Annotated in this window: 50 protein-coding genes (1 of these 50 only partly in view); 26 read left to right on the top strand and 24 right to left on the bottom strand. The window is 70.6% G+C overall.

All coding sequences use genetic code 11. The features are described from left to right. A protein-coding gene (locus IE209_RS27910) for an SDR family NAD(P)-dependent oxidoreductase (RefSeq protein WP_189690153.1) crosses the window boundary here: on the top strand, window positions 1–703 show its 3' portion. Its footprint begins 83 nt before the window's first position; the window shows 703 of its 786 coding nt (coding positions 84–786); its start codon lies beyond the left edge, outside the window; the stop codon is at window positions 701–703. Between the two features lie 12 nt (window positions 704–715). Here the strand turns inward: IE209_RS27910 and IE209_RS27905 are convergent, their stop codons facing one another. The 4 genes from IE209_RS27905 to IE209_RS34245 form a co-directional block, all read right to left on the bottom strand. After that, on the bottom strand, window positions 716–2,476 hold the full coding sequence (locus IE209_RS27905) for a putative bifunctional diguanylate cyclase/phosphodiesterase (protein ID WP_189690152.1): 1,761 nt from the start codon (window positions 2,474–2,476) through the stop codon (window positions 716–718). 104 nt (window positions 2,477–2,580) lie between these two features. Further along, on the bottom strand, window positions 2,581–2,946 hold the full coding sequence (locus IE209_RS27900) for a PAS domain-containing protein (protein WP_189690151.1): 366 nt from the start codon (window positions 2,944–2,946) through the stop codon (window positions 2,581–2,583). A gap of 136 nt (window positions 2,947–3,082) precedes the next feature. Continuing rightward, a complete protein-coding gene (locus IE209_RS27895; RefSeq protein WP_189690150.1) occupies window positions 3,083–3,346 on the bottom strand; it encodes a hypothetical protein in 264 nt (87 codons plus the stop codon). A 114-nt stretch (window positions 3,347–3,460) separates the two neighbouring features. Continuing rightward, entirely contained in the window at window positions 3,461–3,595 is a 135-nt protein-coding gene (locus tag IE209_RS34245) for a hypothetical protein (protein ID WP_268245979.1), read from the bottom strand. 304 nt (window positions 3,596–3,899) lie between these two features. On the opposite strand from IE209_RS34245, the gene IE209_RS27890 reads away from it, so the two are divergent. The 3 genes from IE209_RS27890 to IE209_RS27880 all read left to right on the top strand — a co-directional run bounded on the left by IE209_RS27890 (window position 3,900) and on the right by IE209_RS27880 (window position 7,154). Then, window positions 3,900–4,727, top strand: coding sequence for a hypothetical protein (locus IE209_RS27890; RefSeq protein ID WP_189690149.1), 828 nt, complete (start codon window positions 3,900–3,902; stop codon window positions 4,725–4,727). Between the two features lie 125 nt (window positions 4,728–4,852). Continuing rightward, on the top strand, window positions 4,853–6,742 hold the full coding sequence (locus tag IE209_RS27885) for a sensor domain-containing diguanylate cyclase (RefSeq protein WP_189690148.1): 1,890 nt from the start codon (window positions 4,853–4,855) through the stop codon (window positions 6,740–6,742). A gap of 181 nt (window positions 6,743–6,923) precedes the next feature. Next, window positions 6,924–7,154, top strand: coding sequence for a hypothetical protein (locus tag IE209_RS27880; protein ID WP_189690147.1), 231 nt, complete (start codon window positions 6,924–6,926; stop codon window positions 7,152–7,154). A 62-nt stretch (window positions 7,155–7,216) separates the two neighbouring features. Here the strand turns inward: IE209_RS27880 and IE209_RS27875 are convergent, their stop codons facing one another. Beyond that, window positions 7,217–7,654: a universal stress protein gene (locus IE209_RS27875; RefSeq protein ID WP_145549413.1), complete on the bottom strand. Its 438-nt coding sequence runs from the start codon at window positions 7,652–7,654 to the stop codon at window positions 7,217–7,219. Window positions 7,655–7,878: 224 nt separating this feature from the next. On the opposite strand from IE209_RS27875, the gene egtB reads away from it, so the two are divergent. The 6 genes from egtB to IE209_RS27845 all read left to right on the top strand — a co-directional run bounded on the left by egtB (window position 7,879) and on the right by IE209_RS27845 (window position 18,771). Further along, window positions 7,879–9,171, top strand: a complete 1,293-nt coding sequence (egtB, locus tag IE209_RS27870; RefSeq protein ID WP_229883089.1) for an ergothioneine biosynthesis protein EgtB — start codon at window positions 7,879–7,881, stop codon at window positions 9,169–9,171. Window positions 9,172–9,236: 65 nt separating this feature from the next. Then, the gene (gene egtD, locus IE209_RS27865; RefSeq protein ID WP_229883093.1) at window positions 9,237–10,139 is read left to right on the top strand and encodes an L-histidine N(alpha)-methyltransferase; all 903 of its coding nucleotides are present in this window, start codon (window positions 9,237–9,239) and stop codon (window positions 10,137–10,139) included. 23 nt (window positions 10,140–10,162) lie between these two features. Continuing rightward, window positions 10,163–10,444 (top strand): DUF427 domain-containing protein, encoded by a 282-nt coding sequence (locus IE209_RS27860; protein ID WP_189690145.1) that lies wholly within the window; start codon window positions 10,163–10,165, stop codon window positions 10,442–10,444. A gap of 226 nt (window positions 10,445–10,670) precedes the next feature. Beyond that, a complete protein-coding gene (locus tag IE209_RS27855; protein ID WP_189690144.1) occupies window positions 10,671–13,316 on the top strand; it encodes a DUF11 domain-containing protein in 2,646 nt (881 codons plus the stop codon). After that, window positions 13,313–16,939, top strand: a complete 3,627-nt coding sequence (locus IE209_RS27850) for a hypothetical protein (RefSeq protein ID WP_189690143.1) — start codon at window positions 13,313–13,315, stop codon at window positions 16,937–16,939. Before IE209_RS27855 ends, IE209_RS27850 begins: the two co-directional genes overlap by 4 nt. Window positions 16,940–16,941: 2 nt before the next feature. Beyond that, window positions 16,942–18,771 (top strand): DUF11 domain-containing protein, encoded by a 1,830-nt coding sequence (locus IE209_RS27845; RefSeq protein ID WP_189690142.1) that lies wholly within the window; start codon window positions 16,942–16,944, stop codon window positions 18,769–18,771. A 6-nt stretch (window positions 18,772–18,777) separates the two neighbouring features. Here IE209_RS27845 and IE209_RS27840 read toward each other — a convergent pair whose 3' ends face one another. Next, window positions 18,778–19,578 carry an SDR family NAD(P)-dependent oxidoreductase gene (locus tag IE209_RS27840; RefSeq protein ID WP_189690141.1) on the bottom strand — a complete coding sequence of 267 codons (801 nt, stop codon included), beginning with the start codon at window positions 19,576–19,578 and terminating at the stop codon, window positions 18,778–18,780. Window positions 19,579–19,653: 75 nt separating this feature from the next. Between IE209_RS27840 and IE209_RS27835 the strand changes: the two genes are divergently transcribed. From IE209_RS27835 to IE209_RS27820, 4 genes are read left to right on the top strand one after another with little or no spacing between them, the layout of a single operon-like run. Then, window positions 19,654–19,953: an iron uptake protein gene (locus IE209_RS27835; protein WP_189690140.1), complete on the top strand. Its 300-nt coding sequence runs from the start codon at window positions 19,654–19,656 to the stop codon at window positions 19,951–19,953. 22 nt (window positions 19,954–19,975) lie between these two features. Continuing rightward, window positions 19,976–21,655: a PepSY-associated TM helix domain-containing protein gene (locus IE209_RS27830; RefSeq protein ID WP_189690139.1), complete on the top strand. Its 1,680-nt coding sequence runs from the start codon at window positions 19,976–19,978 to the stop codon at window positions 21,653–21,655. Further along, window positions 21,648–21,962, top strand: coding sequence for a DUF3325 family protein (locus tag IE209_RS27825; RefSeq protein WP_189690138.1), 315 nt, complete (start codon window positions 21,648–21,650; stop codon window positions 21,960–21,962). The genes IE209_RS27830 and IE209_RS27825 overlap by 8 nt, the downstream gene beginning before the upstream one ends. A 58-nt stretch (window positions 21,963–22,020) precedes the next feature. Continuing rightward, window positions 22,021–22,764 (top strand): 2OG-Fe dioxygenase family protein, encoded by a 744-nt coding sequence (locus IE209_RS27820; RefSeq protein WP_189690137.1) that lies wholly within the window; start codon window positions 22,021–22,023, stop codon window positions 22,762–22,764. A gap of 48 nt (window positions 22,765–22,812) precedes the next feature. Here IE209_RS27820 and IE209_RS27815 read toward each other — a convergent pair whose 3' ends face one another. The 3 genes from IE209_RS27815 to IE209_RS27805 form a co-directional block, all read right to left on the bottom strand. After that, entirely contained in the window at window positions 22,813–23,556 is a 744-nt protein-coding gene (locus IE209_RS27815) for a DNA/RNA non-specific endonuclease (protein ID WP_229883092.1), read from the bottom strand. 5 nt (window positions 23,557–23,561) lie between these two features. Next, window positions 23,562–23,720, bottom strand: coding sequence for a hypothetical protein (locus IE209_RS27810; RefSeq protein ID WP_189690135.1), 159 nt, complete (start codon window positions 23,718–23,720; stop codon window positions 23,562–23,564). Between the two features lie 110 nt (window positions 23,721–23,830). Beyond that, window positions 23,831–24,166 carry a hypothetical protein gene (locus IE209_RS27805; protein ID WP_189690134.1) on the bottom strand — a complete coding sequence of 112 codons (336 nt, stop codon included), beginning with the start codon at window positions 24,164–24,166 and terminating at the stop codon, window positions 23,831–23,833. 229 nt (window positions 24,167–24,395) lie between these two features. Here IE209_RS27805 and IE209_RS27800 point away from each other — a divergent pair, with 229 nt between their 5' ends. Then, the gene (locus tag IE209_RS27800) at window positions 24,396–25,481 is read left to right on the top strand and encodes a helix-turn-helix transcriptional regulator (protein ID WP_189690133.1); all 1,086 of its coding nucleotides are present in this window, start codon (window positions 24,396–24,398) and stop codon (window positions 25,479–25,481) included. A 228-nt stretch (window positions 25,482–25,709) separates the two neighbouring features. On the opposite strand, the gene IE209_RS27795 is transcribed toward IE209_RS27800, so the two are convergent. The 5 genes from IE209_RS27795 to IE209_RS27775 are packed head-to-tail and all read right to left on the bottom strand — an operon-like array spanning window position 25,710 to window position 34,619. Continuing rightward, window positions 25,710–26,639, bottom strand: a complete 930-nt coding sequence (locus tag IE209_RS27795) for a cation diffusion facilitator family transporter (protein WP_189690132.1) — start codon at window positions 26,637–26,639, stop codon at window positions 25,710–25,712. A gap of 27 nt (window positions 26,640–26,666) precedes the next feature. After that, window positions 26,667–28,169, bottom strand: coding sequence for a 4-alpha-glucanotransferase (gene malQ / locus IE209_RS27790; RefSeq protein ID WP_189690179.1), 1,503 nt, complete (start codon window positions 28,167–28,169; stop codon window positions 26,667–26,669). A 2-nt stretch (window positions 28,170–28,171) separates the two neighbouring features. After that, the gene (glgX, locus tag IE209_RS27785; protein ID WP_189690131.1) at window positions 28,172–30,271 is read right to left on the bottom strand and encodes a glycogen debranching protein GlgX; all 2,100 of its coding nucleotides are present in this window, start codon (window positions 30,269–30,271) and stop codon (window positions 28,172–28,174) included. Further along, window positions 30,268–32,187, bottom strand: coding sequence for a 1,4-alpha-glucan branching protein GlgB (gene glgB / locus IE209_RS27780; protein ID WP_189690130.1), 1,920 nt, complete (start codon window positions 32,185–32,187; stop codon window positions 30,268–30,270). The genes glgX and glgB overlap by 4 nt, the downstream gene beginning before the upstream one ends. Further along, window positions 32,184–34,619: a glycogen/starch/alpha-glucan phosphorylase gene (locus tag IE209_RS27775; protein WP_189690129.1), complete on the bottom strand. Its 2,436-nt coding sequence runs from the start codon at window positions 34,617–34,619 to the stop codon at window positions 32,184–32,186. Before IE209_RS27775 ends, glgB begins: the two co-directional genes overlap by 4 nt. A 178-nt stretch (window positions 34,620–34,797) precedes the next feature. Between IE209_RS27775 and glgC the strand changes: the two genes are divergently transcribed. From glgC to IE209_RS27760, 3 genes are read left to right on the top strand one after another with little or no spacing between them, the layout of a single operon-like run. Further along, window positions 34,798–36,066 (top strand): glucose-1-phosphate adenylyltransferase, encoded by a 1,269-nt coding sequence (gene glgC / locus IE209_RS27770; RefSeq protein ID WP_189690128.1) that lies wholly within the window; start codon window positions 34,798–34,800, stop codon window positions 36,064–36,066. After that, complete coding sequence (glgA, locus tag IE209_RS27765; RefSeq protein ID WP_189690127.1) at window positions 36,063–37,514, top strand: glycogen synthase GlgA; 1,452 nt, start codon at window positions 36,063–36,065, stop codon at window positions 37,512–37,514. The genes glgC and glgA overlap by 4 nt, the downstream gene beginning before the upstream one ends. Continuing rightward, complete coding sequence (locus tag IE209_RS27760; RefSeq protein WP_229883088.1) at window positions 37,511–38,692, top strand: AAA family ATPase; 1,182 nt, start codon at window positions 37,511–37,513, stop codon at window positions 38,690–38,692. Before glgA ends, IE209_RS27760 begins: the two co-directional genes overlap by 4 nt. A 231-nt stretch (window positions 38,693–38,923) precedes the next feature. On the opposite strand, the gene tnpC is transcribed toward IE209_RS27760, so the two are convergent. After that, window positions 38,924–40,528: an IS66 family transposase gene (gene tnpC, locus IE209_RS27755; protein WP_229883087.1), complete on the bottom strand. Its 1,605-nt coding sequence runs from the start codon at window positions 40,526–40,528 to the stop codon at window positions 38,924–38,926. Between the two features lie 615 nt (window positions 40,529–41,143). Here tnpC and IE209_RS27750 point away from each other — a divergent pair. Continuing rightward, window positions 41,144–41,353: a hypothetical protein gene (locus IE209_RS27750; RefSeq protein ID WP_189690126.1), complete on the top strand. Its 210-nt coding sequence runs from the start codon at window positions 41,144–41,146 to the stop codon at window positions 41,351–41,353. Then, entirely contained in the window at window positions 41,350–41,949 is a 600-nt protein-coding gene (locus IE209_RS27745) for an ORF6N domain-containing protein (RefSeq protein ID WP_189690125.1), read from the top strand. The genes IE209_RS27750 and IE209_RS27745 overlap by 4 nt, the downstream gene beginning before the upstream one ends. Window positions 41,950–42,145: 196 nt before the next feature. Here the strand turns inward: IE209_RS27745 and IE209_RS27740 are convergent, their stop codons facing one another. From IE209_RS27740 to IE209_RS27730, 3 genes are read right to left on the bottom strand one after another with little or no spacing between them, the layout of a single operon-like run. Beyond that, window positions 42,146–42,454, bottom strand: a complete 309-nt coding sequence (locus IE209_RS27740; protein WP_189690124.1) for a hypothetical protein — start codon at window positions 42,452–42,454, stop codon at window positions 42,146–42,148. Beyond that, window positions 42,451–43,170, bottom strand: coding sequence for a hypothetical protein (locus tag IE209_RS27735; protein ID WP_189690123.1), 720 nt, complete (start codon window positions 43,168–43,170; stop codon window positions 42,451–42,453). The genes IE209_RS27740 and IE209_RS27735 overlap by 4 nt, the downstream gene beginning before the upstream one ends. Continuing rightward, entirely contained in the window at window positions 43,142–43,537 is a 396-nt protein-coding gene (locus IE209_RS27730) for a DUF6531 domain-containing protein (protein ID WP_189690122.1), read from the bottom strand. The genes IE209_RS27735 and IE209_RS27730 overlap by 29 nt, the downstream gene beginning before the upstream one ends. A 185-nt stretch (window positions 43,538–43,722) precedes the next feature. Between IE209_RS27730 and IE209_RS27725 the strand changes: the two genes are divergently transcribed. The 3 genes from IE209_RS27725 to IE209_RS27715 all read left to right on the top strand — a co-directional run bounded on the left by IE209_RS27725 (window position 43,723) and on the right by IE209_RS27715 (window position 47,620). Beyond that, a complete protein-coding gene (locus IE209_RS27725) occupies window positions 43,723–45,120 on the top strand; it encodes a phosphomannomutase/phosphoglucomutase (protein WP_189690121.1) in 1,398 nt (465 codons plus the stop codon). Window positions 45,121–45,365: 245 nt separating this feature from the next. Further along, the gene (gene waaC / locus IE209_RS27720) at window positions 45,366–46,349 is read left to right on the top strand and encodes a lipopolysaccharide heptosyltransferase I (RefSeq protein ID WP_189690120.1); all 984 of its coding nucleotides are present in this window, start codon (window positions 45,366–45,368) and stop codon (window positions 46,347–46,349) included. After that, window positions 46,349–47,620, top strand: a complete 1,272-nt coding sequence (locus IE209_RS27715; protein WP_189690118.1) for a 3-deoxy-D-manno-octulosonic acid transferase — start codon at window positions 46,349–46,351, stop codon at window positions 47,618–47,620. Before waaC ends, IE209_RS27715 begins: the two co-directional genes overlap by 1 nt. Here the strand turns inward: IE209_RS27715 and IE209_RS27710 are convergent. The 6 genes from IE209_RS27710 to IE209_RS27685 form a co-directional block, all read right to left on the bottom strand. Further along, window positions 47,594–48,763 carry a Fic family protein gene (locus IE209_RS27710; protein ID WP_229883086.1) on the bottom strand — a complete coding sequence of 390 codons (1,170 nt, stop codon included), beginning with the start codon at window positions 48,761–48,763 and terminating at the stop codon, window positions 47,594–47,596. The genes IE209_RS27715 and IE209_RS27710 overlap by 27 nt on opposite strands. 120 nt (window positions 48,764–48,883) lie before the next feature. Further along, window positions 48,884–50,233 carry a TolC family outer membrane protein gene (locus IE209_RS27705; protein ID WP_189690116.1) on the bottom strand — a complete coding sequence of 450 codons (1,350 nt, stop codon included), beginning with the start codon at window positions 50,231–50,233 and terminating at the stop codon, window positions 48,884–48,886. A 14-nt stretch (window positions 50,234–50,247) separates the two neighbouring features. Continuing rightward, complete coding sequence (locus tag IE209_RS27700) at window positions 50,248–50,574, bottom strand: rhodanese-like domain-containing protein (protein WP_189690115.1); 327 nt, start codon at window positions 50,572–50,574, stop codon at window positions 50,248–50,250. 4 nt (window positions 50,575–50,578) lie between these two features. Beyond that, a complete protein-coding gene (locus tag IE209_RS27695; RefSeq protein ID WP_189690114.1) occupies window positions 50,579–51,265 on the bottom strand; it encodes a protein-L-isoaspartate O-methyltransferase family protein in 687 nt (228 codons plus the stop codon). A gap of 32 nt (window positions 51,266–51,297) precedes the next feature. Continuing rightward, window positions 51,298–51,999: a TetR/AcrR family transcriptional regulator gene (locus tag IE209_RS27690; protein WP_189690113.1), complete on the bottom strand. Its 702-nt coding sequence runs from the start codon at window positions 51,997–51,999 to the stop codon at window positions 51,298–51,300. 66 nt (window positions 52,000–52,065) lie between these two features. Further along, window positions 52,066–52,845: a YdcF family protein gene (locus IE209_RS27685; protein ID WP_189690112.1), complete on the bottom strand. Its 780-nt coding sequence runs from the start codon at window positions 52,843–52,845 to the stop codon at window positions 52,066–52,068. A gap of 95 nt (window positions 52,846–52,940) precedes the next feature. Between IE209_RS27685 and msrA the strand changes: the two genes are divergently transcribed. The 3 genes from msrA to IE209_RS27670 all read left to right on the top strand — a co-directional run bounded on the left by msrA (window position 52,941) and on the right by IE209_RS27670 (window position 55,960). Next, on the top strand, window positions 52,941–53,471 hold the full coding sequence (gene msrA / locus IE209_RS27680) for a peptide-methionine (S)-S-oxide reductase MsrA (protein WP_189690111.1): 531 nt from the start codon (window positions 52,941–52,943) through the stop codon (window positions 53,469–53,471). 7 nt (window positions 53,472–53,478) lie between these two features. Further along, a complete protein-coding gene (locus IE209_RS27675; RefSeq protein ID WP_189690110.1) occupies window positions 53,479–53,799 on the top strand; it encodes a hypothetical protein in 321 nt (106 codons plus the stop codon). A gap of 82 nt (window positions 53,800–53,881) precedes the next feature. Next, window positions 53,882–55,960, top strand: a complete 2,079-nt coding sequence (locus IE209_RS27670) for a TonB-dependent receptor (RefSeq protein WP_189690109.1) — start codon at window positions 53,882–53,884, stop codon at window positions 55,958–55,960. Window positions 55,961–56,154: the final 194 nt, after the last annotated feature.

Here is a 56,154-nt window from a genome sequence, read left to right as displayed (position 1 = left end):
GGCCGGCTACGACCTCGTGCTGGCGGCCGACACCTCGCTGGAAACCGTCCAGGCCGCTTGCGAAGCGCATGGCGTCGGCGTGCAGACCCTGCAGGTCGAGCTCGCGAGCCGCGAAGGTGTGGACGAACTGTGCGAGCTTGTCGGCGGCCGCCCCGTCGGCGCGCTGCTGGCCAATGCCGGGCACGGGCTCGGCCATGCCTTCCTCGACCAGCGCTTCGCCGACATCCAGCATGTGATCGACACCAACATCACGGGCACGCTGTACCTGCTGCAGCGACTGGGCCGGCGCATGCGCGACGCCGGCAGCGGCCGCATCCTCGTGACGGGATCGATCGCGGGCTTCCAGCCGGGCAGCTTCCAGGCCGTCTACAACGCCTCCAAGGCCTTCGTCGATTCGTTCACGGCGGCGCTGCGCAACGAACTGAAGGACACGGGGGTCACCGTCAGCTGCCTGATGCCCGGTGTGACCGACACAGAGTTCTTCGAGCGCGCCGGCCTGCTCGACACCAAGGTGGGCGCGGGCAGCAAGATGGACCCGGCCGACGTGGCCGAAGCAGGTTTCGAGGCCATGCAGAACGGCGAGGCCGACGTGGTGGCGGGCCTGAAGAATAAGCTGCAGGTCCTGCTGGCCAAGGTGACGCCCTCGCAGGTGGCGGCCGAACAGCACCGCAAGCTGGCCGAGCCGGGCACGGCCCCGCGCTGATCCAGCGCGCGCTCAGCCGCGCCACGACGGCTGGCGCTGCTGCAGCCAGGCTTCGAAGGCATCGGTCTGCAGCGGCCGCGCGAACAGATAGCCCTGGCCCTTGTCGCAGTCCATGGCGCGCAGGATCTCGGCCTGCCCGACGGTCTCGATGCCTTCGGCCACGGTGCGGAAATTCAGGCTCTTGGCGACCTTGATCGTGGCTTCGACCAGCACGCGGTGGTGGGCGCTGGTCTCCAGCTGGCTGACGAAGGAGCGGTCGATCTTGAGCAGGTCCACCGGCAGCTGGTACAGGCTCGCCAGCGAGGAGTAGCCCGTGCCGAAATCGTCGAGCGCGAGGGTCAGGCCCAGGCGCTTGAGTTCGTGCAGCCGCATCTGCACCGCTTCGTCCTGGGCGGCCAGGCTCTCCGTCACCTCCAGCTGCAACGCGCCCGCCGGCATGCCGGTGTCGCGCAGGATGTCCTCGATGCCGGTGACCAGCGTCGGCTCGGGCAATTGGCCACGCGACAGATTCACGGCCAGAAGCCGCGGGCCGCGCTCGGGGTAGCGCTGCCGCCACTGCGCGAACTCGCGGCATGCGGTGGCCAGCACGACTTGGCCGAGCGCCCCGATCAGCCCCGCGTCTTCGGCGATGCCGATGAATTCCACGGGGGAGAGCGCACCGTGCAGCGGATGCTGCCAGCGCACGAGCGCCTCCACGGCCTCGACCGCGCCGTCGGCCAGCCGGACCACGGGCTGGTAGACGACATGGAGCTCGGGCGTGCCGATGGCACGGCGCAGGTCGTTCTCCAGGTCGGTGCGGCGCCGCGTGCGCTGCAGCATCAAGGTGTCGAACAGCCTGATCCTGGCGCCGCCTTCGCGCTGCGCCTCGGTCATGGCCAGCCGCGCGTGGTAGAGGCTGCGGCCGGGCGTGTCTTCCCCGGGGATGGCGGCGGCCACCCCCATGCTGAAGCTGCACTGCATGCTGCGGTCGCCCAGCACGTAGGGCCTGGCCAGTTCGGTGGCCAGGTGCACGCTCAGCGTGTGCACCGCGGTCGGGGTGTCGTCCAGTTCCGCGACGACGGCGAACTCGTCGCCTCCCACGCGGCCCACCAGCGGACGCGCGGTGCGCGCCAAGGGTTCGAGGCTGGCCGCGACCGTGTCGGGCGCGGGGGGCGCTGCGGCGTCCGTGGCGTCGACCAGGCGCGCAGCGATCAGCCCCAGCAGGGCATCGCCGGCCGTGTGGCCGGCCGAGTCGTTGATGTGCTGGAAGCGATCGCAGTTGAGAAACAGAACGGCGTGCTGGCGCCCCGGTGTGCGCGGCTGCGCCAGCAGCACGGCCAGGTGTTCCTGCACGGCCTGCCGGTTGGGCAGACCCGTGAGGCTGTCGGTGTGGGCTGCCGCTTCGACCCGGCGGCGCTGGCGGCGCTCCTCGTGCGTGGCGTCGTGCAGCACGGCCGTGAGCCGGCCGTCTTCGGCACGGAACAGGCTCAGCGACAGCGTCGCGCGCTCGCCGTTGCGCTGCGCGCCTGCGAAGCGCTGTGCCACGCACACCGGCCCCGCCGCCGGCCCATGGGCGGCCACGCGTGCGCGCAGGCCGGGCAGGGCCACGGCGAGCGCGTCGAACAGGTTGTCCATCGACGCCGTGCCGGCGAGTGGCAGCAGCAGCTGCGCCGCCATCGGCGTCATGAGGGCGATGGCGCCTTCGGCGTCGGCATCGATCAGTCCGACCGGGCTGCGGTACAGGAACTGGAGCAGGTCCTGCTCCGTCGGGCCGCCCGCGCTTTGCTCACCCATCTCGGTTTTCCACGGCGCTGGCGCGCAGGCCGCCAGCTGCGCCTCCTCGCGGCGGGATGGGGGTTCTGCACGAAGGGAGAAGTCCGGACCGTGCTGGTTTCATTTCATCGGCTCACCAGGATGTACCGGTGCGCCGCCTGCGGCAGGGCCAGCAGCCGCAGGCGCACGGGCGTGGGCCGCATGCGCAGGGTCAGCACGTAGTCGATCTGTGCGTCCAGGACCTCCTGGCGCTCGGCGGCATCGGCGAAGCGCTGGGCCACGAGGAAGTTGTTCATGCACGGTGCGACGGTGTCGAACACATGCTGGCCCAGCACGCGTTCGGGTGCCAGCCCCGCGGCGACGGACTCGGTGCGGTTGTAGACGCGCACGAGGCCGTGCTGGTCGAAGCCGATGACGCCGACGTCGAGCCGGTCGACGTCCGTGGTTTCGAGCAGGCGCACGGCGTCCTCGGCGTGGGTGGGAAGGTTCATGGCGTCTCCAGACGGGCGAAGCATCCACCCGTGCTGCGTCCGGATGCCGGCACGAGCGGCGCCGGCACGCTGCAGATGCGGTGGGCGGACCGCCGGCCGCGCAGATGGGCTTGCGCCGCACGGCGCTGCATGCGGTTCACGCGTGGCGTCGGTAGTCCGCCAGGAACACCAGGCGCGAGGGCGTGCCCTGGTCCAGCACCGTGAAGCGCAGCAGCTTGATGGACTGCGGGCCGAACTGCGCACGCAGCGGCCCGGTCTGCATGCGGGCTGCCAGGGCGCGCACGGCCTGTTCCTGGCCCTCGACCTCGGCGCTCAGAACACCGGTCGAACAATTGCGCGCGACGCAGCGCGCGAAAGCCGCCGCCTGCTGCAGATCGGGGAAGGACAGTTGTTCGTTCATGGCAGCACCACCTTTGCGACATGCGCGCGGCGAAGCACGCCGCAGACATGTCGCAAATTGTGACGACGCCCCGCACGGTACTGCGTAGGACAGCAGCTTGGATTGCGCCCGGCGTCAACGCTCCTGCGGCTCGGCGGCCTGCGGCCCGGGCCTCGCGGCGGCCGCACAGGGCCACAGCGGCCACAGCATCAGCCGGCTCATCCTTTCCGATTGCGCATAGGCCAGTGCCATCCACAACGAGAAATTCATCATCCGCGCTCTCCTGGTTTGGATTGGATGGCGCCAGCATGCGTGCAGTGCGGTGCGGCATGGGTAGGCGGCAGTTCCGAAGGCGTGTCAGGTGCGGCGTGCGCCGCACACCGGCCGGATGCCCGAGCGCCTGTGCTCGCCGGGCTCCTGGCTTGCCGCAGCTGCGCAGCCCTCCTTGATCTGAAGGATGTGCGCTGGCCCGGACAGGTGCAATCTCCCACGCGATCCAACAGCGCGGGAGATGTCCATGCAGGCATGGGGAGAAGGGCAGGCACGGCCCGACGGTCTGGCGTCGCAGGCGGCCTTGCTGCGCCAGCAGGCCGAACGCGTGCTGGAGCGGCAACTGGCCGAGGATGCGCTGGTCGAGGCCTTGGGCGGCATGGTGGATGGACGGCCGCCCCAGGCGCTGCAACGCCTGATCGGGATCGCTGCCGCCCAGAGCGGTCCCTCGGTCGCCGGCGCAGCCCTGCGTTCGCAGATCCATGCGGCCGCGATGCGCTGCAGCGAGGAGCATGTCGGCGCGCCGGACGGCCGACGCTCGCGGCTGTTCGCCGTGCCGCTGGCCATCGCCGGGCCGCAGCCGCCGCGTCACCGCGACACGGCGCTGACCGGGCCGCAGCAGGCTGCGATCGCCCATGCGCTGCATGGCGCGCAGCTGCGACCGGGGGACGAGCCGGTCCTGCTGCCCTGGTTGCTGAGTGCCCACGAGGCCATGTTTCTGACCCTCGGAGAAGTGCATCTGCTCAAGCTGCATCTGTGCGCCGGCCGGTTCGCCGCGGCCAAGGAGCTCGTTGCCACGGCGACCTCGCAGCGCGATGCCGCGGCGCGCGCGCACCTTGCGCTGGTCGCGCAGACGGAACTGCGCCTGCAGGACCATGTCGTGTTGCTGGTGGGCATGGCGGGCTGTCCGGACGGTGCGGGCACGCCGTTTCTGTACCCCCACGGCGGCCCGCCCTGCACGGATGCAACGCAGCGGGCGCTCGCCGACGCCATCGGATGCGCGCTGGAACTGCTCAAACCCGCGGCCGCCTGGAGCGCGAATGTGCCGGGGTGCAGCGCCGTGCCATGCGCGTTGGGCCTGGAACCTGTGGACGAGCCGGCGCCCCCGGCAGGGTCGACGCGCTGGCATTGAGCCCGACGTGCCGCGCGCGCCGCGCTGACGCCCGGTGTCCGGTTTGTCCGGCAGCCCTTGGGCGGACGCCCGTGCAGGATCGTGGCTCCACTGCCCGATCGGCCGCCCAGAAAGGAGCAATGCCGATGCACCATCGCGCAGCCGCATGCCTGTCGGAGGCCCAGCGCCTGTCCTCGCTGCACGGGCTCGGCGTGCTGGACAGCGGTCCGGAGGAAGTGTTCGACACCATCGTGCACACGGCCGCACGGGTGTGCGGCACCCCCATCGCCGCGCTGAGCCTGATCGACGCCGAACGCCAGTGGTTCAAGGCCCAGGTGGGCCTGCAGGGGTCACAGACGCCCCGGGAGGCGGCGCTGTGCCACCACGCGATCCAGGGCGACCAGCTGCTGCTGGTGCCGGATGCGACCAAGGACGCGCGCTTTCGCGACAAGTCCAGCGTGCGCGGCCCCCCCGGCATCCGCTTTTACGCGGGAGCGCCGCTGGTGCTGTCCGATGGCGCGCGCATCGGCGCGCTGTGCGTGGCGGCTCCGCACCCGTGGCGCCTGGAGGACGGGCAGATCGACATGCTGCAAGCGCTGGCGGCCATTGCCACGCAGGCCCTCGAAATGCGCGCGGCGCTGCGCCGCGAGGACCGGTTCTGCGCCGACGCTGCGCCGCGGCGTGCCCAGGTCCGCGCGCAGGCGCTGCGGGAACAGGCGTCGCGCGCGGACGACGCGGTCGACGACCAGCTCGTCTATGCACTGCTGCACCGCGCGGGCGACGACACCTGCGGTCGCGCGCGTGCGGAGGAAGCCTTGCGCTCCAGCCAGCAGTTCCTGTCGCAGGCCGGCGAGATCGCCTGCATCGGCGGCTGGGCGCTGGACCTGCGCAGCGGGCACCTGGCCTGGTCCGAGCAGACGCGCCGGGTCCACGAGGTCGACGACAGCTTCGTCCCCACCGTCGAGCAGGCGATCGGCTTCTATGCGCCGGAATCGCGCACGGCCATCCGGGAGGCCCTGGAGGCCGGCATGCGCGCCGGGCGCCCCTGGGATCTGGAACTGCGCCTGGTCACGGCCAAGGGCCGCGCGATCTGGGTCCGCGCGATCGGCGAGGTCGTGTGCGAGCACGGCCGGCCCGTGCGCATGCTGGGCGCGCTGCAAGACGTGACCGAGCGCAAGGGCCTGGAGCAGCTGGTGGCACGCCAGAGCGCGACGCTGCGTGCGGTCATCGAGGCCGTGCCGGCCAACGTGTCGGTGGTCGACCGCCATGGCGTGCTGCAGTTCGCCAATGGCAGCTTCGAGCAATGGTGCGGCGCACCGCGTGCGGAGATCCTGGGCCGGCCGCTGGCCGAGGTGCTGGGACGCGCGGAGTACGAGCGCCGTCTGCCCTGGCTCGAACGCGTGGCGGCCGGCGAGACCGTGGGCTTCGAGACGCAAGCCCTGGGCCGGCGCGATGGCGCGCACTGGGCCGTCACCTGCATTCCGCTGTGGAACGAGCCGGGCCGCACGGACGGCTTCGTGCAGGTCGCGCATGCGGTGCACCGGCACCGCGTCGGCGAGGGCCCGCTGCTGCCGCAGGGCCAGCGCGACGCGCTGACGGGGCTGCTGAACCGGGCGGGCTTCGTCGCCTACATGGAGCGCCAGATGGCGGAGAACGGCGGTGCCCGGCTGGCGGTGCTGTGCATCGAGCTGGAGCCGGACGCCGCCGTGCCGGCGCTGCAGGGCCCGGCCGTGCGCGACCGGCTGCTGCAGCTGCTCGCGCAGCGCCTGGGTGGACTGGTGCGGCCCCGCGATGCGGTCGCACGCCTGGGGCGCAGCACCTTCGCCGTCGCGCTGGCCGAGATCGCCGATGCGCAGCATGCCGGCGCGGTGGCCGGCAAGATCAGCGCGGCCGCACAGGATCCGTTCGAGATCGAATCGCAGCGGGTGGCGAGCACCGTGCGCATCGGCGTGGCCTGGGGCCTGTCCCCGGGCCAGTCCTGGACGGTGCTGCTGGCCCGGGCCGATGCGCTGCTGCACCGCATTCCCGCGCATTGAAGGCGCCACGGCGGTGGGGCGAGCCGCGCTGCGGCCGGCGCTCGACCTGTCAGGTTTACCAGCCAGACGGGACGAAGCTGCCATGCGGGTTCTCTAAGATCGGGCGCACACACGAACGGGAGGCGACGTGGCCGATGGAGAGCGCGTAGGGCAGGCAGCCGCGGGGGACGGCGAGGACGCCTTGCTGGAGCTGCTGCGCCGCATGGAACGGGCGAACTTTCCGTTCCGCGTCGCCACCCCTGCGCTGGTGGCGCAGGTCGAGGCGCTGCTGCGCGCCGGCCTCGTCGAAGGCGGTATCGGCCGCTCGGCCGCCGACGCCGGAACGATCGCCGTGGTGCGCCGGATCTCCGCGCTCGGACGGGCCCGGCTCGCGCTGACGCGTGATTCGGCGCGCGGCGCGCTGGAGTGGTAGGGCCGAGCGGCTGCGGCCGGCGCGGCCTGCAGCCGCCCAGCGCGCGGCCGTGAGGGCCGTTCTCAGCGGATGATGGACACCAGCACGCTGCAGTGCGCGTGCTCGATCAGCGCGCCGGAGATGGCGCCCTGCCACCAGCGCGCGGCCCAGTTCTCCAGGTGCTTGTGGCCGACGACGATGAGATCGGCATCGATCTCCTTGGCGCGGCGCGTGATCTCGGTGACGGAGTCGCCGGTCACGACTTCGCCGCTGACCTGGTGGCCGGCCGCGCGCAGCCGCGCCAGGCCGGCGTCCAGCACCGACTGGTGGCGGCCGCGCTCGCGCTCCTCGGCCACCTGGTCGTACACCCCGACCTCCAGGCCGATGGAGCCCACGTGCAGGGGCATCACGGCGATCAGCGTCAGGGCCGCACCGCTGAGGTGGGCCAGGTCGCCGCAGTCGAGCAGGGCCTTCTGTCCGGCCTCGGAACCGTCGTAGGCGAGCAGGATGCGCTTGTACATGGCGGAACTCCCTGGGTTGTGGTGAAGGCAGTCTAGGCAAGCGCCGTGTTCGCGTCGAATCGGGGATTGCCCTTGTGCGGGTGTAGGCTTGGTCCTGCACCGGGCCCAGGCCGCGGCCGACGACGGCAGCGGCCTGGCAGCGACGCAGTGCAGCGGCACTCCCGCCTATGGTGGGCGCTTCGCTGTGCGAAGCCGCACAAGAATCGACGAGAACGAGGCCTTGCATGACCGTTTCCTCTCGCCCTGCCGACCTGTCGGCCGTGTCGCCGCCGCGCCAGGGCCTGCTGCAGCGCCTGGCGGCGGTGCGGGCCCATTCACTGGCCCTGGCCGCGCCGCTGTCGGCCGAGGACCAGTGCGTGCAGTCCATGCCGGACGCCAGCCCGACCAAATGGCACCTGGCGCACACCAGCTGGTTCTTCGAAGCGGTCGTGCTGCAGCCGCTGTGGCCGGGCTATGCGGCCTTCGACGCGCGCTTCTTCTACCTCTTCAATTCCTACTACGAGGCGCTGGGGCCGCGCCACCCGCGCCCGCAGCGCGGGCTGCTGACGCGGCCCTCGGTCGAGCAGGTGCTGGCGTACCGGCGCCATGTGGACGCGGCCATCGAGCGCTTCGCGGTCGAGGCCGACGTGCAGGCCTGGGCCGCGGCGGCACCGCTGCTGGAACTGGGCCTGCAACACGAGCAACAGCACCAGGAGTTGTTGCTGACCGACATGCTGCACGCGCTGTCGTGCAACCCCTTGCTGCCGGCCTATACGCCGGCCGAGGGGGCACCGCTGCGGCTGGTGCGCGAGCAACCCGAGCCGCTGCGCTGGCTGCGCCGGCCCGAGGCCATCGTCGAGGTCGGCCATGACGGCACCGGCTTCGCCTTCGACAACGAGGGCCCGCGCCACCGCCGGCTGCTGCCGGCCTACGAGATCGCCGACCGGCTCGTGAACTGTGGCGACTACCTGCGCTTCGTGCAGGATGGCGGCTACCGCCGTGCCGGCCTGTGGCTGTCCGACGGCTGGGCCCAGGTGCAGGCGCAGGGCTGGCAGGCGCCGGCCTACTGGCTCGCGCCCGGCGACCCGCGCGCGCCCTCGGACGACTGGCAGGTCTTCGGCCTGGCCGGCGTGCAGCCGCTGGACCCGGCCGAGCCCGTGATGCAATTGAGCTTCTACGAGGCCGCGGCCTATGCCGAATGGGCCGGTGCGCGGTTGCCGACCGAGTTCGAATGGGAGGCCGCGCACGCTGCCGCGGGCCTGCGCGACATGGCGGGCAAGGTCTGGCAGTGGACGCGTTCGTCCTACGAGCCCTATCCGGGCTTCAAGCCGCTGGCCGGCGCCGTGGGCGAATACAACGGCAAGTTCATGGTCGGCCAGATCGTGCTGCGTGGCGCCAGCCTGGCCACGCCGGCGGGCCACGCACGGCCCAGCTACCGCAACTTCTTTCCCCCGCACGCGCGCTGGCAGTTCTCGGGACTGCGGCTGGCGCGCGATCCACAAGCCTGCACCACAGCCAGCCAGGAGACCGCCGAATGAGCTTCGTCATGCAACCCCATCTGCGTGTGGTGGACAGCGCGCCCGAGCGCGACTTCCGCGCCGACATGCACGCCGCCCTGCGCGCGCCCCGGCGCAGCATCTCGCCCAAGTACTTCTACGACGCGCGCGGCTCCCAGCTGTTCGACGCGATCTGCGAACTGCGCGAGTACTACCCCACGCGCACCGAACTGGCGTTGCTGCGCGGCCATGCCGGCGAGATCGCTGCGCTGGCGGGCCACGACGCCGAGGTCGTGGAGTTCGGCGCAGGCTCGCTGCGCAAGGTGCGGCTGCTGCTCGACGCGCTCGACAGCCCGGTCGGCTATGTGCCGATCGACATCTCGGGCGAGCACCTGGAACAGGCGGCCACCCAGCTGCGCGGCGACTACCCCGGCCTGGCCGTGCACCCGGTCGTGGCCGACTACACGCAGCCCTTGCAACTGCCTGCCGGCACGCGCAAGGCTGGCATGCGGCTGGGCTTCTTCCCCGGTTCGACGATCGGCAACTTCGACCCCGAGCAGGCGCTGCGCTTCCTGCGCATGGCCGCGCGCGTGCTGCGCGGCGGCGCGCTGCTGCTGGGCGCCGACCTGGTGAAGGACCCGGCCGTGCTGCATGCGGCCTACAACGACGACGCGGGCGTCACGGCCGCCTTCAACCTGAACCTGCTGGCGCGCGCCAACCGCGAGCTCGGCACGGACTTCGACCTGGACGGCTTCGCGCACGGCGCCTTCTACAACAGCCCGCGTCGGCGCATCGAGATGCACCTGGTGAGCCGCCGCGCCCAGCGCGTGCAACTGGATGGCCAGAGCTACACCTTCGAGGAAGGCGAGACGCTGCACACCGAGAACTCGCACAAGTTCACCGTGGACGGCCTGCGCGCGCTCGCGCAGGAGGCCGGCTTCACGCCGGGGCCGGTCTGGACCGACCCGAACCGCCTGTTCAGCCTGCACTGGCTGGTCGCTCCGGCATGATGGGCATTTTTGAGGAGCGACCGATGAAAGCAGTCTGGAACGGCAAGACCATCGCCGAGAGCGACGACCTGGTGCTGCTCGAGGGCAACCAGTACTTCCCGATGTCCTCGCTGAACCGCGCCTACGTGAGCTTCAGCAACCACAAGACCACCTGTCCCTGGAAGGGCCAGGCCAGCTACTACTCGCTGCTGGTCGACGGCGAGCTGAACCAGGATGCGGCCTGGTACTACGCCGATCCCAAGCCCGAGGCGGCCGAGATCAAGGACCGCGTGGCGTTCTGGAAGGGCGTCAAGATCGAGCCCTGAGTTTGCATGCACGGCGCCCTGTTGCGCCACAGTCATGAATTTGTATCCGTGCGCATCAAAGTTGATGCGCAGCACGCACTTTCACAGTAGATTTCTCAGCAGTTGCTGAAAACTATTTGAAATGCGTGCCCCGGCGTTGCGCGTGGGGACCCGCGGAAAGGGCATCTATGGCGCATCCTGGGAGGGACCTCGCACGCGGCCTGAGGGTCGACGGCCGGTGCGGCTGATGCACACCAGCCGCTGGCTCGCCGGCGCAGCACTGCTGTTCGCACTGGGGGTGCAGGCGCCGGTGCATGCCCAGGGCACGGTGGTCAACACCGCCACGATCACGCCACCGGCGGGGGTCAACGAACCCGATTGCGGCCTGCCCGGCCCCACCGATTGCGCTGGCGACAACACCAGCACGGTGTCCGCCCCGGTTTGGGTCGATGCGGTCGCCAAGAGCGCCGAGCCAGCCAGCGGCACTTCGGTGCGGCGCGGCCAGACCGTCACTTACACGCTGACCGTGGCCGTGGCCAACGCCGCCACCACGGCGCCCATCGTTCTGCAGGATCAGCTCAGCGCCGGCCTGGTGTTCGGCGAGGTTCTGAGCGCCGGGCTCTTCAATGCGGGCGGCAGCGGCAACACGCGCAGCTTCACGTTGCCGGCCGGCACGCCGGTGGGCACGCATGCGCTGCGCTACACGGCCACGGTGGTCGCGGCCAGCGGCACGGTGGCCAACACGGTGACGGCCACCGGCTGCACGGCCGGCAACTGCAGCACCATCCACCCCATCGGCGGCGTGACCGTGGCCAAGCTGCTCACCAGCGAGAGCGGCACCCAGGCGGGCCTCGCGGAATTCGCCGAGACGCTGGGCTACACCATCACGGTCACCAATGCCGATGCCCAGCCGGCCAGCAACTACCGCTTCAACGAGAACGTGCCGGCGGGCGCCACGCTGGTCGGCGTGGAAGGCGCCGCGGGCTTCGCCGGCCCGGTGGCGGGCCCGGCCACCGTGCCGCTGGCGGTGGCCCAGGTGCCGGCGGGCGGCACGGCCACGGTGGCCGTGCGCTTTCGCATCGCCGATGCGCCGCCCGCGGGCCAGACCGAGATCGTCAACCGCATCGACGGCGGCAACGTCGACAGCGCGCTGTGCGGCGCGCGCTGCGTCGTCACCACGCCGCTGGAGCAGCCCACCGCCATGCGCATCGTCAAGAGCGTGGCCGTGCGCGAGGCGCGCATCGGCGACCTGGTGCGCTACACCCTGCGCGTGGCCAATGCCGGCGCCATCGACATCGTGGACGGCCGCATCCTCGACACGCCGCCGCCCGGCTTCAGCTATGTGGCGGGCTCCATGGCCGTGGCCGACCGCGACGGCGCCTTCACGCTGGGCAGCGCGCAGACGCCCCTGCAGATCGGCGGCCTGGACATCGCCACCGGCCAGGAGGCCGTCATCAGCTACCTGCTGCGCGTGGGCGCCGGCGTGCGCCAGGGCGTGCACCGCAACCAGGCGCAGGCGGTGGACCGGCGCGGCTGGCCGATCTCCAACACCGCGACGGCGCAGGTCACGGTGGTGGCCGACCCGCTGCTGGACGAATCGCTGATCCTGGGCACGGTGTTCGACGACCGCGACGGCGACGGCTGGCAGGACCCGGCCAGCCTGACCGCCGTGCGCGTGCAGGGCGGCTTCGCGCCCGAGGCCTACATCGCCGGCTCGACCGAGATCGACCGCGGCCAGGGCTTCGTGCCCGTGCCCGATGCCAGCGCGCCGCTGCTGCACGGCATCACGCTGGGCCGCATTGCGGGCCGCCAGTCCGAGGCCGACGCGCCCGAGAACCACCAACTCGTGCTGCGCCAGCGCCTGCGCGCCCTGGCGTTCCGCGACGACTTCGTGCTGCACAGCGCCCAGGGCCTGCGGCTGCACATGGACGCCGCCGGCCGCACCCGCATCGAGCGCGAGGGCGACGCTGCCAAGGGCCTGAACGGCGCACTGCCCGAGGTGCGCCGCGAGGTCGCGCTGGGCGAGGGCGGCTACGTGGTGGACTATGTGGTGCGCAACCTGGGCGTGGACGAGCGCGGCATCGCCGGCGTGCGCATCGCCTCGGCCGAGGGCCTGCTCATGGAGACGGATGCCTACGGCCGCTACCACCTGCTGGGCATCTCGGGCGGCACGCAGGGCTTCGGCCGCAACTTCGTGCTCAAGGTGGACCCGTCCACGCTGCCGGCCGGGGCCGAACTCAGCACGCCCAACCCGCTGGTGCGCCGCATCACGCCGGGCCTGCCGGTGCGCTTCGACTTCGGCGTGCGCCTGCCCGTGCAGCGCGTGGGCGGCCAGGCGTTGCCTGTCGACATCCTGCTCGGCGAGGCCTTGTTCGAGACCGGCCAGGCCGGCCTGAACCCGGCCCACAGCGCGGCGCTGGAAACGCTGGCCCAGCAACTGCAGGGCGCCGGCAGCGGCGGCATGCTGGTGCTGGATGTGCGCGGCGACGCCGCGCTGGCCCTGGCGCGCGCCCATGCCGTGCGCAGTGCACTGGTGCCGCGCCTGCTGCCGGCCAGCGCCCGCGCGCTGCGCGTGGTGCTGCGTGCGCCGGGCGGGGCGCTGGCAACCCAGCTGCAGGGGGGCGTGCTGCTGGGCACGGCGCTGTTCGACACCGGCCAGGCCACGCTGCGGCCGGCCGCCGGCCCGCTGTTGCGCCAGCTGGCCCAGCAGCTGCAGCGCGATGGCGGCGGCCGCGTGCTGATCGCGCAGGACGCCGGTGCGCCGGCCGCGCTGGCCCTGGCCCGTGCCGGCGCCGTGCAAACCGCCCTCCAGACCGCACTGCCCGAAGCGCTGCGCCAACGCGTGCAGTTCGCGCCCGACATGGCGGCACAGCCGACCGGAGTGCAGCCATGACGCGCCGCCTGCTGGGCTGTGCCCTGTTCTCCATCGCCTCGGTCGGCGCGCCGGATGCCTGGGCCCAGGTGCTGCGGTCCGCGGCACCGGCCACCCCCGCGGCCAGCGCCGCACCCGGCTGCGGGCCCGAGGGCTGCAGCACCTCCGACGGCAGCCCGCTGTTCCAGCTGCAGCCGCGCGGCGCGCCGGACGCGCAGCCTCTGCCGCCGGCACCGGCCGGGCGCGCGGCCACAGCCACAGGCCTGTCGCTGCTGCTGCCGAACGGCGGCATCGTCTGGGCCACCGAAGACCCGGCGCTGGGCCAGCCCGAACTCAGCGTCTCCGGACCGGCCGAGGTGGCCTTCGAGAACGGCCGCCTCACGCGCGCCGTGCCGTTCTACCTGCGCAGCAACTACCCGGCCTTCATCCGCCGGCTGGAGCTGACGGTTTACCGCGCCAGCGACACCGCCTACACCGAACCGCTGGCGGTGCTGCCCATGCCGGTGGCGGCGGTGGCCCAGGTCCAGTGGAGCGGCGCGCCGGCCTCGCGCTTTCCGCTGCGCACGGGCGATGAGCTGGTCTACGTGCTACGCGCCTACGGTGCGGATGGCGCCGTGGACGAGACACTGCCGCGCAGCCTGCGTCTGGCCCGGCCCGAGGACGTGGAGCGCAGCGACAGCCGGCTGCGCGCGGCCACCGAGCGCAGCCTGGGTGCGGCCCTGAGCCTGGAACAGGCCCAGGCCCAGCGCCTGGTGGACAGCGTGTTCGCCAGCAACGACCTGCGCCAGCAGAACATCGCGCTCTACGGTTCGCGCATCCGCATCCAGGGGCGCAACCTGCCCGAGGGCGCGGCGCTGGAGATCAACGGCCAGGGCTACCCGACCGATCTGGAACGCAAGTTCGTGGCCGAGTTCCTCTCGCCCGTGGGCCTGCACCGCTTCGACCTCACGGTGCGTGCGCCGGGCCAGGCGCCGCTGCGGCATGTGCTGGAGGTGGATGTCACGGGCAAGCACCTGTTCGGCGTGGGCATCGCCGACCTCACGGTGTTCCAGAACCAAGCCAGCGGCCCGGGCCGCGAACTGGCGCTGAACGGCCGCGAGCGCAGCGTGCTCGGCAACGGCCGGCTGGCCTTCTACGGCAAGGCCAAGATAGCCGGCACCTACCTCGTGACGGCCCAGGCCGACACGCAGGAGCGCGACGTGCGCCGGCTGTTCTCGGGCTTCGGCAGGGCCGATCCGCAGGACATCTTCCGCCGGCTCGACCCCGACCTGTACTACCCGACCTACGGCGACGACTCCACCACCGTGCGCGATGTGGACACCCAGGGCCGGCTCTACCTGCGCGTGGACTGGGACAAGAACCAGGCCCTGTGGGGCAACTACCAGACCGGCTTCACGGGCACGGCCTACGGCCAGTACATCCGCTCGCTGTACGGCGCGGCCGCCAAGTGGCGCTCCACCGGCACCAATCCCTGGGGCGAGGCGAAGACCCAAATGCGCGCCTTCGCCTCGGAGGCGCAGACCGCACCGGGCCACAGCGAGTTCCTGGGCACGGGCGGCAGCCTGTACTACCTGCGCCATACCGACATCCTGCCGGGCTCCGAAGTGGTGGTGGTCGAGCAGCGCAACCGCAGCACCGGCCGCGTGGAGAGCCGACGCCAGCTGCTGCGCGGCACCGACTACGAGATGAACGACCTGCAGGGCCGCATCGTGCTGCTGCGCGCCTTGCTCCAACTCGTGGACGACGGGCTGCAGGGCATCACGCGCGACACGCCGCTGGCGGGGCTGGAGCAGCACCTGGTGGTGGACTACGAGTGGATTCCCACGGGTTTCGACAGCGGCAACCTGGCGGCCGGCCTGCGCGGCAAGCAGTGGCTGGGCGACCACGTGGCCGTGGGCGCGACCTATGTCGACGAGCGCCGCGCCGGCCAGGATTACCAGCTGCGCGGCGCCGATGTGACGCTGCAAGCCGGGCGCGGCACCACGCTGCGGCTGGAGCGCAGCAACAGCCAGGCCACCGGCGCGTCGGTGTTCGTCTCCAGCAACGGCGGCCTGAGCTTCGCGCAGCGCAACTCCGGGCTGGGCCCGCGCGCCGGCCACGCCACGCTGGCCGAGGCCAGGGCCAGCCTGCAGGAACTCGGCTGGACCGAGCGCAACTGGACGTTGGGCGCCTGGTGGCGGCGCGTGGACGCCGGTTTCTCGGCGTCCAACGAAGACTACGGCGTGGACCGGCTCGAAGTCGGCGTGGAAGTGCGTGGCCAGGTCAGCGACACGCTGGAGATCCTGGCCCAGCACAGCCGCGCCACGCGCGGCGCCGAGGCGCTGGATCAGACCCGTTTGACCGCGCAATGGCGCCCGACCGAGGACGACACCGTGACCGGCGAGCTGCGCCGCATCACGCAGGAGCGTTTGAGCGGCACTGCCGAAGGCACGCTGGGTGCGGTGAAGTACGCGCGCCGCGTGACGCCGCAGCTGGAGCTCTACGGCATTGCCCAGCAGACGCTGGACGACGACGGCGGGCGCTACCCCGACAACGACGCCGCCACCGTGGGCGCGCGCTACCGCTTCGACAACCTCTCGGTGCTGGGCGGCGAGATCACGCGCGGCGACCGCGGCAACGCGGCCCAACTCAGCGGCGAATACCGGCTCAACGCCGACCACCAGCTGTACGGCAGGGTCACCCACGCCACCGACACCAGCGACTTCGATTCGCTGTTCAACAACCGCCTGCAAAGCGGCTGGACGCTGGGCCAGCGCTGGCGTCTGGGCGAGCGCAGCAACCTGTACAACGAGAGCCAGTACCTCAAGGAGCCGGCGGCGAACGGACTGGTCCACACCTTCGGCATGGACTTCTATCCCGCCGTGGGCTGGAGCACGGGCTTCACGCTGCAGAAGGGCGATCTGGAATCCAGCGCCGGCACCGTGCACCGGCGCGCCGTGAGCGTGAGTGCGGGCCGCGTTTCGCCGATCACCGAGTGGTCGAGCAAGCTCGAATGGCGCGAGGACACCGGCGCCGAGCGCCGCCGCCAGTGGGTCAGCACCAACCGGATCAACCACAAGCTCGACGAGGACTGGCGCGTGTCGGCGCGGCTGAACTACTCCCGTACGCGGGACGAGATCGATGCCCTGGCCGGTGCCAGGTTCGCCGAGGCCGGTGTGGGCTTCGCCTGGCGGCCGCACGACGACGCACGCTACGCGCTGCTGGGCCGCTACACCTACCTCTACGACCTGCTCTCGCTGGGCCAGATCGGCAACACCGATTACGACCAGCGCGCGCACGTGGTCTCGCTGGAGGGCATCTACAAATACGACCACCAGTGGGAGTTCGCCGCCAAGCTGGCCAACCGCGAGGGCGCTGCGCGTGCGGGCCGCGGCACCGGCCCCTGGTTCGACTCCAGCACGCGCTTCGCCGCCGTGCAGGCGCGCTACACGCTGCCGCAGCGGTGGCACGCGCTGGCCGAGTACCGTTGGCTGGGGGTGAAGGACGGCGGCACGCGCCAGGGCTGGCTGCTCGGCATCGACCGCGACATCACCAAGAACCTGCGCCTGGGCGTGGGCTACAACTTCACCGACTTCAGCGACGACCTGACGCGCTTCGGCTGGCGCTACCGCGGCTGGTACATCAATCTGGTGGGAACGTACTGAACATGAACCACATCCGTCTCGCGGGCCGCCTGCTGGCATGGCTGGCCCTGTTGCTGGCGATCGCGCTGGGCTGCGGCCGTGCCGCCCATGGTCAAACCACCAACTGGGTCGGCCTGGCCGGCGGCAATCCCGGACTGACAAACGACGGCGAGACCCGCAACCTCACCTGGTTGTGGGCCCCGGGCGGCGCCGCCATCCGTGGCACGGTGGACATCACACGCACCGGTGCTGGCGTGCACTATGTGTTCGGCGAAAGCCATCTGGACACCATCGTGGGCGGGGACGGCGGCAGTGCGGAATACGACAACAGCCCCTATGCGCTGTCACTGGGTGGCGTCGCGGGCATGCGCCATTTCGGCTCCGCAGGGGAGGGGAATCGCGCGCCCGACGACGTACCGGGGGGGGCCGTATCCACGACCGTCATCGATTTCCGTTTCGATGGCAGCGTCACGGCGCCCGACGACACCATCATCTCGCTGTTCGACCCCGGCGCCACTGACGTCGACGTGGATGGCGTGGTCATGAGAGGCCCCTTCGTCTACCGTCTCACCGCCTTCTACCGCGGCGTGCCCGTCGACACCAGCAGTTGGACGGTGCGTGTGGAAGACGCCTACCTGCCGGCCGGCACTCCCTCCAGCTGGAGCTGGGATGCGCCCACGGGCACCTACCGGCTGCAGCGCTACCCGTCCTCGACGGGAAGCTACAACTACCCCGACACGCTGGTGTTCATCGACACCCGGGAGAGCACCTTCGATCGCCTGGTGCTCACCGTGACCGGACTGGCGCGCGACTCCATGGCCGTGGGCATCGGCTCGGCCAACCGGCCCAAGCTGCCGATCACGCTGGATGCCGCCTGGACCAATGCGACGGCGGCCGACGCGGTCGATCTGGCCATCGTGGGCGCGGGCGCCGAGGACGCCACGGCGGGCCGGTCCGTGGCGCCGGCCAGCAGCACGGCGGCCATTGCCAATGGCCTGCCGGGCCAGCTGATCACGATCCGCGAAACCTTCACGCGTGGCGAGGCGGCCAGCTACACCATCACCTGGTCCTGCCGAAGGCTGTCGGACAACGCCGTCTTTGCCAGCGGCACGGGCGGGACCGGCAGCTTCACGATGCCGACCGACACCGGCGTGGCCTGCAGCTTCAATCATGCCGGACATGCCGCACTGAGCCTGGCCAAGCGCTTGCCCTTCGGCCGGCGCAACGCGACTGACCAGTTCAGCCTGGCCATCGTCGGGCCCGGCGCACCGACGCCTGTCACAACCACGGGCATCGGTACCACCGTCAGCGGCAGCCTGGGCCTGGCCACGGCCACGGTGGACAGCGCCTACGCGCTCAGCGAGACCCCGGCGGGCAGCACCGTCATGGGCGAGTACGCGAGCGGCTGGTCCTGTGCCAACACGCGGGCCGGCGGGCAGACGCCGTTCGGCGACGGCACCGCCTTCTCGGTGACCCTGGCGGCTGGCGACAACCTCAGCTGCACGTTCAGCAACAGCGTGCGCCCGGCCGCCGACCTGCGTGTGCGCAAGACGGTGGCGCCGGCCGGCGGCGGCCGCCCCGGCGCGGTGCTGGGCTACACCCTGGTGGCCGAGAACCTGGGCCCGGATCCGGCCAACGGCGCGCTGCTGCGCGACATGCCGGGCGCGGGCCTGGACTGCAGCATGCCGAGCAGCGTGGCCGCGTGCACGGGCACGGGCGGCGCGGCCTGCGCGGCGCCCACGGTGCCGGTGGCCAGCCTGCTGGGCACGGGCGTGGCCATCGCGAGCTTTCCGGTCGGCGGGCAGGTCACGCTCACGCTGCAGTGCACGGTCACCGCGACGGGCACGCCCTGAGCCGGGTCAAGCGGCGGCGCCCTGCCGCAAGGTGGCCAGGCCGATGCCGGCCGCGTCGAAGCCGCCATCCACGGCCAGCAGCTGGCCGTTGACGTAGCTGGCGGCCGGGCTGCACAGAAAGCCCACGGCCTCGGCGATTTCCTCGGGTGTGCCGTAGCGCTCCAGCGGGATCACGTCGTGGTAGTCCTTGCGGATGGCCGGGCTGTGCACCTGCTTGGCCATCTCGGTGTCCACCGGGCCGGGCGCCACGCAGTTCACGCGGATGCCCAGGGTGCCCAGTTCGGTGGCCTGCTGTTTCGTCAGCTGGATCAGCGCGGCCTTGCTGGTGCCGTAGGCCACGCGCAGCGTGCTGGCGCGCAGGCCCGAGATCGAGGCGATGTTGACGATGGCGCCGCCGCCGGCCGCCCGCATGTGCGGCACGCAGGCCTGGCTGCACAGGAAGGGGCCGTCCAGGTTCACGGCCAGCACGCGGCGCCAGTCGTCGAAGCCGGTCTCGCCGATGGGCTTGAAGATGGCGATGCCGGCGTTGTTGACGAGCGCGTCGATGCGGCCGAAGGTGGCGGCCACGCGGTCGACCGCGGCCTGCACCTGGGCCGGGTCGGACACGTCGCAGGGCAGGCCCAGCACCGCGTCCGGCGCCGCCAGCTCCGCGACGGTGCGCTGCAGGGCCTCGGCCGCGATGTCCAGCAGGGCCACGCGCTGGCCGCGCGCGAGGAACCAGCGCGCCACGGCCAGGCCGATGCCGCGGGCGCCGCCCGTGACGATCGCGACGGGCGGGGTGGGGTTGGAGGAGGTCGAGGGGTGCATGGCTTGTCTCTTGTGGTGGTGGGCGTGCTTATACCCCGCTGGCCATAGAATGAGAACAACTCTCAATATCAAGCCATGCACGCACCTGCCACCACCCGTTCGCATCTGCTGGCGCGCATCGGCGCGGCCGTCCTGGGCGGCTACGCCTTCGCCTGGGGCTTGGTCGCGCTGGGCATGGCGGGCCTGTTCGCGCTGGGCATGCCGTTCCATGACGCCGAGCACCTGACCGCCATGCTCGCCATGCTGGTCTACCTCGTGGCCTTCCTGTGGGCCTTCGCGGCGCGCAGCCTGCCGCGTGTGTGGGGGGTGCTGGCCGGGGGCGGGGCGCTCATGGCGGGCGCGGCCACGCTGCTGCAAACCGCGCTCTTGCGCTGAACCCGGACTGAAAGGACCACCGATGTTTCCGAACTTCCGCCTCACCATGGCCTGGCTGCACACCTGGTTCGGCTTGGTGCTGGGCTTCGTGCTGATGGTCGTGTTCTTCTTCGGCGCGCTGTCGGTGTTCGACCGCGAGATCGACCGCTGGGCCATCCCGTCCTCGCGCTTCGCGCCGCAGCCCATGCCGTCCTACGACCGCATGCTGCGCCCGATCTTCGACGCCATGCAGCCGACCGCCGAGAGCGTGGACCTCATGCGCGACCGCGTGAACGGCCCCATGCCGGCGCGCTTCGACACCGTGCAGCGGCTGGGCGCCTACACCACGCACCGCGACCCGGTGCTGGGCATCTTCGCGGGCTTCGAGGTGCCCAACGCCAAGGACCCGGAGGAGCTGATCTGGGCCCTGCGCACCATCGACCCGCGCAGCGGCGCCGCACTGCCGGACGACCGGCTCAAGATCGGCAGCCAGTTCTTCTATCCGCTGCATTACAGCCTGACGCTGAACTGGATGAACCTGGGCACCTGGATCGTCGGCTTCGCCGCGCTCATGATGCTGGCCGCACTGGTCAGCGGCGTGGTGATGCACAGGAAGATCTTCCGCGAGTTCTTCACCTTCAGGCCGAAGAAGGCCACGCAGCGCAGCGCGCTGGACCTGCACAACATGACGGGCGTGGTGGCCTTGCCCTTCCACTTCTTCTTCGCGTTCACGGGGCTCGTGATCTTCGCGGGCGTGTACTTCCCGGTCGGCCACACGCAGCTGAATCCGCTGCACGAGCTGCACGAGAAGCTCGAGGCCGAGGAAACCGGCCTGCCGCACAAGCGCGCGGGCCTGGCCGCGCCGCTGGCCTCGGTCGACGCCATGGTGGCCGAGGCCCAGCGCCGCTGGCGCGCCAAGGGCATGGCGGGCGAGGTCGGTTTTCTCGCTCTGCAGCATGTGGGCGATGCCAACGGCTATGTGAGCGTCTACCGCGCCGGCACCGACCGCATCGCCCTGGTGGGCGAGGGCATCCACTTCAAGGCATCGACCGGCGAACTGCTGCGCGAGGACCCGCCGCAAAGCGCGGTGGACAGCGTCAACGAGTTCCTGACCGGGCTGCACCTGCAGCACTTTCGCCACTGGCTGCTGCGCTGGTTCTACGTGCTGGGCGGGCTGGCGGGCTGCGTCTGCATCGCCACCGGCTTCGTGTTCTTCGTCGAGAAGCGCAAGAAGCAGCATGCCAGGCAGGGCATCCAGGGCGTGCGCCTGGTCGATGCGCTGGCCGTGACCACGGTGACGGGCATGCTGGTCGCGGCGCTGGGCATGCTGATCGCCAACCGCCTGCTGCCCGACAGCCTGCCGCCCGGCTGGCCCGGCCGCGGCGACCTGGAGCGCTACGCCTTCTGGGCCAGCTGGGCGCTGGCGCTCGCGCATGCGCTGTGGCGCAGCGCGCCCGTGGCCCGGGGCCACAGCAACCCGGCCTGGCGCGAGCAATGCCTGGCCGTGGCGGTGCTCGCGCCGCTGGCCGTGGTGCTGAACTGGCTGACCACGGGCGACCACCTCTGGAAGACATTGGGGGCGGGCTACTGGCCGGTGGCCGGCGTGGACCTGTTCCTGCTGGCCAGCGCTGGCACCGCCGCGTTCGCGGCCCGCAGGCTGCGCCGCCGTGCGCCCGGTCCGGCGACGGGCAGCCGCCCGGTGCGGGAGGCCGCCCATGCGTGATGCCTTGCTGCTGGGGGCCGCCTTGCTGTCCGCGCTGGCCGGCATGGGCTGGCTGGCCCTGGCGATGGACGTGCATTGGGCCCAGGCCTGTGGCGCCACCACGCAGGCGCCCGCGCCGCTGCTGCGCGTGCTGGGCGCGCTGGCGCTCGCGGGCTCGCTGGGTCTGTGCCTGGCGGTGGACCATGCCTCCATGGCCGCACTGGTCTGGGTCATGGCGCAGGCCGCGGCCGCGCTCGTCGTGGCCATGGCGCTGAGCTGGCGGCCGCACTGGCTGCGCCTGCTGGTGCCGGGTGTGCCCAGGGCCTGAACCTGGTGGTGGCACCATACGCACCTGGGCCCGGCGCGGGCCCGCTCTGGATTTCCGCATGACCACGCCTTCCTTCGTTCCTCCGCTGACCCCGCCCGAGCAACTCCTCGCCACCGTGCACCGCCAGGGCTATGCGGTGCTGGCCGCCGCCAGCGTGGCCCATCTGGCCGGCTGCGCGCCCGCTGCGCTGCGCGCGCTGGAACCCTCCTGGTCCGACCTGCCGCCCGATGCCTACCTCAAGGATGGCGGCCGCTACCGGCGCCGCCGCCACGCCAGCTTCATCGCCGAGGCCGGCCAGCTACAGGCCGTGCCGCACCGCGCGCACTGGCAACCCGTGGCCTACAACGCGCTGCACGGCGGCATGGAGCGCTGGTTCGAGCCCATGCTGGCCGCCGACCTCGCGCAGCCCGCCTGGCAACAGCTCGTGCTGGGGCTGGCCGCCCTGTGCAGCCAGCTGCGTGGCGACGCGCAGGCCCGCTGGTACGTGGAGGCACACCAGTTCCGCATCGACACCACCGACGGCATCGGCCGGCCCACGCCCGAGGGTGCGCACCGCGACGGCGTGGATTTCGTGGCCGTGGTGCTGGTCGGCCGCCAGGGCATCAAGGGCGGCGAAACCCGCGTGTTCGAGGCCGAGGGCCCGAACGGTCAGCGCTTCACGCTGACCGAGCCCTGGTCGATGCTGTTCCTGGACGACGCCCGCGTGATCCACGAATCCACGCCGATCCAGCCGCTGGACCAGGGCGGACACCGCGACACGCTGGTGCTGACCTTCCGCACCAAGGGCTTCCAGGACGCGTGAGCCCCCTGGGCACGCAGCTGCGCCCGGGATGGTGCGCTGGAGTGTTCGTCAGTCCTGCGGCACGCCTGGCAGCAGGCGCAGGCCGATGCGGCGGGTCAGTGCCTCGTAGGAGATCGGCCGCTGCACCTGCGCGTCGGCGCTGTTGGGCAGCCAGTGGGCCCAGGCCCGGTTGCCGGCGGCGTCGTAGACCAGCTTGAACATGGCCTCGGGCACCCAGACCTGGCCCGGCCCCAGCCGCGCGGGCCGCGGCCCGAACACCGGGCCCGTGATGACGTAGACATCGCCGCGGGCGCGGCGGATGTACCGGCGCGTGTCCTGCTCGATGCGGTTCCAGGGACCCTGGTTGGCGGCCGGCACCTGCGGCACCATGTTGGCCAGCGAGAAGCTCTGCGCGAAGCCCCGGGCCTCGGTCATGTCGCCGGCCGGCACCACGTGGCCGCGGTCCATGCGTTGGCCACCGGGCAGCGTGGCGCGGTAGTCGTCCAGGGTGGCGCGTTCGGCCCGCGGCAGCCGGGCTTCTTCGTAGAAGGGGTTGCGGCCACGCTTGCGGCGCGGCGCGTCCTCGAAGTCGTGGCGGTCCAGCCGCTCCACGGCATAGACCGGCGTCTTGCTCGTGGCCGAGTAGAGGATGGCGAAACGGTCGAAGCACAGCGGCCGCGTCGCATGCACGAAGCCCGGCGGCAGCTGGGGCACGTGGCCTTGCGGAAACAGGGCCCGGCAGCCGTCGAAGGCGGCCTGTACCGGCAGGCTGGCCAGGGCCAGCCAGGCGGCGGCGAGGCCGGCACGCAGCATCTGGCTCAAAGCACGAATCCGAAGCTGGCGGCCAGTGCACCGAGGCCGGCGCCGCAGGCGGTGAGGGCCCTGGCATCGCGGGAGTTGCCCAGGGCGCGTTCGCGCCAGGCAGCGTGCAACAGGATCAGGGCGACGAGCCCGAGCAGGGCGGTGTAGGCATTCATGGTGGTCCAGGCAACAAGCAAGGGGCAGGGGCGCGCCCGTGGGCGGCCCCGTGCCGTGTGGGTTCAAGGGAGGGTTGCGCGTCCTGGCCTGCGGGCCGGCGCGCGGCGCGTCAGGCGGCCGCTGGTGGCGCGCGGGCGCGGTAGGCCGCGTGCACCGGCGTGCCGATGCGGCCGGGCGTGGCCGGAGCGGGCTGCGCCTGCGGGCCTGCCGGATGCGGGCAGGCTGCGCCGGCTCCGGGCAGCATGTCGTCGGCGGACTGGCTGGGCGTGCGCTGCACGCGCGGGTGTTCCGCCAGTGCGTCGGCGCGGTCGGGCCGTGCGGCGTCGTCGCGCCACTGTGCGGCCGTGAGCGGTCCCTGTGCCGGCGGCGCCACGGGGCTGTGCAGGCTGCCGAACAGCAATTGCAGCAGCAGCCACAGCCCCAGTGTGGTGCGGGCCGCGTTCATGCCTGCCATCGATGGCGTTGCGAGAGCGGCGGCAGGATCAGGAACTCCGAAGGCGCATGGCGGGCGCGATGGTAGGGGCAGCCGCACCGGGTTCCGCCAATTCCCCTGGAACATCCTCCAAATGGGGGAAATCCGGGTCCGCGGGGCTGCGCCGCGCTCGGTGACGACGGGTTACAAGGGGCGCGCCGTCGGGTGGGTGGGGACCTTCCCTCGGTAGGGGAGGGATGCCATGCAGGTCGGAACGGTCGTGCGGCGCGCGCTGGATGCGTCGCGGCACCTGGACAGCGATGCACCGCCGTGGCCGGAGGTGCTGGACGGCCTCGGCGAGTTGCTGGGCGGCGATTCGGCCGCCTACCTTGCCTTCGACAGCACGCAGGGCCTGCTGGCATTCGAGTTCCGCGGCGGCGATGTCGCAGCGCGGCGCGACTATGCGGAGCACTACCACGCGCACGACATCATGAAACCACCGGCGCGCGGTGCGGCTGCAGGCGTCTGGCTCGACAGCGCGCAGTGCTATCCGCTGGCCAGCCTGCAACGCGATGTCTTCTATGCCGACTTCATGTGCAAGCACCGCCTGCGCCAGATCCTGGCGTTCCTGACGGAGGCATCGTCCACGCGTCTGGGCGCCATCAGCGTGCAACGCAGCCGCGTGGACGAACGCATCGGCGAGGTGCTGTGTTCGGGCGCCGTGCGCGCGCTGACGCAGAGCGTGGGGCAGGCGCTGGCGCGTGGCCGGACGCGCGCCGGCCAGGCCTTGGCTGCCGTGGAGGCCGCGCTCGGCGCGTTCGGCGAGGCCGCCGTGCTGGTCACGCGCTCGGGGGCGCTGGCCCATGCGCCCGGTCCGGCGGCGCAGGCCTGGTTCGGCCGCAACGGTGCGCTGGTGCCGCGCAACGGTCGCTTGCTGCACCGCGATCCCGCGCTGCAGGCCAACTGGCTGGCGGCGCTGCACCAGGCGGCCGCCGGCCGCGCTCCGACGCTGGCGCTGCCGGCTGGCCACGGCGCCGCACACCGGCTCGCGCTGGCCGCTGCGCCTGCTGCGCTGGTCAGCGGCAGCGAAGCCCTCGTGCTCGTGCGCATCGCGCCGGACCGCCAGCGCAAGCCGCTGCAGGCCGAGGTCTTGCGCCAGGCGTTCGGGCTGACCGCGGCCGAGGCCGGTGTGCTGGCGTCGCTGGCCGAGGGGCTCACGCCGACCGAGCACGCGGCGCGCCAGGGCGTGGCGATCAGCACCGTGCGCACGCAGATCGCGGTGCTGATGGCCAAGATGGGCTGCTCGCGCCAGGTCGACCTCGTGCGCAAGGCCTGCGCGCTGGCCTGAAGCCTCAGAACATGTGAATGAACCGATCGCGTCCACGACGGGGTGCGGCGGGCCGCAGGCGTAGGCGCGGGCCGCCGCCCGGGCTGGTGCCCGGGCAAGGACCGCAACGCCCGCATGCGGCCTGGCGCGCCCCGGCCCGAAGGGCGAGGCCCCGGGCGCGAGGATCATGATGGAAGCAGGAGCTCATTGGGGGCCTCGCGTGGGTGTGAGCGGTTCGTTCACACGTTCTCAGCGTTCTTCCTGCGGCGCGGCGCCGTCCGCGGTCACGGCCCGCGCTTCCATGCCCAGCGGCAGCAGCTGGATGGTGGTGGACAGGCCGGGCACCTCGCGCATCAGCGCGGCCTCGATCTCGTCGCGCAGCGCAGCCGCGCGGGCCAGGCGCCAGTCGCCGGGCACGTGCAGGTGCAGGTCGGCGAAGCGGCGGTGGCCGGCGCCGCGCGTGGCGACATGGTCGATGCGGATGGCCGAGGCCTGCTCGCGCGCGGCGAAGCCGGCCAGCAGCGCGGCGATGCGGGCCGCGGCCTCGGGCTCGATCGCGCTGTCCATGAGGCCCTGCGAGGACTTCCAGACCAGATGGCCACCTTCGCGCAGGATGTTCAGCGCCACGGCAATGCCCAGCGCCGGGTCCAGCCAGTGCCAGCCCGTGAACACCACGGCCACGAGGCCGACGGCCACGCCGGCCGAGGTCCAGACGTCGGTCATCAGGTGCCGTGCATCGGCCTCCAGCGCCATCGAGCGGTGCGCGCGGGCGCCGCGGAACAGCGCCCAGGCCAGCGCGCCGTTCAGCGCCGCACTGAGCACCGACAGCGCCAGGCCGATGTCCAGCTGCGCCAGCGGCTGGGGTTCGAGCAGGCGCAGCACCGAGGCCCAGACGATGGCCAGCGCCGCGGCCACCACGAGCAGGCCTTCGAAGCCGGCAGAGAAGTACTCGGCCTTGTGGTGGCCGTAGGGGTGGCCGGCGTCGGCCGGCCGCTGCGCGATGTCGACCATCCAGAGCGCGAACAGTGCGCCGGCCAGGTTCACGAAGGACTCCATCGCGTCCGACAAGAGGCCGATGGAGCCGGTCAGCGCCCAGGCCAGCGTCTTGAGCGCGATCGTGACGAGCGCGACGCCGGCCGAGATCTTGAGCAGCGTCTGCGGGCTGGGGCTGGCGGGCATCGGCCGATTGTGGATACCTGGTGGAACTCAGCCGCGCCCGTACAGGCGCGTCAGCATGGCGAGCTGCTCGGCATGCTCGGGCCGCACCATGTCCCAGCCGAAGCGCCAGGCCCAGTGGCCTTCGCCCTCGCCGGGCAGGTTCATGCGGTGTTCGCTGGCCAGGCCCAGCACGTCCTGCAACGGCGCGATGGCCGTGTCGGCCACGCTGGCCCAGGCCAGGCGGATCAGCGCCCAGTGGATGGTGGGCGTCACCTGCTCCACGCCCTGGCCCATGTAGGCCGCGGCCTGGACGCGCTCGGCCGCGCTGGCCGTGGCCCACCAGCCGCGCGTGGTGTCGTTGTCGTGCGTGCCCGTGTAGACCACGGTTGCGGCTTCGTAGTGGTGCGGCAGGTAGGGGTTCTCGGCCTTGCCGTCGAAGGCGAACTGCAGCACGCGCATACCGGGCAGGTCGGCGCCGCGGCGCAGTGCATCCACGTCGGGCGTGATGATGCCCAGGTCCTCCGCGATGATGGGCAGCGGGCCCAGCGCGGACGCGATGGCCTCGAACAGCGCCGCGCCGGGCCCCGTGACCCAGCGGCCGTGGATGGCCGTGGGCTCGCTGGCCGGGATCTCCCAGTGCGCCGCAAAGCCGCGGAAGTGGTCGATGCGCACCACGTCCACGAGCGCGAAGGTGTGGCGGATGCGGGCCGTCCACCAGGCATAGCCCTCGGCCGCGTGCGCGCTCCAGCGGTACAGCGGGTTGCCCCAGCGCTGGCCGGTGGCGCTGAAGTAGTCGGGCGGCACGCCGGCCACCACGCTCAGGCGGCCGTCGGGTTCGAGTTCGAACAGGTCCTGCCGCGCCCAGACCTCGGCGCTCTGGGGCGCGATGAAGATGGGCGCATCGCCGACGATGGACACGCCCTTGGCGTTGGCATAGGCCTTGAGCTGGCGCCATTGCACGAAGAACTGCCATTGCACGAAGCGCCAGAACGCGGTGCGGTCGGCATGCCGGGCGGCCGCCTCGGCCAGCGCGGCGGGGTCGCGGCGCGCCAGCGGCGCGGGCCAGTCGGCCCAGTCCAGGCCGGGGTGGGCCTCGCTGAGCGCCATGAAGAGGGCGTAGTCCTCCAGCCAGGCCGCGTGCTCGGCGCAGAAGGTCTCGTGCGCGGCGCGCTGGGCCGGTGTGGCATCGCTGGCGAAGGCCTGCGCGGCCTGGGCCAGCAGTTCCATGCGCCAGGGCACCATGGTGGCGAAATCGATGCGCAGCGCGTCGAAGGCCGGTGGCCGCGCCAGCGCCGCAGCGGGCAGCCAGCCCTGGTCCGCCAGTGCCGCGAGATCGACCAGCAGCACATTGCCGGCAAAGGCCGAGGGGCTCATGTAGGGCGAGTTGCCGGGGCCCACGCCCCCGAGCGGCAGGATCTGCCAGAGCTTCTGGCCGGCCGTGGCCAGCCAATCGACAAAGTGGTAGGCGGCGGGGCCGAGGTCCCCGGCGCCGTGCGGGCCGGGCAGGGAGGTGGGGTGCAGCAGGATGCCGCTGGCGCGGGGCAGTCGCATGGTCAGTCGATCTTGATGTTGGCGCCTTCTGCCGCGAGCAGGGACAGACTCAGCGCCGGCAGCTTGTAGGCCTGCTCGCCCTGGTCGTACCAGCGCGAATGGCCTTGGGCATGGGTGGTGTCGAGCCAGCATCGGCAGACGCCGGCCGGTAGCAGGAAGTCGGCATCGGCGCGGCTGCCGTTGACCAGCAGCAGCAGCGGCGCCCTGGCGCGGCCGGGCTTGCCGATCAGGCAGCCGAGCACGCGCTGGCCGGCGTCCTGCCAGGGCGCGCCCGTCAGCAGGCTGCCGTCGGCCTGCAGCCAGGTCAGGTCGTGCAGGCCCAGCGGATCGGACAGGCCGCTGTACCAGTGGCCGCCGAAGGGCAGGGCCTGGCGGCGCAGGGCCAGCACGCGGGCGGTGAAGGCGGTGAGGTCGGCATCGGCCTTCGCCCAATCGATCCAGGTGGTGGCGTTGTCCTGGCAATAAGGGTTGTTGTTGCCGCCCTGGCTGTGGCCCAGCTCGTCGCCGGCGGCCAGCATGGGCGTGCCCTGGGCCAGTAGCGCCGTGGCCAGCAGCACCCGCTGCAGTTTGGCGCGCAGGGCCAGCACCTGCGGATCGCTGCTCGAGCCCTCGACGCCGCAGTTGAAACTCAGGTTGTGGCCATGGCCGTCGCGGTTGTGCTCGCCGTTGGCTTGGTTGTGGCGCTGGTCGTAGGCCACCAGGTCGGCCAGCGTGAAACCGTCGTGCGAAACCACGTAGTTGACGGACTCGCCGGGCACGCGGTTGCGCGGCTGGTACAGGTCGGAGGAGCCGCACAGGCGCAGCGCGAATTCGCCCCGGTCGGCGGCCGGGCGGCCCGCGGCGGCCTGCGTCCAGAAGCCGCGCATGCTGTCGCGGAACTTGTCGTTCCACTCGATCCAGCCGCGCGGAAAGCCGCCGACCTGGTAGCCGCCCGGGCCGATGTCCCAGGGCTCGGCGATCATCTTGACGCGCGAGAGCACCGGATCCTGCGCCACGGCCGTGAAGAACGGCCCGCCGCGCTCGAAGCCCGCGTCGCCGCGGCCCAGCACGGGCGCGAGGTCGAAGCGAAAGCCATCCACGTGCATTTGCGTGACCCAGTAGCGCAGGCTGTCCATCACGAGCTGCAGCACGCGCGGCTCGCGGATGTCCAGCGTGTTGCCGCAGCCCGTGTGGTTTTCGTAGAGGGCCTTGTGCTCGGGCGGCAGACGGTAGTAAAGCGCGTTGTCCAGCCCGCGGAAGGACAGCGTGGGCCCGGTCTCGTCGGTCTCCGCCGTGTGGTTGTAGACCACGTCCAGCAGCACCTCGATGCCGGCCGCGTGCAGGGCGGCCACCATGGCGCGGAACTCGGCGCGCTGGGCGGCACCGCCCTGGCTGCTGGCCAGGCGCGGCGAGGGGCAGAAGAAGCCCAGCGTGTTGTAGCCCCAGTAGTTGGTGAGGCCCATGTTCACGAGCCGCTGCTCGTCCAGCGCGTAGTGCACGGGCAGGAGGCTCACGGCCGTGATGCCGAGCTGCTTCAGATGCGCGACCGAGGCCGGATGCGCCAGGCCCGCATAGCTGCCGCGCAGCGCCTCGGGCACGGCGGCATTGCTGGCCGAAAAGCCCTTGACGTGGACTTCGTAGAGCACGCTGTCCACGAGCGGCGTGCGCGGCGGCTCGTCGCCGGCCCAGTCGTGGTCGTCGTGCACCACGCGGGCCTTGAGCGCCCAGGCCGCGTTGTCGGCCTGGTCCATGTGCAGCGGATGGCGCAGATCGGCACCGAAGTGCTCGTCGCGCCAGGCGAAGTCGCCGACGATCTCGCGCGCGTACGGGTCCAGCAGCAGCTTGAACGGGTTGAAGCGGTGGCCGCGCTCGGGCCGCCAGGGGCCATGCGCTCGCAGGCCGTAGACCAGGCCGGGCAGGGCGCCCGGCAGGTAGCCGTGCCAGACGTCGTTGCTGCGGCCGGGCAGCGCGATGCGCGCGGTCTCCGTCTGGCCGGCTGCATCGAACAGGCACAGCTCCATGGCCTGGGCGTGCTCGGAGACGATGGCGAAGTTCACGCCCTTGCCGTCGAAGCTGGCCCCCAGCGGCCAGGGCTGGCCGGTGTGGAGCGCGGCCTGCTTCACGGTGTCCACTCCAGGAACACGGTGGCCAGCGGCGGCAGGGTCAGCAGCACGGAGTGCGTGCGCCCGTGCGAGGGGATGGGTTCGGTGCCGGCCACGCCCCAGGGCGTGCCCGCGTTGCTGCCGCCGTAGTGCACGGAATCGGTGTTGAGCCGTTCGTGCCAGCGCCCCGGCCGCGGCACGCCGAGCCGCCAGTCGCGCCGCACCACGGGCGTGAGGTTGCACACCACCAGCATGGTCTGGCCTTCCTCGCGGCCATGGCGCACGAAGGCGAAGATGCTGTGCTGGGCATCGTCGGCCTCGATCCATTCGAAGCCGGCGGGCCGGCTGTCCTGCGCGTGCAGGGCCGGATGGTGGCGCAGCACGCGGTTGAGGTCGCGCACCAGCGTCTGCACGCCGGCGTGCAGGCCGTCGCCGAGCAGGTGCCAGTCCAGGCTGGCCTCGTGGTTCCACTCGCGCGCCTGGCCGAACTCGCAGCCCATGAACAGCAGTTTCTTGCCCGGGTGCGCCCACATGTAGCCGTACAGCGCGCGCAGGTTGGCGAACTGCTGCCAGCGGTCGCCCGGCATGCGCGTGAGCAGCGAGCCCTTGCCGTGCACCACCTCGTCATGCGAGAAGGGCAGCACGAACTGTTCGCTGTAGGCATACACCATGCTGAAGGTCAGCTCGTGGTGGTGGTGGCGCCGGTGCACGGGTTCGCGGCCGAAGTAGCGCAGCGTGTCGTGCATCCAGCCCATGTTCCACTTGTAGTGAAAGCCCAGGCCGCCCGCGAAGGTCGGGCGCGAGACACCCAGGAAGGAGGTCGACTCCTCGGCCACGGTGGTGGCCTCGGGCCGCTCGGCGCCGACCACCTCGTTCATGCGCTTCAGGAAGTCGATGGCCTCCAGGTTCTCGCGGCCGCCGTGGCGGTTGGGGATCCACTCGCCGTCCTTGCGGCTGTAGTCGCGGTACAGCATGGAGGCCACGGCGTCCACGCGCAGGCCGTCCACGCCGTGGCGCTCGAGCCAGTACAGCGCGTTGCCGACCAGGAAGTTGCGCACCTCCGTGCGGCCGAAGTTGTAGATCAGCGTGTTCCAGTCCTGGTGGAAGCCTTCACGCGGGTCGGCATGCTCGTACAGCGCCGTGCCGTCGAAGCGGGCCAGGCCGTGCGCGTCGCTCGGGAAATGCGCGGGCACCCAGTCCAGCAGCACGCCCAGGCCCTGGGCATGGGCGCGGGCGACGAAGCGCGTGAAGCCGGCCGGATCGCCGAAGCGCGAGGTCGGCGCATACAGGCCGATGGGCTGGTAGCCCCAGGAGCCGTCGAAGGGGTGCTCGCTGATCGGCAGCAGCTCCAGGTGGGTGAAGCCCATGTCCACCGCATAGGGGATCAGCTCGGCCGCGAACTCGTCCCAGTCGAGCCAGCGGTTGCCTTCCTCGGGCTTGCGGCGCCAGCTGGCCAGATGCACCTCGTAGATGCTGATGGGTGCGTCGATCGCGTTGGCGGCTTCGCGCTCGGCGCTGGCCGGCACCCGCGCGGGCAGCAGGGCGACCTGGCTCGCGGTGTCCGGCCGCAGCTGGGCGGCCAGCGCGTAGGGGTCGGCCTTGAGCGGCAGCAGCTGGCCTTGCGCGTCCTCGAGTTCGAACTTGTAGAGCGCGCCCGGCCCGACACCGGGCACGAAGGCCTCCCACAGGCCGGCGCTGGGCCGGGCCCGCATGGGGTGGGCGCGGCCGTCCCAGGCGTTGAAGTCGCCGACCACGCTCACGCGCCTGGCGTTCGGCGCCCACACGGCGAAGCGCGTGCCCGTGACGCCATCCCGCGTGAACGCATGCGCGCCCAGCACTTCGTAGGGCCGCAGGTGCGTGCCCTCGGCCAGCAGCCACAGGTCGGTGTCGGAGATCAGGAAATCGTTCTGGGCTGGACTGGGCGGCGGCAGGGTCATGGTTTCGGTTCGATGCGCCAGATCTGGCGGGCGTATTCCCGGATCGTACGGTCTGAGGAGAACACCCCCATGCCGGCCACGTTGGCGATGGCGCGCTGGCACCACGCCGCGGGCTGGCGGTACAGCGCGTCGACCTCGCGCTGCGTGGCCACGTAGCTGGCGTAGTCGGCCAGCAGCATGTAGTGGTCGCCGCCCCACAGCAGCGCATCGACGAGGCCGCGGTAGCGCCCCGGCTCCTCGGGCGAGAACTGGCCGCCCGTGATCGCGTCCAGCACGGCCTTCAGGTCGGGCTGGCCCTCGTAGTGGCGCATGGGCTGGTAGCCGCTCGCGCGCAGGGCCTGCACCTCGGGTGTCTTGAGGCCGAAGATGAAGATGTTGGCATCGCCCACCGCCTCGCGGATCTCGATGTTGGCGCCGTCGTCGGTGCCGATGGTCAGCGCGCCGTTGAGCGCCAGCTTCATGTTGCCGGTGCCCGAGGCCTCGGTGCCGGCGGTGGAGATCTGCTCGGACAGGTCGGCGCCCGGCATGATGGTCTCGGCCACCGAGACGCCGTAGTTCGGGATGAAGACCAGCTTGAGCAGGTCGCCCACGCGCGGGTCGTTGTTGATCACGCGGCCGGCGTCGTGGATCAGCCGGATGATCTGCTTGGCCATGTGGTAGCTGGACGCGGCCTTGCCCGCGAACAGCACCACGCGCGGCACCCAGCCCTGGCCGTCCGGGCCCTTGGGGTTGGCGAGGATGGCCTGGTAGCGGCCGATCACGTGCAGCACGTTGAGCAGCTGGCGCTTGTACTCGTGGATGCGCTTGACCTGCACGTCGAACAGCGCGTCGGGATTGACCTGCACGCCGGTCGTGCGGGCGATGAGGGCGGCCAGGCGTGCCTTGTTGGCGCGCTTGACCTCCATGAACTCGGTGCGCACCTCGGGGTTGGCCGCCAGCGGCGCGAGCTTGTGCAGCTCGTCCAGGTCGCGCCGCCAGCCATGGCCGATGTGGCGGTCCAGCAGGCTCGAGAGCCCGGGGTTGGCCTGCGCCAGCCAGCGCCGCGGCGTGACGCCGTTGGTCATGTTGGTGAAGCGCTCGGGCCACAGCGCGGCGAAGTCCGCGAAGATGGTCTGCACGAGCAGGTCGGAGTGCAGCTTGGAGACGCCGTTGACCTTGTGGCTGCCGACGATGGACAGGTGGGCCATGCGCACGCGGCGCTCACCGGCCTCGTCGATCAGCGACAGCCGCGACAAAAAGCCGTTGTCGCCGGGCCGGAACTGGGCCGCGAAGTCCAGGAATTCCTTGTTGATGCGGAAGATGATCTCCAGGTGCCGCGGCAGCACGTGCTGCATGAGGCCCACGGGCCAGGTCTCCAGCGCCTCGGGCATCAGCGTGTGGTTGGTGTAGCTGAAGGTGCGGCGGCAGATCGCCCAGGCCGGCGTCCAGTCCATGCCGTGCTCGTCCACGAGCACGCGCATGAGTTCGGCCACGCCGATGGCCGGGTGCGTGTCGTTGAGGTGGATGGCGACCTGGTCGGCCAGGTTGGACAAGGTGCCGTGCTCGTCCAGGTGGCGCTTGACCATGTCCTGGATCGAGGCGGCGACGAAGAAGTACTCCTGCTTCAGGCGCAGCTCGCGGCCGGCCGGCGTGCTGTCGTTGGGGTAGAGCACCCAGGAGATGTTCTCGTACTCGTTCTTGGCCGTGGCGGCGCGCTGGTAGTCGCCGGTGTTGAAGGCGTTGAGGTCGATGTGCGCCGGCGCCGTGGCCTTCCACAGGCGCAGCGTGCTGACCTTCTTGGTGCCATGGCCCGGGATCACGAGGTCGTAGGCCTTGGCCGCCACCTCGCCGGCCGGGCGCCAGACGGCCTTGCCGTCCACATGCTCGACCCAGCCGCCGAAACGCACCGGGTAGCTCAGCTCCCAGCGCGGGAACTCCCAGGGCGTGCCGTCGGCCAGCCAGGGATCGGGATGCTCGACCTGGGCACCGTTCTGGATCTCCTGCGCGAACATGCCGTACTCGTAGCGGATGCCGTAGCCGAAGGAGGGCAGGCCCAGCGAGGCCATGGAATCGAGGAAGCAGGCGGCCAGCCGGCCCAGGCCGCCGTTGCCGAGTGCGGCATCGGGCTCGTGGTCGGCCACCTCCTCCATGGCCTTGGCATGCGCGCCCAGGGCCTCGGCCGCGCCGTCGTTCTGGCCCAGCGCCGCGAGCGCGTTGGACAGCGTGCGGCCGATCAGGAACTCCATCGACAGGTAATAGACCCGCCGCGCGCGCGCGCCGCGGTCGGCCGCCTGGGTCTGCACCCAGCGCTGCGCCAGTTCGGCGCGCGCGGCCTGCGCGACCGCGTGCATGAGTTCGGTGGCGCTGGCCGCGGCCGGGGCCACGCCCACGGTGTGCAGCAGATGCTCCTCGGTGCGGGCGGCGAAGCTGTGGGGGGAGGGGGTGGGGCTCATGGCGTTCCTTTTCTTGTCCCGTGCTCGGTGGCGGATGAGGCTGGCGCGAACTAGCAGGGTCCATGCCAGACAAGGGCTGATTTCTTGCATGGCACGCCGGTATGCAGCGCGACTGCGGCTATCCTAGACGCTCAACGTAACCAATTTGTGAGTGGACGTGATGGCCGCAGTAGAACGCATGAATTCCCTGGACCTGGCCCAGCAGCTCGATCTGCCCAAACGGGCCATCGCCCTCGTGCTGGCAGGCGGCCGCGGCAGCCGCCTCATGAACCTGACGGACCGGCGTGCCAAGCCGGCCGTCTACTTCGGCGGCAAGTTCCGCATCGTCGACTTCGCCTTGTCGAACTGCCTGAACTCGGGCATCCGCCGCATCGGCGTGATCACGCAGTACAAGAGCCACAGCCTGCTGCGCCACGTGCAGCGCGGCTGGGGATTCCTGAAGACCGAGATGAACGAGTTCGTGGACCTCATGCCCGCGCAGCAGCGCGTGGACGAGGAAAGCTGGTACCGCGGCACGGCCGACGCCGTCTACCAGAACCAGGACATCCTGGCCAGCTACCGGCCCGACTACATCGTGGTGCTGGCCGGCGACCACATCTACAAGATGAACTACGCCATCATGCTGGCCGACCACGTGGCCAAGGGCCGCGAGTGCACGGTGGGTTGCATCGCCGTGCCGCGCGCCGAGGCCACGGCCTTCGGCGTGATGGCGGTGGACGAGAACAGCATGATCACGGACTTCCTGGAAAAGCCGGCCGATCCGCCGGCGATGCCCGGCCGGCCCGACATGGCGCTGGCCAGCATGGGCATCTACGTGTTCAACGCGCGCTACCTCTACAAGGAGCTCGAGCGCGACATGAACGATGCGAACTCCAGCCACGACTTCGGCAAGGACATCATCCCCCGCGCCGTGAAGAACGCGCAGGCCGCGGCGCATCCGTTCGAGCTCTCGTGCGTGAACATGCGCGTGGGCGAGGAGGCCTACTGGCGCGACGTGGGCACGATCGACGCCTACTGGGATGCCAACATCGACCTCACGGCGACCGATCCGCAACTCAACCTGTACGACACGCGCTGGCCGATCTGGACCTACCAGGCGCAACTGCCGCCCGCCAAGTTCGTGCACAACGCCGACGACCGGCGCGGCATGGCCATCGAGTCGCTGGTGTCGGGCGGCTGCATCGTCTCGGGCAATGTGCTGCGTTCGGTGCTGTTTTCCAGCGTGCGCGTGAACTCCTATTCCAGCGTGAACTGGTCGGTGCTGCTGCCCGCGGTGCAGATCGGCCGGCATGCGCGCATCACGCGCGCCATCATCGACCGCGGTGTGTCCATCCCGGACGGCATGGTGATCGGCGAGGATGCCGAGGCCGACGCGGCGCGCTTTTACCGCAGCCCCAACGGCATCGTGCTGGTGACCCAACCCATGCTGGACAAGCTCGGTTCATGAAGGTTCTGCAGGTTGCGGCGGAGGTCTATCCGCTGGTCAAGACGGGCGGGCTGGCCGATGTGGTGGGCGCGCTGCCGCAGGCGCTCGCGGCCCAGGGCGCCGAGGTGCGGCTGCTGCTGCCCGGCCTGCCGGCCGTGCTGCGCGGCGTGGACGGTCTGGCCGAGGTCTGCACGCTGGGCCCGATGTTCGGTGCCGGCCGCGTGCGCCTGCTGCGCGGCAGGCTGGACGGTGTGCAGGCGGCCTATGTGGTCGACGCGCCCTTCCTGTACGAGCGGCCCGGCAACCCTTACCTGGGCCCCGACGGGTTGGAATGGGCCGACAACCTGCAGCGTTTCGCGCTGCTGGGCTGGGTCGCCGCCCAAGTCGCGGCGGGCGAACTCGATCCGGCCTGGAAGCCGCAGGTCATGCACGCGCACGACTGGCATGCCGCCATGTCGTGCGCTTACCTGGCGGCGCGGCCCGTGCGCGACGTGGCGACCGTCTTCACGGTGCACAACCTGGCCTTCCATGGCTTGTTCGAGCCCACGGACTTCTTCTTGCTTGGCCTGCCGGCGCGTTTCATGGCGCCTTCGGCACTCGAGTTCCACGGACATTTCTCGTTCATCAAGGCCGGCCTCAAGTTCGCCACGCGCGTGACCACCGTGAGCCCAACCTATGCGCGCGAGATCCGCACGCCCGAGTACGGCAGCGGGCTGGACGGCGTGATCCGCGCACGGGGCAACGAGGTCTCGGGCATCCTGAACGGTGTCGATCCCCAGGTCTGGGACCCCACGGCCGACCCCGAACTGCCCGCGCGCTACAGCGCGGGCGCGCTGGCGGGCAAGGCGCAGTGCAAGGCGCAGCTGCAGCAGGCGCTGGGCCTGGCGCCGGAGGCCGATGCGCCGCTGTTCGGCGTGGTCAGCCGGCTGACTTCGCAGAAGGGCCTGGACCTCGTGCTCGAGGCCCTGCCCGACCTGCTGGCCCAGGGCGCCCAGTTCGCCGTGCAGGGCACGGGCGATGCCGCGCTCGAGGGCGCCTTCCGCCAGGCCATGTCCCAGCACCCGGGCCGCGTGGCGGTGCGGCTGGGCTACGACGAAGCCTTCGCGCACCAACTGATTGCAGGCGCCGACGCCATGCTGGTGCCCTCGCGCTTCGAGCCCTGCGGCCTGACGCAGCTCTACGCGCTGCGCTACGGCACCGTGCCCATCGTGCGCCGCGTGGGCGGCCTCGCGGACACCGTCGTGGACGCGAACGAAGACACGCTGGCGCGCGACCTGGCAACGGGCTTTTCGTTCGGCCCTGCCACGGCCGATGCGCTGGGCCGCACGCTGCAACGTGCGGTGCTGGCCTACCGGCAGCCCGCGCTGTGGCAGCAGCTGGTGCGGCGCGGCATGGCGCAGAACTTCTCCTGGGAACCCGTGGCGCAGCAGTACCTGGCGCTCTACCAGGAGGCCATCGCGGCCCTGTGACCGTGCTGTCGGCGCTGGCGATCGCCAACTACCGCTCGCTGCGCCGGCTGGTGCTGCCATTGGCCCCGCTGACGCTGGTGACGGGCGCCAACGGCAGCGGCAAGTCCAGCGTCTACCGCGCCTTGCGCCTGCTTGCCGCCGTGGCCCAGGGCGGCGTGGTGCGCGCGCTCGCGCGCGAGGGCGGTCTCGCCTCCACGCTGTGGGCCGGGCCCGAGCAGTTCTCGGCCGCGATGCGGCGCGGCGATCAGCCCGTGCAGGGGACGCGGCGCAACGGTCCGGTGTCGCTGCAGCTGGGCTTCGGCGCGGCCACGGCGGAGGGTTACGGCTACGCCATCGACATCGGCCTGCCGGTCCCGCGCAGCACCTCGGTGTTCAACCACGACCCCGAGATCAAGCGCGAGGCGGTGTGGAACGGGCCCTTCATGCGGCCGGCCGCGCTGCTGGTCGAACGGCGTGGCCCCGCGCTGCGCATCCGCGGCGAGCGCGGCTGGGAGGGCGTGGCGCGGCCCATCCCGGCCTTCGCGAGCATGATGACCGAGTACGCCGAGCCGCGCGCCGCACCGGAGATGCTGAGCCTGCGCGAGCAGATCCGCGGCTGGCGCTTTTACGACCATTTCCGCAGCGACGCCGATGCGCCCGCGCGCGTGCCGCAATTGGGCACCACGACGACGGTGCTCGGTGACGACGGCAGCGACCTGGCCGCGGCCTGGCAGACCATCCGCGAGATCGGCGACCGCGCCGCGCTCGATGCCGCGGTGGAGGACGCCTTCCCGGGTGCGCGGGTGCAGATCGATGTCTTGGGCGAGCGCTTCGCGTTGCGCATGCACCAGCATGGTCTGCTGCGCGCGCTGGACGCGGCCGAGCTGTCCGACGGCACGCTGCGCTACCTGCTCTGGATCGCTGCGCTGCTGACGCCGCGGCCACCGGCCCTCCTGGTGCTCAACGAGCCGGAGACCAGCCTGCACCCGGACTTGCTGCCCGCGCTCGGCCGGCTCATCGGGCAGGCCGCGCGGACCTCCCAGGTCATCGTGGTCACGCACGCGCCGCGGCTGCTGGCGGCGCTGGATGGCGCGGTTCCGAACACACAGCGGCTGGACCTGCACAAGCCGCTTGGCGAGACCCAATTGGCCGGGATGGAGATGGACCAGATCCCGCGCTGGGATTGGCTCGCGCGCTGAGCCATCAGCCGGCGGCGGTGCCCCCGTCCCGCGCCACCCGCGCCGGGAAACCCTCTAGCAATCAGTCCATGAACACGCGCAGCCGGTGCGCCACATGCCGGCTTTGGGGATACACGAGGTGGAAGGGGTAGGGTGCAGGCCGCCAGGCCGCAGGATCTCGACCAGGGAACCGTCGCGCAGGGCCGTCTCGCCGTGAGCGTCTGGCCGTCCCATCTTGACGGCGATCAGCGTTCAGGCCTGCGCTGATGTCCAGAGATGTGGCAGTAGCTCGGCGAGGCAAGAGTTGGGCAGTGTCGGCAGACGCTGCAGGACGTCACGCAGGTAGGCCCAGGGATCATGCCCGTTCATCCGTGCCGACTGCACCAAGCTCATGATGATGGCGGCCCGTTGACCTGCGAGTTCACTGCCCACGAATTGCCAGGTGCGGCGCCCCATTGCCCACGGCTTGATTTGCCGCTCCAAGTGGTTGTTGTCCAGCGCCACGGCGCCGTCCTCCAGGTGCCGCGTGAGGGCGGCCCAGTGGACCAGCGTGTAGTCGATGGCCTTGGCCGTGGCGCTGCCGTCAGCGACCATGCGCCGCTCCAGTTCGAGCCACTGCCGCATCTCATGCCACAGCGGCCTGGCCAGGCGCTGGCGATGCGCTCGGCGCTCGTCGTCGCTCAGCCCTTTGAGCTCACCCTCGACCTCGTAGATGCGGGCGAACCGTCGCAGAGCGTCCAGCCCGATGGGGCTGGTGCCGTCTTTCGTCAGCTCCTCGAAGTTCCTGCGCGCATGGGCGGCACAAGCCGCGCTGATGCGACCCGGGTACAGGCGTGGGTCCACCACGGTGTCATACGCGCCGTAGCGGTCGGTCAGCAAGGTGCCTGACCAGCGTCGCTCGCCAAGATTGTTGTCGCCGCCCAGGAATGCCACGGGGTACTGCGCCCCGCGCCCTCGACAGAACTCGTAGATGACGCCGGGCGCCAGGTCGTGCCAACTTCGCGCGTAAGCCCACATGTAGGCCCTGCGTGTCTTGCCCGCGCCCGGGTCCAGCAAGGCCACCGGCGTCTCGTCGGCGTGCACGACACGGCAATCCAGGATGAAGCGCTTGTGCAGCTCGTACAGCGGCTCCAGCGCAGCGCCCACCTGACCCGTCGCGCTGGCCAGGGTCGAGCGCGGGGTGTGCACGCCCGAGCGCGCGTTGATGCTCTCCTGCCGGTAGTACGGCAAGTGGTCCACGAAGCGGCTGATCGCCGTGTGCGCCAGCAGGCCGCTGGCGGCGATGCCGCCCTCGACGATCTCCGGCACGCTGGGCGCCTGCTTGAGGGTCTGGCAGTGCCTGCAAGCCCACTTGCCGTAGATGTGGCGGTGCACGAAGAACTCGGCCGGCACCACATCCAGTCGCTCCGTGACGTCTTCACCGATGCGCTGCATGGGGCGCCCGCAGCCTTGCTCCTGGCAGTCGGTGTGCTCGGGGTCATGGCGATGCTCCACGCGACGCAGGTGCGCAGGCAACGGGTTGCGACGCGGCTTGCGCGGCGGCGCCTTGGGCTTGGTGCCGGCGGCCGCCGCAGCGGCCTCGGCTTCACGACGCAGACGTTCGAGCTGCGCACGCAGCGCCGCTTCGTCCTCGGCCAGCGTTTCCTCGAACAGGCGACGCTGGTCTGCGTTCATCGCCTCAGACTTGGCCCCGTAGGTCCAGCGCTTGAGCCGGGCGAGCTCGAACTGGATCTTCTCGATCTTGGCCTCGCGCAGCGCGATCTCACGGTCTTTGCGCTGCAGCAGTGCGTCGCGCTGGGCCAGCGCCTGGTCACGCTCGGACAGTTGTTGCGCCTGGTCCTGCACCTGCTGCTGCAACTGGACGATCCCGAGTGATGCTGCAAAGTTCGGGCAGGCGCTGCCAGCTTCGTGAACGAGTTCTGGATCACGCTGTACTTGCCAGCATCCTGACGCGCCTCGTACATGTAGTTGAAGGCATTCCTGGCGATCTCCAGGCGTGTGCCCAGCTGCGTGGCATCCCTGTTGGGCAGCATCTCCGGCGCCTTCATGTAGCCCAGGCTCTCGCCGGGCCTGTCGGTGTACTTGTTGGCGCCGACGTAGATGTCGAGCGGGCGGCCGAACCTCGCCAGCAAGTTGTTGTCGAGCATCACTGCGTTGAACTTACCCATTGTGTTGAGCAGCGGGTCATTCCACATGTCTTGCAAACGAACTTGCTCGTGTACACCAAGCTGGAATGCAGCATCGCGGCCCAGGCGCTCCGATGTGGCAATGTCACCCATCTTGCGTGCGCTGTTGGCCTGCGCTTGCAACACGAATGCCTGGCCAGCAGACGTTTCCGGGCCACCCATTGCTCGCCTTGGTGTCGCCCGCGCTGGTGCCGTCGATGCCTCGCTTGAACTGGCTGAGGAACGTGCGCGGGCTGCTGGTGCCGCCATAACCCCGCGCATCGTCGTCATTCGCGATCTGCGGGTGATGCTGTCCGCGCTGCCCACGGTGGCCGTCACGCTGGCGGTCTCGCTCGATGAGCTGTTCGGCCAGAGCAAGCCGGCCGCACGCGGCAAGCGCGGCCCGGCGCCGCAGTGGCAACAGCACATCGAGGCCGTGGCCCAGTTGCCCAAGTCCCAGCAGCAGTTCGTCGCACGCATGATCCAGACCGTGCTGGCCGAGGCGGCCGCGCGATGAGCACGCAGCCACTGCTGCCGCTGGAGGCCATAACCCCGCGCATCGTCGTCATTCGCGATCTGCGGGTGATGCTGGACGCCCACCTGGCGCTGCTCTACGGCGTGCAGACCAAGGTGCTGGTACAGGCGGTCAAGCGCAACGCCCAGAGGTTTCCGGGGGATTTCATGTTCCAGCTGTCCGCCGAAGAGTTCGCCGCTTTGAGGTCACAAACTGTGACCTCAAACGCCGGCCGCGGCGGCCGGCGCACGCCACCCTATGCCTTCACCGAGCAGGGCGTGGCGATGCTCTCTTCGGTGCTGGGCAGCGAGCGTGCCGTGGCCGTCAACATCGAGATCATGCGCACCTTCGTGCGCGTGCGCGAACTGGCCGTCACCCACCAGGACCTGGCCAAGCGGCTGGGCGAGCTGGAGGACAAGACCGAGGCCCTGGCCATGCAGCACGACACCTTCAGCCGCAATACGCGCAATCAGCTGCGCCAGGTGTTCGATGCGCTGCGCGAACTCATGACACCGCCCGAGCCGCCCAAGCGGCCTATCGGGTTCGTGACGCACGAGGACAAGGGCAAGAAGGCGTCGAGGGCAAAAGGCAAGACCTGACCCCGTTGCAGGTCTAATGCCATTGGGCTCCCCCGGCCCTGCGGCAACCTGCTGGGGCAGGTGCGCCTACGGGTCAGCCCAGCGCCGGCTGGACTGACCGCCTGCTGCGGCTATTCAGACACCAGGTGCACCAACGGGGGACCGGATATTTCTTGGTTTCGGCAAAAAAAGGACATGGACACGCCCCCGGAAGCTGTCAAACACGTCGATTTACCAACTGCCACTTGCGTGGCGACGCACGCAGCGCGCTTAATCGGGACGGCTCAATCAGGAGCGTCGCGCACACATACTGCTCCGTCACTTCTTCCACTTCATCCGCAGAATTCCCCTTGTAGTCCGGCGGCGAACTCCGAAGTTCAATGAATGCGCGCGTCGGCACGTCATAGACGATAAACGAGTGCCACCCCTTCTTGAGTTGGCTGTAGCCTTTTGCCACCTGAACCACATCGTCGAGGTCGAAGGCAACAGTTGAGCCATCCAACGACCTGTACTCGTCCTGCATCACTTCAACACCCTCACTTTTCCATTAACGATTTCGCTCGAACTGATGCCAGGGTAGTTCCATTCACTGAACCCGGCCCCTGTCTTTCCACCAGGAACGAACTCTGCGTAGGGAGCACGAATGACGTTTTGCAGGCCCGCCGGATTAGACAGTTGGAATTCGAGCACGTACTTCGGGTCGTAGCTGAGCTTCAAGCCCTCACGATACCCCTGTACCGTCGTAAGTCCTCGCACTTCCTCTGCCGAGCCGATGAAGCCCATGCCACCGGGATATCCATCAGCAGGTTTTCCACCAAAACTGAACGACCGCCCAGCTTGGAGGTCAAGGTACTGCTCTCGCGTGAGAGTTCGGACAAAGTACCCATCGCTTGGTAGCCCATACTCTCCCCACCTGGAGATGTCATAGCCAAGACCAGTTGAGCGCACGCCGCCGAGCCGCCCCATCGCGGCGCCGCCAGCCACCCCGAGCGCAATGCCAGCACCTTGTGCCGTAGCTTGTCGGATGGCCACCGGGTCATCGCCGGTCAGGTTGTCCCACCAGCCCGAGACCGTTCCACTCGGGTCACTTGCTAAGCGGCGGATTCCCTGTACAGCCGATTCGGCCGTCTTGAGGGCCCAAGCAGCGCGGCTCTCTGCCGTGCCAACCAAGCCAAAGCTGTAGCCCGCCGATTCAGCAGTACCAACACCCGCGTCATAGACCCCAAGCGCATGCGCTTTCACTCTCTGGTCTGCTGGCAGCGCTGGTCTCCGAGCCATCCTCGGCGATGCGCTTGGCCGTGCTGCCGGCCGCGTTCAGCGTGCCCGTGGCCAAAGTGACCTTGCGCGATAGTCCCAGCCGCCATTGGTCGCCGTTGTCTGCATCGGCCCCGCCCAAACTGTTGTACGTGCGCAGCACTGCCGTGTCCGGGCCCCGACCCACCAACCACTCGTCTTGCTGCTGCACCACCAGGTTGCCGGTGGACGCGTTCACGCTCACCCGCTCGCCAGAGCCTCCCTGTCCAGCCACACCGATCTGCCCCTGTGAGCCCAGCAAGGACCCAGATGTGTTCAGCAGCCCCAGTCCTTGCCCAGCAACGATCGCAACCATGTCGATACTCTCTATAACAGCCCGTGCTCACCACCACGCCCCAGCGCAGCAGCCCCTCAAACACGGTTATCCAAAGAGTTCGGAATTTGTTTAGGGCACGGTCTCACGTAGCCGACAAGCGGTCGAGATGCCTCGGGTTTCCCCCATAATCGCCCGCACCGCAAGCCACCCTCCCCAGGAGTTCCATGCAAGTTTCCGCGTCCATCTTCAAGGCCTACGACATCCGCGGCATCGTGCCGTCCACGCTCAACGAGGCCGTGGCCGAAGGCCTGGGGCGCGCATTCGGCACCATCGCCCGACGCGAGGGCGAAACCACGGTGGCCGTGGGCCGCGACGGCCGCCTGTCCGGTCCCAGCCTGTCGGCCGCGCTGATCCGCGGCCTCGTGGCCGCGGGCGTCGAGGTCATCGACGTGGGCATGGTCACCACGCCCATCCTGTACTTCGCCGCCCACACGCTGGCCAAGAGCGGCATCCAGATCACGGGCAGCCACAACCCCAAGGACTACAACGGCTTCAAGATGATCATGGGTGGCCGCGCCATCTACGGCGAGGAGATCCAGGCCCTGCGCAGCATGATCGAAGCCGAGGACTGGTCGCTCGTGCCCGGCGGCAGCGTGCGCCAGGCCGATGTGCTGCCGGCCTACCGCGAGCGCATCGTGGGCGACGTGAAGCTGGCGCGCCCGCTCAAGATCGTCGTGGATTCGGGCAACGGCATCGCCGGTGCCTCGTCGCCGGAGATCTTCCGCGCGCTGGGCTGCGAGGTGACCGAGCTGTTCAGCGAGGTCGACGGCAACTTCCCCAACCACCACCCGGACCCGAGCAAGCCCGAGAACCTGCACGATCTGATCGCCGCGCTCAAGACCACGGGCGCCGAGCTGGGCCTGGCGTTCGACGGCGATGGCGACCGCCTGGGCATCGTCACGCGCGAGGGCAACAACATCTTCCCGGACCGCCAGATGGCCTTGTTCGCGCAGGATGTGCTCACGCGCGTGCCGGGCGGCACCATCCTGTTCGACGTCAAGTGCTCCCAGCGGCTGGCTCCGGCCATCGAGGCCGCCGGCGGCAAGGCGCTGATGTTCAAGACCGGCCACTCGCTGATCAAGGCCAAGATGAAGGCCATCGAAGCCGAGGGCGGCCAGGCGCCGCTTGGCGGCGAGATGAGCGGCCACATCTTCTTCAAGGAACGCTGGTTCGGCTTCGACGACGGTACCTACGCCGGCGCACGTCTGCTTGAGATCCTGAGCAGGTCGCCCGACGCGAGTGCGGTGCTCGACGCGCTGCCGACGAGCTTTTCCACGCCCGAACTCAACGTCGGCTGCGCCGAGGGCGAGCCGCATGCGCTGGTCGCGCAATTGGTGGCCGCGGCAAAGTTCGACGCACCGGCGACGGTCAACACGATCGACGGCCTGCGCGTGGACTGGCCGGACGGCTTCGGCCTGATCCGTGCCTCCAACACCACGCCGGTGCTGGTGCTGCGCTTCGAGGGCCACACCGAGGCCGCGCTCGAACGCATCCAGACGCAGCTCATGGCGCTGCTGCGGTCGGTCAAGCCGGACGCGCAGATCCAGGCGGCCGCGCATTGAGCGCAGGCAGCGGCTTCAGAGCTTGTGAAGGAATTGATTGGACTCACGACGGGGTGTCCGCGGGTGCCGGGCAAGGCGCGTCGCGCGGTCCGTATCGAGATACGGACAAGCGGCGCAACGCCGCCCGGCGCCTGTGGGCGCCCCGGCCCGAAGGGCAAGACCCCGCGCGCGGTCGGTGAATGTCGAACTGACGTGCATCGGGGTCTTGCGTGAGTTCAAGCGATTTCTTCACAAGCTCTCACTGCATGAGGATCCTGATCGTCAAGCTCTCGTCGCTGGGCGATGTGGTGCAGGCCATGCCGGTCGTGAGCGACCTGCGCGCGGCGCTGCCGCAGGCGCGGATCGACTGGGTGGTCGAGGAGTCGTTCGCGCCGCTTGTGGAATGCGTGGTCGGCGTGGAGCGCGTGCTGCGCTTTGCCGGGCGGCGCTGGCGCAAGTCCTGGCTGGACGCCGCGACGCGGGCCGAACGCAGCGCCTTCTACACGGCGCTGCGGGCGGTCGAATACGACGCGGTGCTCGACATCCAGGGCCTCATCAAATCGGGCATGGTGGCGCGCCAGGCCCGCATCTCGGCCCAGGGATTTCGCGCGACCTACGGCAACCGCAGCGAGGAGTGCGGCTACGAGTGGCCCACGCGCTTCTTCGCCAACCGCCTGGTGCCCATGCCGCGGCGCGTGCACGCGGTGCAGCGCTACCGCGTGCTGGCGGCCGGCGCGCTGGGCTATGAACTGAAGACGCCGCCCGTCTACCAGCTGCGCGTGGAGCGCCCGGCACCGGTGCGCGCGGTGGTGCTGGCCCATGGCACGACACGGCCCGACAACGAATGGCCGCAGGCGCACTGGGCCGCGATCGGCCAGCGGCTGGCGGCCGATGGCTTCGCCGTCTGGCTGCCGCATGCCTCGGACGCCGAACTGCGCCTGGCGACCGCGCTGGCCACGGCCATCGGCCCGAAGGCCCGCGTCTGGCCGCGGCTGTCGCTGGCCGGCGTGCTGCGCGAAATGGCGGCGGCCACGGGCGTGATCGGCGTGGACTCCGGCCTGAGCCACATGGCCGTGGCGCTGGACCTGCTGCACGTGCAGATCTTCAGCTATCCGCGCGCCTGGCGTGCCGGCCCCGTGGGCCATGCGCACCAGGTGCCGGTCGGCGGCGAACGTGCGCCCAGCGTGGACGAGGTCTGGGCCGCCTGGCAGGGCGTGCTGGCCGTCGCGCCCCGGCCGGTGCCCGCCTGATGCTGCTGCGCCTGTACGGCTGGCTGACCTGGCTGGCCCAACCTCTGCTGCGGCGCAAGCTCGCGCGCCGTGCCGTGGCCGAGCCCGGCTACGGCGCGCATGTGCCCGAGCGCTTTGGCCATTACACCCCGCCGCCGTCCAGCGGCTGGGTCTGGGTGCATGCGGTCTCGTTGGGCGAGACGCGCGCGGCCGCCGTGCTCGTGGCCGCGCTGCGCGAGCGCCTGCCCGGCATGCGCCTCTTGCTCACGCACGGCACGGCCACGGGCCGGGCCGAGGGCGCGCGGCTGCTGCGCGAAGGCGATCTGCAGGCTTGGCAGCCATGGGACACGCCGGGCGCGACCGGGCGCTTCGTGGCGCAATTCCAACCGCGTGTCGGCATCCTCATGGAAACCGAGATCTGGCCCTGGCTCATCGAAAGCTGCCGCCGGGCCGGCGTGCCGCTGGTGCTGGCCAATGCACGCTTGTCCGAAAAATCGCTGCAGGGTGCGCAGCGCGTGCCGCTGTTGCCGCCGGCCTATGCCTCGCTCGCGGCCGCGTACGCGCAGACCGAGGACGATGCCGCGCGGCTGCGCAGTGCCGGTGCGCCGGTGGCCGGCGTGTTCGGCAACCTCAAGTTCGATGCCACGCCCGATGCGGCGCAACTGGCGCGCGGACGCCAATGGCGGGCCGCAGCGGGCACGCCGGTGGTGCTGTTCGCCAGTTCGCGCGAGGGCGAGGAGGCCGCCTTGCTGACATTGCTGCAGGCGGACCCCGCGGCTGCCGTGGCTGTGCAATGGCTGATCGTGCCGCGCCATCCGCAGCGTTTCGATGCCGTGGCCGAGCTGGTGCGTGCGCATGGCTTTGCCGTGGCGCGGCGCAGCGGCTGGGGCGATGCGCCGCCGGCCGGTGCGGGCGCGGTCTGGCTCGGCGATTCGCTGGGCGAGATGGCGTTGTACTACGGCTTGGCCGACATGGCCTTGCTGGGCGGCAGCTTCGAACCCCTGGGCGGGCAGAACCTGATCGAGGCCGCGGCCTGCGGCTGCCCGGTGCTCATGGGGCCGCACACCTTCAACTTCGCCGAGGCGGCGGAACTGGCCGGGCAGGCGGGCGCGGCCTTGCGTGTGGACGGTCTTGCACAGGCCGTGCAGACCGTGCTGCGGCTGGCGGCGGACCCTGCGGCACGCCAGCAGGCCAGCGACGCAAGCCTGGCCTTCGCGGCGGCCCACCGCGGCGCGGCGGCGCGCACGGCGGCGGCCATCGCCGCGCTACTGGACCTCGGCCTCCGGCCATAGCCGGGGGAAGTAGAAGCGCAGTGCGTGCTGCGGCACGCCAAAGCGCAGGCGGCCGTAGGGCGAATCGCTGTCGAGCAGGCCGCGCTTGAGCAAGGCACTGACCTGGGCCGTGGCCAGACGGTCGCCCAGGCCCAGCATGGCCTTGAAGTCCGCGCGCTCCAATTCGCCCTGGGTGGCAAACAGGTAGTGCAGCGCGCGCAGGGCTTCGTGCCGCACACCCTGGCGCACGACCTGTTCCTCATAGGCCAGGCACGCCGCGATACGCTCGCGCATGCCTTCCAGCGCGAGCAGTTCGGTCATGAACTGGACCTGGTCCAGGCACAAGCCCAGCACGTAGGCGATCCAGTGTTCCAGCCCGCGCTCGGTACGGCTCCCACGGCCATCGAGGTCTCCGGCACGTGCTTCGTCGGCCGCCGCCAGGTGCGCGTAGTAGGCATCGTGGCTACGGGCAAAGCCGCGCAGCAGCGACCAGGTGCCATTCGTCAGGCCCAGATGGGACAGCACCAGATGCGTGTGCAACCGTGCGACACGCCCATTGCCATCGCGAAAGGGATGGATCCAGGCCAGCCGCTGGTGCGACGCCGCGGCGGCAAGCACCTGCAGTTCGCCGCGGCGGGTGCTTGCGTAGAACTGGCTCCAGCGCTGCAGGAACGCCGGCAGCTTGCCGGCATCGGGTGCAGCATGCCGGCCCACACTGACCTGCTGGCTGCGCAATTGGCCTGGATGCAGCGGATCTTCCTGCGCCGACAGGCGTCGATCGTCCGCGGGCAGGCGCGCGAAAAGATCCTGGTGGATGTCCTGCAGCATGCGAGGGGACCAGACCGCCGCCCAGTCCCATTGCGGCAAATGCACCTCCATGCTGGCTTCGGTGGCCATATGGGCCAAGGCCAGCCGCTGGCGCCGCGCCTTGTCCGCATCGCTGGCGTAGTCGTTGCGCAGTGCCTGTTCGATCTCGGCCGGCAAGGTATGCTGGCCTTCGATCTTGTTGCTGTAGTACGAATGCATGGCCCGCAACTGGCTGCGCAGCCCGCGCAAGGCCTCGGGCTGGCACATGCCCGCCAGGCGACCGCCGCTGCGCATCAGGTCATGCGCCTGCTCCAGCAAAGGTCCCAGCCGGTGCTCGCCGGGCAATAGCGGCTCCATCTCCGATGGATGGCTGTAAAGCGCAAATTTCTGCGAGATGGGAGGCATGGGAAAGTCATTGTATTGAAAGGACTTTCCCGCGTTTCTGCAGGATTTTTTGCGAGATTTTTTGCGAGAGGCTCAACGCACCAGCAGCGCCTCGATGCCCTGCAGATCCTCGGCGCGCAGACTGCCGCTGGCCTGGCGCAGGCGCAGTTCGCCCAGCAGCACGTTATAGCGGGCCTGGGCCAGGTCGCGCTTGGTCTGGTAGAGCTGGCTCTGCGCGTTCAGCACGTCGATGTTGATGCGCACGCCGACCTGGTAGCCCAGCTTGTTGGCGTCCAGCGCACTCTGGCTGGAGGCTTCGGCGGCCTGCAGCGCCTCGACCTGGCCCTTGCCCGACATCACGCCGAAGTAGGCCGTGCGCGTGTTCTGCACCACGGTGCGGCGGGCCGCTTCCAGGTCGGCCGCGGCTTTCTCTTCGAGCGACAGGGTTTCGCGCACGCGGTTCTGCACGGAGTAACCGGCGAACAGCGGCACCGTCAGCTGCACCCCCAGCGAACCCTGGTTCTGGCGCGTGCCGAAGGCCAGGCTGTTGCTCGGATAGCCCTGCGGGTAGCGGTTGATGCCGTAGCTGGCCTGCAGGTCCAGCGTGGGCTTGTGGCCGGCGCGTGCCTTCTCGGTCTCCAGCCGTGCCACGTCCACGCCGATGCGGGCCTGCTGCACGACCGGATGGCCTTCGGCCTGCTGCACCCAGGTCTCGGCATCGCCGGCCAGCGCGGGCAGCGGCACGGGCTGGGCCAGCGGGGTGGGGCGGGCGTCGGTGCGGCTGACCACCGTGTCCAGTGCCAGCTTCTTGACGCGCAGATCGTTGGCGGCGGCAATCTCCTGGGCCATCACCAGGTCGTGCCGGGCCTGGGCCTCGCGCGTGTCGGTGATGGTGGCGGTACCGACCTCGAAGTTGCGCCGCGCCGAGGCCAGCTGCTCGGCCACGGCGGCCTTCTGCGCCTGCACGAAGGCCAGCGTGTCCTGGGCTGCCAGCACATCGAAGTAGGCCTGGGCCACGCGGATGATCAGGTCCTGCTCGGCCACCAGCAACTGGGCGCGGGCGATGTCCGTCAGCTTGAGGCCCTGCTCGTAGCCGGCCCAGTTGCCGGGGCGGTACAGCGGCTGCGTCGCGCCCACGCTGGCCGTCAGCGCCGTGTAGGTGCCGTCGACGGGCGGCGTGGTGCTGTCGTAGGTGTTGCGCGAGGCGCCGGCCGAGAGGTTGGCACTGGGCAGGATCAGCGCGCGCGACTGGTCGGCCTTGGCCAGGTTGGCCTCGTACTGTGCGCGTGCGCCCTGGTAGGTGGCATCGGTGCTGCGGGCGGCCTCGAACAGCTGCACCAGGGTCTGGGCGGATGCGGCGGCCGGTGCGCCGAAGATCAACAGGAGCAGCAGGCCAGTGGTGCTGCGGCGGAGTGCGGTCTTGTGTTTTCTCGTCTGCACCATGGCCATGCCTTCGTCTAGTAACGGGGAACGGTGGGATCGCGCTGCAATGACCAGGCGTCGATGCCGCCGCTGATGTTGGCGACCTGCGCAAAGCCCTGCTGGACCAGGAACTGCGCCACGCGCATGCTGCGCGCACCGTGGTGGCACAGGCAGGCGATCGGTTGCTCAGGGTCCAGCTCGGCCAGGCGCGCGGGGATCTCGCCCATGGGAATGGCCAACAGCGTGAACCCGTCGGGCTTCACGCTGGCCACCGCGAGCTCCGCGGGTTCGCGCACGTCGAGGACCGTGATCTGCCCGGGCTGCCAGTCGTTGAGTTGCGAGGGGTTGACGTGGTCGATCATCGGCTCAGAACTGGAAAGGCGACGGTTCCGGAAAGTTCTGAAGCCGCGGCACGATGGCGTCCCAGGGCGAGGCGGTCTCGAACCGGCCTTCGCCCACGCGGGTGATCACCTGCGCGCGCATCATCGGCTCGTTGCCGACGATGGCGAAGAGCCGGCCGCCCGGCTTGAGTTGCTGCAACAGGGCCGGGGGGACGGCCGCCACCGAGCCGCTCAGCAAGATGGCATCGAACGGGCCATCGGCCGGCGCACCCTGCGCCCCATCGGCATGGCGCACTTCGGCATTGGCGATGCCGGCCTCGCGCAGGTTGGCGCGGGCGGTTTCGGCCAGCGCGGCCTCGATCTCCAGCGTCAGCACGCTGGCGGCCAGGCTGGCCATCAGCGCGGCGGAATAGCCGGAACCGGTGCCGATCTCGAGCACGCGGTCGGTCTTTTGCAGCTTGAGGTCCTGCACGCTGCGCGCCTCCACGCGCGGGGCCAGCATGCAATGGCCCTGGCGCAGGGCCTCGTCGTGCGGGGTGCGCAGAGGCACCTCGGTGTCCATGAAAGCCAGGCCCCGCAACGCAGTCGGTGCGAACTGCTCGCGCCGCACCTGCCCCAGAAGCTCCAGCACGGCTGCATCCAGCACATCCCAGGGGCGGATCTGCTGCTCGATCATGTTGAAACGGCTGCGTTCGATTTCGGCGGGGGTCATTTTTTCAGGAAGGCGTAGCGGGAGACGCGAAGTCACGACAGAGCTGGGATTCTAGAGGGCGGGCCCTGGGCCGGTCCCAGCAGGCCGTGCAGGATGATGTCCAGCTGGGAGGCAATGTAGCGTTCCGGCATCAATTGGCCCGACGCCGGACCGACCAGACCGATCGCGTGCTTTTGCATGACCAGGTAGAGGATGGTGCTGGTCACGCTGTAGACGGCGTACTCGGCGTCCAGCGGACGGAACTCGCCGCGGTCGATGCCGCGCTGGATCACGCGGCGCAGCAGCTGCTGCGAAGGTTGCACCACCTCGGCGTGGTAGCAGGCCGCCAGCTCCGGGAAGTTCTGCGCCTCGCTGATCACGAGCTTGGTCAGGCCGGTGAGCTTGGTGGAGCCGACCCGCGTCCACCAGGACTGCAAGGCATGGCGCAGCATGTCGGCGGCGCTGTCGCTGCCGCCGTCCATGGCCTCGTACTCGGTGTTCCAGTCGGCAAAGCGGGCGGCGAGGTTCTCCTGCACGACAGCGCGGAACAGATCGGCCTTGCTCGGAAAGTACAGGAACAGCGTGCCCTTGGAAACGCCGGCCCGGGCGGCCACGGCCTCCACCTTGGTGGCGGCGAAGCCCTTCTCGACGAACAACTCCAGCGCCGCGTCCAGCAGTTCGCTCGGGCGCGCGTCCTTGCGCCGGGCCCGCTTGCCGGCGGCCGTGGGGCTGGGAGTGTCGGAGGAGGCTGGCATTCCTTAATGACTGACCGGTTAGTAATGTAGGCAGTGCGAATTCGGCGTGTCAAGGCAGGCCGGTGTTCAGCGGCCGAGGCGCAGCGCCAGCCATTCGCGCACCACGGCCGAGGTGTTGGTCAGGCCGTGGGTCGAAGGCAGCCACTCCAGCACGGGGCGCTGCAGCGGCACGGCAAAACCCATGGGGGCGGGCAGCACCGTGAGGCCGGTCGCCTCGAAGGCGCGCACGGCGCGCGGCATGTGCCAGGCGCTGGTGACGAGCGCAATGCGCTCGATGCCGTCGCGGCGCAGCAGCGCCGCCATGTTTTGGGCGTTCTCGATGGTGTCGCGCGACTGGCTGTCGGCCCAGCGCAGCGGCGCCAGGCCGGTGCGGGCCAGCAGGCGCGCCACCGCATCGGCCTCGTCGGGATGTTCGGCCTCTCCCGCATTGGCCCAGCCGATGCCACCGGCAAAGCCGAGCGGCAGGCCGCTCTCGCGCGCGAGCCAGGCGCCGTACAGCGCCCGTGTGCCGGTCTGGCTGGAGGGTTGCGGGCCCTCGAGTTCGGGCACGCGCGGGTACAGTCCGCCGCCGAGCGCGATCACGGCCTGCACCCGGTGCGCCTGCAGCCGGGCCACGGCCTCGCCCGGCGGCAATGCCGCCACGGCGGGCAGCAGCAGGTCGGACAGGCGCACCGCCACCGCATTGCTGCTGAGCAGCCACAACAGCACCAGGCCCGCCAGGCCCAGCGCACGCCCGGCCGCGCGCCGGCGCCGCGCCAGCAGCCAGCCGAACGCGATCAGCAGCAGGGGGCCGGCCGGCGGCAGCACCAGGGTGGAGAGGATGGGGCGCCATTCGGCAGGGTTCATGGGCAAGGCGGTGCGGGGGGCGATGGAGACGGGCCGGGCATTCTCGTGGATGGCCACGGCACAATGCCGGCTGCACATTTTGCGAAGGGCATGGCATGGCAACGGAAACCATCACATTGGGCGGCGGCTGCTTCTGGTGCACCGAGGCGGTGTTCAAGGAAGTGCAGGGCGTGCTCGACGTGGAAAGCGGCTACAGCAATGGCCAGGTGCCGCGGCCCAGCTACGAGCAGGTCTGCACCGGCCGCACCGGCCACAACGAGGTGGTGCGCCTGCAGTTCGACCCCGACCAGATCAGCCTGCGCGAGATCCTCGAGATCTTCTTCGTCGTGCACGATCCGACCACGCTGAACCGTCAGGGCAACGACGTGGGCACGCAGTACCGCAGCGGCATTTACCTGGACAACCCGGCGCAAGAGCCCGTCGCGCGCGAGGTCATCGCCGAACTGGCCAGCCACAGCAGCGCGCCCATCGTGACCGAGGTGCTGCCCGTGGCCAACTACTGGCCGGCCGAGGAGTACCACCAGGACTTCTTCGAGAAGAACCCCCACCAGGGCTATTGCATGGCCGTGGCCGCGCCCAAGGTCGCCAAGTTCCGCAAGACCTTCAGCCGGCTGGCCAAGCCCTGAGTCGCGCTTGACCCCCCGCCTGCGCCCGCACCTGCGCCGGCCACTGTGGTGGCTGGGCCTGCTGCTGGGCGTCTGGCTGGCCGCGCAGACCCTGGCGCTCGCGCACCGCGAGGTGCACGGCTCCGCCTCGGACCACTTCCACGTCGGCCATGCGACGGTCGACTGCCAGCTCTACGACCATGCCGGCGCGGCCGACCTGCTGGCTGGGCTGCCGCTGCTGGCCTTGCCGGCCCTGGCGGCCATGGCGCCGCTGGCCAGTCCATGCCCGGCGCCGCGTGCGCCGGCGCCACCGCCGTTCCAGGCGCGCGGCCCGCCCGGGCTTCGCTGAATTCCCCCGTTCCGGCCCGCGCACCTGTCGCAAGACAGGTGCGCGCGGCCGCCTGCACGACCGATTTCAACGAAGCCATTCCATGTCCCCTCATTTCTCGCGCGGCGCCGTCGCTGCCGCCGTTTCGCTCGCCTGCCTGTCCCCCGCGTGGGCGCAGTCCGAATCCGCCACGCTCAAGGAAGTCACCGTCACCGGCAACCCGCTGGGCACGGCCGACGCCGTGGTTCCTACCGCCCGCCTGGAGGGTGACGCGCTCACGCTGCGCCGCCAGGGCACGCTGGGCCAGACGCTGGACGGCCTGCCCGGCGTGGGCAGCACCTATTTCGGCCCCAATGCCAGCCGGCCCGTGATCCGCGGCCTGGACGGCGACCGCATTCGCGTGCTGCAGAACAGCGGCGCGATGCTCGACGCCTCGTCGCTGAGCTTCGACCATGCCGTGCCGTCCGATCCCCTGACCGTGGAGCGCATCGAGGTGCTGCGCGGCCCCGGCGCGCTGCTGTACGGCGGCAGCGCCGTGGGCGGCGTCGTCAACCTGATCGACAACCGCATCCCGCGCGCGCCGCAGTTCGACGCCAAGGGCGGCATCACGGGCGCGGCCGAGGCGGGCCTGTCCACCGGCAACAAGGGCCGCGACGGCGCGCTGCTGCTCGAAGGCGGCAACGACCGCTACGCCTTGCACGTGGACCTCAGCAAGCGCCGCACCGAAGACGTGTCCGTGCCCATCGACCTGCCCTGCAGCAAGCCCGGCAGTGCCGAGCAGGCTCGGCGCATCTGCAACTCCGCCAGCGACACCGAAAGCGGCTCGGTCGGCGGCTCGCTGTTCTTCGACCATGGCTACCTGGGCGCCTCCGTCACCGACTACCGCAGCGACTACGGCACGGTGGCCGAGGACGAGGTCACCATCGGCATGCGTTCGCGCCGCTATGCGCTGGCCGGTGAATGGCGCCAGTTGCCGGGCTGGTTCAGCAGCATCAAGCTGCAGGCCGCCCACACGCGCTACCGGCACACCGAGTTCGAAGGCGACGAGGCCGGCACGCGCTTTCGCAACCAGGGCAACGACCTGCGGCTCGAGGCGCGGCACCGGCCCATCGGCCCGCTGGAGGGCGTGGTCGGCCTGCAGCTGGACAGCAACCGCTTTGCCGCCGAAGGCGAGGAGGCCTTCGCGCCGGCCAGCCGCACGCGCCAGCAGGCCCTCTTCGTCTACGAGGAGCTGCCCACCGGTTGGGGCAAGTGGACGCTGGGCGGGCGCGTCGAGCGGGTCAGGGTGCGGTCGGACGGCAGCACCGATCCTGATGTCACGCGCTTCGAAACCGGCGAGCGCAGCTTCACGCCGCTGAGCCTGGCCGGCGGCGCGCTCGTCAGGCTCTCACCGGCCTGGCAGTTCACGGCCAACCTGGCCCACAGCGCGCGCGCGCCGCGCGACTACGAGCTGTTCGCCAACGGCCCGCACCTGGCCACGGCCGCCTGGGAGACGGGAGACGCCTCCTTGCGCAAGGAAAAGTCCAACAGCGTCGACCTGGGCCTGGCCTGGCAGGAGGGTCCGCACAAGGCGGCGCTCAACATCTACGCCAGCCGCTTCTCCAACTACATCGGGCTGGTGGACACCGGCAACACGCGCAGCGCCGAGGGGGAGCTCAACCCCACGGACGGCGACGAAGCCCTGGCCGACCTGCGCTACGCCGGCGTGCGCGCACGCTTCTACGGCGCCGAGGCGAATGGCACGCTGCGCCTGCTGGGCGCGGGCGGCCTGGGCCGTGCGGACCAGATCGGCACGCTGGACTTCCTGTGGCGTGCCGACCTCGTGCGCGCGACCAACCTGGACAGCGGCGAGCCGCTGCCGCGCATCGCGCCGGCCCGTCTGGGCGGCACGCTGTCCTGGGCGCGCGGGCCCTGGGGCGCGCAGCTCGGCGTGGACCTGGTCCGCGCCCAGCGCCGCGTGCCGGCCGAGGGCCAGCGCGCGACCGACGGCTATGCGCTGTGGAATGCCGCGCTGAGCTACCGCGTGCCGCTCGGAAGCTCCGAGCTGCTGTGGTTCGCGCGCGTGGACAACATCACCGACGAACTGGCCTACAGCGCCGTCTCGGTGCTGACGACCACGGCCTTCCCGAAGGCGCCGCTGCCCGGGCGCAGTGCGCGACTGGGCGTCCGACTGAACTTCTGACATCTGCACGCGCATGAGGTCGCAGCGCATGCCACTGCGCTGAAGGCCACGGAGCAGGCCATGCCAGTGCACCCGCGGAACTGGCTCTGCCAGGCCGCCGGGTGCGCCCCTGGAGGGGTATGGGATGTCTACACGCAGTGAGACATCCAAACCAGTCATGAGTGCGTGTACTCGCCCCTGCGCATGAAAGCCTG

Source organism: Pseudorhodoferax aquiterrae (genome assembly GCF_014652235.1).
GTDB classification, from domain to species: domain Bacteria; phylum Pseudomonadota; class Gammaproteobacteria; order Burkholderiales; family Burkholderiaceae_C; genus Pseudorhodoferax; species Pseudorhodoferax aquiterrae.
The sequence above is the reverse complement of the archived record's forward strand: the minus strand, read 5'-3'. Positions and strand labels throughout refer to the sequence as shown.

Bases quoted from the DNA above. Each gene is read 5' to 3' on its own strand.
- glgA (WP_189690127.1), top strand. From the start codon at position 36,063: ATGAAGGTTCTGCAGGTTGCGGCGGAGGTCTATCCGCTGGTCAAGACG.
- IE209_RS27850 (WP_189690143.1), top strand. From the start codon at position 13,313: ATGACGCGCCGCCTGCTGGGCTGTGCCCTGTTCTCCATCGCCTCGGTC.
- glgB (WP_189690130.1), bottom strand. From the start codon at position 32,187: ATGACCCTGCCGCCGCCCAGTCCAGCCCAGAACGATTTCCTGATCTCC.
- IE209_RS27810 (WP_189690135.1), bottom strand. From the start codon at position 23,720: ATGAATGCCTACACCGCCCTGCTCGGGCTCGTCGCCCTGATCCTGTTG.
- IE209_RS27775 (WP_189690129.1), bottom strand. From the start codon at position 34,619: ATGAGCCCCACCCCCTCCCCCCACAGCTTCGCCGCCCGCACCGAGGAG.
- IE209_RS27905 (WP_189690152.1), bottom strand. From the start codon at position 2,476: ATGGGTGAGCAAAGCGCGGGCGGCCCGACGGAGCAGGACCTGCTCCAG.
- IE209_RS27710 (WP_229883086.1), bottom strand. From the start codon at position 48,763: ATGGAGCCGCTATTGCCCGGCGAGCACCGGCTGGGACCTTTGCTGGAG.
- IE209_RS27860 (WP_189690145.1), top strand. From the start codon at position 10,163: ATGAAAGCAGTCTGGAACGGCAAGACCATCGCCGAGAGCGACGACCTG.
- IE209_RS27795 (WP_189690132.1), bottom strand. From the start codon at position 26,639: ATGCCCGCCAGCCCCAGCCCGCAGACGCTGCTCAAGATCTCGGCCGGC.
- IE209_RS27695 (WP_189690114.1), bottom strand. From the start codon at position 51,265: ATGACCCCCGCCGAAATCGAACGCAGCCGTTTCAACATGATCGAGCAG.
- IE209_RS27875 (WP_145549413.1), bottom strand. From the start codon at position 7,654: ATGTACAAGCGCATCCTGCTCGCCTACGACGGTTCCGAGGCCGGACAG.
- IE209_RS27745 (WP_189690125.1), top strand. From the start codon at position 41,350: ATGAGCACGCAGCCACTGCTGCCGCTGGAGGCCATAACCCCGCGCATC.
- msrA (WP_189690111.1), top strand. From the start codon at position 52,941: ATGGCAACGGAAACCATCACATTGGGCGGCGGCTGCTTCTGGTGCACC.
- IE209_RS27840 (WP_189690141.1), bottom strand. From the start codon at position 19,578: ATGCACCCCTCGACCTCCTCCAACCCCACCCCGCCCGTCGCGATCGTC.
- malQ (WP_189690179.1), bottom strand. From the start codon at position 28,169: ATGCGACTGCCCCGCGCCAGCGGCATCCTGCTGCACCCCACCTCCCTG.
- IE209_RS27845 (WP_189690142.1), top strand. From the start codon at position 16,942: ATGAACCACATCCGTCTCGCGGGCCGCCTGCTGGCATGGCTGGCCCTG.
- egtD (WP_229883093.1), top strand. From the start codon at position 9,237: ATGCACGCCGCCCTGCGCGCGCCCCGGCGCAGCATCTCGCCCAAGTAC.
- IE209_RS27730 (WP_189690122.1), bottom strand. From the start codon at position 43,537: ATGGTTGCGATCGTTGCTGGGCAAGGACTGGGGCTGCTGAACACATCT.
- IE209_RS27725 (WP_189690121.1), top strand. From the start codon at position 43,723: ATGCAAGTTTCCGCGTCCATCTTCAAGGCCTACGACATCCGCGGCATC.
- IE209_RS27830 (WP_189690139.1), top strand. From the start codon at position 19,976: ATGTTTCCGAACTTCCGCCTCACCATGGCCTGGCTGCACACCTGGTTC.
- IE209_RS27855 (WP_189690144.1), top strand. From the start codon at position 10,671: ATGCACACCAGCCGCTGGCTCGCCGGCGCAGCACTGCTGTTCGCACTG.
- IE209_RS27715 (WP_189690118.1), top strand. From the start codon at position 46,349: ATGCTGCTGCGCCTGTACGGCTGGCTGACCTGGCTGGCCCAACCTCTG.
- IE209_RS27800 (WP_189690133.1), top strand. From the start codon at position 24,396: ATGCAGGTCGGAACGGTCGTGCGGCGCGCGCTGGATGCGTCGCGGCAC.
- waaC (WP_189690120.1), top strand. From the start codon at position 45,366: ATGAGGATCCTGATCGTCAAGCTCTCGTCGCTGGGCGATGTGGTGCAG.
- IE209_RS27825 (WP_189690138.1), top strand. From the start codon at position 21,648: ATGCGTGATGCCTTGCTGCTGGGGGCCGCCTTGCTGTCCGCGCTGGCC.
- IE209_RS27835 (WP_189690140.1), top strand. From the start codon at position 19,654: ATGCACGCACCTGCCACCACCCGTTCGCATCTGCTGGCGCGCATCGGC.
- IE209_RS27700 (WP_189690115.1), bottom strand. From the start codon at position 50,574: ATGATCGACCACGTCAACCCCTCGCAACTCAACGACTGGCAGCCCGGG.
- IE209_RS27670 (WP_189690109.1), top strand. From the start codon at position 53,882: ATGTCCCCTCATTTCTCGCGCGGCGCCGTCGCTGCCGCCGTTTCGCTC.
- IE209_RS27820 (WP_189690137.1), top strand. From the start codon at position 22,021: ATGACCACGCCTTCCTTCGTTCCTCCGCTGACCCCGCCCGAGCAACTC.
- IE209_RS27690 (WP_189690113.1), bottom strand. From the start codon at position 51,999: ATGCCAGCCTCCTCCGACACTCCCAGCCCCACGGCCGCCGGCAAGCGG.
- IE209_RS27805 (WP_189690134.1), bottom strand. From the start codon at position 24,166: ATGAACGCGGCCCGCACCACACTGGGGCTGTGGCTGCTGCTGCAATTG.
- IE209_RS27705 (WP_189690116.1), bottom strand. From the start codon at position 50,233: ATGGTGCAGACGAGAAAACACAAGACCGCACTCCGCCGCAGCACCACT.
- glgC (WP_189690128.1), top strand. From the start codon at position 34,798: ATGAATTCCCTGGACCTGGCCCAGCAGCTCGATCTGCCCAAACGGGCC.
- IE209_RS27815 (WP_229883092.1), bottom strand. From the start codon at position 23,556: ATGCTGCGTGCCGGCCTCGCCGCCGCCTGGCTGGCCCTGGCCAGCCTG.
- IE209_RS27885 (WP_189690148.1), top strand. From the start codon at position 4,853: ATGCACCATCGCGCAGCCGCATGCCTGTCGGAGGCCCAGCGCCTGTCC.
- IE209_RS27750 (WP_189690126.1), top strand. From the start codon at position 41,144: ATGCTGTCCGCGCTGCCCACGGTGGCCGTCACGCTGGCGGTCTCGCTC.
- IE209_RS27900 (WP_189690151.1), bottom strand. From the start codon at position 2,946: ATGAACCTTCCCACCCACGCCGAGGACGCCGTGCGCCTGCTCGAAACC.
- IE209_RS27895 (WP_189690150.1), bottom strand. From the start codon at position 3,346: ATGAACGAACAACTGTCCTTCCCCGATCTGCAGCAGGCGGCGGCTTTC.
- IE209_RS27685 (WP_189690112.1), bottom strand. From the start codon at position 52,845: ATGAACCCTGCCGAATGGCGCCCCATCCTCTCCACCCTGGTGCTGCCG.
- IE209_RS34245 (WP_268245979.1), bottom strand. From the start codon at position 3,595: ATGAATTTCTCGTTGTGGATGGCACTGGCCTATGCGCAATCGGAAAGG.
- egtB (WP_229883089.1), top strand. From the start codon at position 7,879: ATGACCGTTTCCTCTCGCCCTGCCGACCTGTCGGCCGTGTCGCCGCCG.